The sequence below is a fragment of the Mycobacterium sp. NGS69 genome (assembly GCF_059812165.1).
Window position 1 is genome coordinate 55,808 of the sequence record NZ_JCALCD010000012.1, and the last position, 57,671, is coordinate 113,478.

Sequence of the window (57,671 nt, forward strand, 5' to 3'; positions counted from 1 at the left end):
GGAAGCCGGCATTGACCGCGGTGCGGCCGTCCAGGCGGCCCAGCCAGTCGCCGAACGATGCCCAGCCCCAGTCCAGACCGGCGCGCAGCGCGTCCAGCGGCATCCCCTCCACCCGCGCCAGCATCCGGGTGAGGTAGTCGTGCTGGTCGGGCGTGGCGGGCGCCAGCGTGAAGCCGCAGTTGCCGCCGAAGACGGTGGTCACGCCGTGCTGCACCGACGGGCTGGCGGTCGGGTCCCAGAACAGCTGCGCGTCGTAGTGGGTGTGCAGGTCCACGAATCCCGGCGCCAGTGTCTGTCCTTGGGCGTCAACGGTTTTGGCGGCCATGTCATCGACTTCGCCGACGGCGACGATGCGCCCGTCGCTGACGCCGACGTCGCCATGTCGGCTGGGTGCCCCGGTGCCGTCGACGATCTCGGCGTCGCGGATGAGCAGGTCGAGCATGAGGGCCTCCTACGCCGTGGCTAGCCACCCCTCGTCGGGCAGCGGGTGGCGGAACAGCTGCGCCGCGTTGCGGTGGGTGATCCGGGCCGCGTCCTGCGTCGACAGGCCGGCGACGTTGCGCGCCACCACCTGCTGGGTGTCGGGCCAGGTCGAATCGGCGTGCGGGTAGTCGCTTTCGACGAGGATGCGGTCGGCGCCGATCGCGTCGAGCGCGCCGAACGCGTGCGGGTCGTCGATCGAGCAGAACCAGAAGTTGCGCCGCAGCACCTCGCTGGGCAGCAGGTCGCTCTTCCACGCGCCGCCCTCGTGGCCCGAAGCGGAGTGCGCCAGAACGTAATCGGCGCGGTCGCCCAGCATGGCCGCCCAGCCGAGACCGCCCTCGGCGAGCGTGATGTTCAGCCCCGGGAACCGCACCGGGATGCCCGACCACAGCATGTCCGCGCACGCGACCAGACCGTTCACCGGGAACAGGGTGGTGATGGTCTCAAAGGGCGTGTCGGGGGCGGGGATTGGCGCCCACTGCGCCGATCCGGTGTGCAGGCACACCACGGTGCCGGTCTCCTCGCAGGCGGCGAAGAACGGATCCCACGCGCCGCTGTGCAGGCTCGGGATCCCGCACTGGGCCGGCAGCTCGGGGAAGCTCACCGCCTTGAAGCCGCGCGCGGCGTTGCGGCGGACTTCCTCGGGCGCGAGTTGCGGGTCGGCCAGCCACGGCAGCTGCAGCGGGATGATCCGGTCGGGATAGGCGCCGGCCCAGGCCTCGAGGTGCCAGTCGTTCCAGGCCCGCAGGGTGGCCAGGCCGAGCTCCAGGTCGTCGCTCTTCCAGAAGACCGTGCCGGCGAACCCGGCGATCAGCGACGGGAAGTTCAGGGATGCCCAGATGCCGGCCAGGTCCATGTCGGCGATCCGGGCATCGACATCCCAACAGCCGGGCCGCATTTCGTCGAACCGGGCGGCCTCCATGCTCCATTCCTCGCGGGGCCGCCCGATCACCGCGTTGAGGCCGATGTTGGGATACTCGCGGCCTTCGTAGTGCCACACCTGGCGCCCGTCGTCGGTCTCGACGACCTTGGGGGCCCGCTCGGACAGCGCCGCGGGGAGCCGGCCGATGAACAGATCGGGCGGCTCGATGACGTGGTCGTCGACCGAGATCACGACGTGCTGTCGCTGCCGGGGATCAGGGTCTGGCAGCAGCGCCATACCTGATGACTATCGTCGGTTTTCCGGCGCTGTCAATGCTATCTATGCAATCAATATGAGGTTTGCGGGCGCGCGTGCGGTGGCGGCGTTTTCGTGTGAGCCCAGGGCGCCACCCGTGCACACGCGACGCCCTGAGTGCACACTCGAACCCACCACCAGCGGAAGGAATCCGGGCAGATGGCCAAGACACGTGCCGAAGCGGCGCAGTACCTCAGGGATGCCGGAGGCTTGAAGCTTGTCGTTTTCGGGGCCGACGGGCGCGAGGTCGCGGCGATGTTCGTGCAGGGGTCGGTGACCTACGATCAGGAGGCCGCGCGCTTCATTGCGGTTGCCGAGGACGGCCACGCGGTTGGGGAGCTGTTCGTCGACGAAGCGGTCGGTTACGACGAGAGCACCGACGCCTTTGTCATTCGAACCGCACGGTAGCCACCGACTTCAATGCCCGGCGTCGAATGCGATGGGCAGCGTCATGGGTCCGCTCAGCCCGGTGAGGGGCTTCCACGGAGCCGGACCGGTGCGCCGCGGGTTGGGCATGCGCCGGGTCATGATCGCCAGGGCCTCGGCCAGCTCCAGTCTGGCCAGGTTGGCGCCCAGGCAGTAGTGCATGCCGGCGCCGAACGTCTGCATCGGCGGGGCGCCTTCGCGGGTGATGTCGAGGCGGTCGGGCGCGTCGTACACCGCGGGATCGCGGTTCGCGGCGGCGGTGTTGGCGATGACCAGCGTGCCGGCCGGGATGAGCACCCCGGCGATTTCGACGTCCTCGAGAGCGGTGCGCAGCGTGGCGGCCGCGATAGGGGAATGGCGCATCGTCTCTTCGACCGCTTTGGCCGCGAGTTCGGGATGCCGGGCCAGCAGCTCCCACTGGTCGGGGTGTTCGCACAGCGCCTGCACGGACGCCGCCAGCTGGTTGCGGGTGGTGTCGGTGCCGGCGATCAGGAGGCCCGCCGCGAGCATCCGTAGCTCGTCTGCGCTGAGGTGATCGCCGTCGTCCTCGGCGCGGATCAGCTCGGAGATCAGGTCGTCGGTCAGCGTGTGACGCCGCTGGGCGACCATCGCGTCGGTGTAGGCGTCGAGTTCGTCCCACGCGGCCAGGATGGTTTGCTGGTGAGCGGCGACGTCCCAGCTGAAGGCCTTGAAGACGTCGTCGGTCCAGTCCGAGAAGAGCTGCCAATCCTCGTCCGGGGCGCCCAGCAACGCGCAGATGATCGGGATCGGGTACTGGCGGGCGATCTCGCTCACCACCTCGCAGTGCCCGGTTCGGGAGTGGCGGTCCACCAGTTCGGTGATCACGTCGACGATCGTCGCGCGCAGTCGCTCGGTGGCCCGCGGTGTGAAGGCCTTGGACACCAGTCGTCGCAGCCGATGGTGCTCGGCCCCGTCGAGGCTGATCAAGTTGGTTGCGACGCGCTGCCATAACGGGCCGCTGGTGATGCCCTGGGAGGCCAGGAACATGCCCTGCGGCAGGCGGAATCGGGGGTCGCGCAGCACCGTTCGAACCAGGTCGTGGGTCAGCAGCTCCGGCCCGTGCGGGCCGAGCGCGATCGGCGCCTGGCGCCGGGCTCGATGCAGGATCTCGTGCGCCTCCGCCGGGCTCTGGCAATGCTCGTAATCGATCGTCGGTAGGCCGGCGTCGAACACGCTCGGGCAGGTCGGCGCATCAACGGCGATGGTCATGGTGGTCCCCAGAGGTCGTCGGTGAAGTGCTTTCACCGGGAAGTCTTGGTGGCGGGGGACCGCATGACACGCGTAGTCGACTACCCCAGTTTTCGTTGACTGAGTGCGCGTTCAGGGCGCCCTGAGTGCACTCGGCGCGTAGCCTCGCCGTATGCGAAGGACTTTCGTCGTCACGCTCGCGTTCGGGGTGATCGTCGCGCTGTTCGGTCTGATCTGGGCGCTCCAGGGGTTCGGTGTGCTTCTCGGTAGCCCGATGAGCAACACGACAACATGGTCGATCATCGGTCCCATCACCGTGCTGATCGGCATCGCGATCGCGGTGTTCAGCTGGCGGAAACTCTCGTCGAAATAACGGTTCACCGCTCCGACACGGTGAAGTCCACCGTGTGCCAGCCGGTGGCCCCGTCGGGGACGCTACCGACCTCATCCGGCGTTTGGGTGGCTCCGGTGTTGTCGGTGGCGCGCACGGTGATGTTATGTCTTCCAGGCTTTTTCGCCTGCCAAGGGAAGCTCCACAGCCGCCACGTGTCGTTGGAATAGCTCGCGCCCTGCTCGGCGGGCTGCCACCCGCCGTCGTCGATGCGAACCTCTACGGCCCGCACGCCGCGGTTCTGTGCCCACGCGACCCCGCCGAACACCACGGGCCCCATCGGAACCTGCTGACCACCTTTCGGCACGTCGATCCGCGACTCGGTCTTGACGGGTGCGCGCGGCGCCCAGCCTTGCCGCGTCCAGTACGCCTTCGCCCTGTCGAAGCGGGTCAGCTCCAAATCGACGATCCACTTGGTCGCCGACACGTACCCGTAGAGCCCGGGCACCACCAGCCGGGCCGGGTAGCCGTGCTCGATCGGCAGCGGCTGACCGTTGAGGCCGACCGCCAGGAGCGCGGCGCGGCCATCGATGAGCGCCTGCACGGGCGTGCCGGCGGTGAACCCGTCGATCGACGTCGAGAGCACCATGTCGGCGTCGGCGTGCACGCCGGCCGCCGCCAGCAGCTCCGCCACTCGGTAGCCCGTCCAGATGCCCGTCGAAATTAGGCTTCCGCCAACGGGATTCGATACGCAAGTCAGCGTCGTCACGGTTTCGACGACGTCGAAGCGGGCCAGGTCGTCGAAGTGGTAGGTGGTTTCGCGGTCCACCATGCCGTGGATGCGCAGCCGCCAGTCGCCGTGGCTGAGCTGGGGAACGGTCAGCGCGGTGTCCACGCGGTAAAAGTCGGCACTGGGGGTGATAAAGCTCGACAGCGCAACGCCGTTCGGTTGCACATCGGCGGGTATGGGGGGCGCGGGCGTGCGCGGGCGGGGAAGCGCGAAGCCGGTGCGGTCGGCGGCCACCGAATGCACCAACCGCGTGACGACCGCACCCGCCACGCCGCTCACGACTCCGAATCCGAGCAGTCCCAGCATGACCAACCTGCGCCTGCCCGCGTCCGGACCGGCGTCCGGATCACCGGGACCCGACCAGATCCGGCGGGTGAGCAAACGAAGGGTCACCACGCCGCACGCGGCGCCGGCGAGCGTCGGGATCGTGTCAAGCGCCGTCGCACCCTGCCGTGACAGGACTGCGAGGCAGCCGAGGACGCCCGCCGCGGCGATCGTGGCGCTCCCGACGGGGCGGCGCGGGGTCTCGAGGGTGCCGGCGATGGCGGCGATCGTGGCGATCGCCACCAGGACGATGACGGCCACAAACGGCTTGTCCAGGGAGCCGAGCGTCTGAATGCCCCACTCTTTGACGGGTCCCGGTGTGACGTCGACGGCCACCGAGCCGATCGCGGCACGCGCATCGGCCCGCGCGCCGAACGGGATGCCCACCAGCTGGGCCACCCCGAGCGAGACGGCCGCGGCGGCGATGCCGGCGATCATCCGCTCGTTCGACGGGGCGACGGCCATCGCGCCACTCTACTCGCGTTCGCCGCCCCCATCGGGGGCCGCAAACACCTTGCCGTGCAGGAAGACCGGTGAACCCGCCGCACGGCTAGTCTGGAAACGGCCGAGATACCCGCTTCGGCTTGCAGATATGAAAAAAGTGATTTAGCCTCCGACACCCTGTATATCCGCTTATCTTGGGCTTTGTAGGCCCGGGGGACGCATGGGAGCGTAAGACTTGACCGCGACCCGCCGAACGATCCGTTCGTCGATTCCGGTTGTCTTGGCGAATGCGGAACGCGGCGCGCTGCGGGCTCTGGATGCCGTCGAGCGCTTGGGGTTTGGTGACGCGGCATGACGCGCGCAACAGCAGCCGAACAGGTCGACAGCGAAAACCCATGGCCGGGGCTCGAGCCCTTTGAGGAATACGCGCGTGCGTTCTTCCACGGACGCGGTCATGAATCGTCAACGCTGCTGAGTTGCGTTCTCGACGCCCATATCACGCTCTTGTACGGACGGTCCGGCGTCGGCAAAACGTCGTTGCTGCGAGCGGGGTTGTTCTCGTTGCTGCGCGACAACCATTTTCTGCCGGTCTACGTGCGCTTCGACCTTGCGCCGGATGCCGCACCCCTCACTCGTCAATTGCGTCAATCGGTCTACGACGCGATTCGGGGTGATGTGCGCGATCCTGTGCTGCCTTCGGAGGGTGAATCTCTATCGGGATATCTGCATCGCGATGACTTTGAGCTCCGAAGCGAGCGGGGCGAGCTACTTACGCCGGTGATCGTCCTCGATCAGTTCGAGGAACTCTGTGCGCCCGGTCAGCGGGTTGCGGATCTCGTTCGGGAATTCAGGAACGAGCTTGGTGAGCTGGCCGAGCGGGAGGGCCATTACAAGTTATTGATCTGCCTGCGCGAGGAATTCCTCCCCGAACTCGAGGGGTGGCGCCAGCTCATCCCTTCACTTGGCCACTCGCGGATGCGCCTGCTGCGGATGGGGACCAGCGAGGCCGTCGATGCGGTGTACAAACCAGCCGAAGAGATGATGCCGCGTTCGCTGGCGCGGCGGGTCGTGGGGATCGTCGCGGGCGAGCATCTGCACCGCGCCCGGCCTAGCTTCGATGCCCCGGGGGCATTGGAGGTGGAACCCGCGCTGCTCAGCATGTTCTGCCGCGAGCTCAACGAGGAGCGGAAGCGGCGTGGGCAGAGTCACTTCGACGACCTGCTGGTCCAGGACGCCAGGCGGGACATCCTGTCGAACTACTACCTGTCGTGTGTGCGCGACTTTCCCCCGCGCGTCACGCAGTTCATCGAGTCCGAGCTCATCACGGAGAAGGGATTCCGCGACAGCTATGTTCGCGAGGAAGCGGTTCCTTCGCGGCTCACCGATGACGAACTGACCCGGCTGATAGCGTCGCGGCTGCTGCGGCTCGAGGAGCACTACGGCGCGCAACGCATCGAGCTCGCGCACGATGTGCTCACCGAGCCGGTACGCGAGCACCGGAACCGGCGGCGCGCGGGAAAGACGAACGCCGCCTTGGCATCCCGCGCGGACCGCCCGCAAGACGGGCTGGAAGCCGCCCAGCGGCGCGCGGCCGCCCTGCGCAAACGCGCACGGATCCTCGTCGCCGCGTTGGCGGTCACCGCCGTCGTCGCCCTCGTCGCCGTGATGCTCGGCGTGCAGGCCGTCCAAGCCCGGCACGAGGCCCAACTGCAGCTGCACCAGAAGCTGCTCACGCAGCGCCAGATCCTGATCGCCGAGGCGCAGGACATGCTGGCCGGCACCCAGCCCGGCGGCGACGCGCGGGCGTTCCAGCAAATCCTCGCCGCGCGCGCCCTGCTCACCCCCGCCGACGACGGCCCGCTCTACACCGCGGTGGCCCAACGAGCCAGCACCCTCAAGATCATCACCGGCCACACCGGCGCGGTAAACGGTGTCGCGTTCAGCTCCGACGGGCGCCGGCTCGCCAGCGTGGGCCTCGACAAGACGGTGCGGGTGTGGAACGCCGAGAACGGCCAAGAGGTCGGCGCGCCGCTGACCGGTCATCAGGACAACGTGATCGGCGTGGCGTTCAGCCCCGACGGGCGCCGGGTGGCTTCCGCGAGCATGGACAAGACGGCCCGGATCTGGGACGTCGAAACGGGCCAGCAGGTCGGCGCCCCGCTGCGCGGCCACACCGGTTCCGTGCTGGGCGTGGCGTTCAGCCCGGACGGGAATTGGCTGGCCACCGCGAGCAGCGATCGGACCGTCCAGCTGTGGGATGTCCGGACGGGTTACTCGCCGGGTCCCCGCCTCGTCGGTCACACCGGCTCGGTGGTCAGCGTGGCGTTCAGCCCCGACGGGCAGCGGCTGGCGACCGCGAGCGACGACCAGACAGTGCGCCTATGGGACGCCCGGGCCGGCCGACCGGCCGGCGCCCCGCTGGTCGGCCACATCGGCCCGGTGCTCAGCGTCGCGTTTCGCCCCGACGGGCACCGGCTGGCTTCCGGAAGCATGGATACGACGGTCCGGATATGGGACGCCGACACAGGTCAGGCGGTGGGCCCGCCACTCACCGGTCACACGGGGCCGGTGCAGAGCGTGGCCTTCGACCCCGACGGACACCGGTTGGCCAGCGCGAGCGCAGACCAGACCGTACGGCTGTGGGACGCCGACACCGGCCGCGACCGGGGCCCATTGCTCGTCGGCCACACGGGCATCGTGAACGGCGTGGCGTTCAGCCCCGACGGGCACCGGCTGGCCAGCGCCAGCAGCGACGCCACCCTCCGGCTGTGGGACACCGGCCTACCGTTCGGCGCACCGCTGGTTGGTCACACCGGCAAAGTGAACAGCGTGGCGTTCAGCCCCGACGGCCACCGCCTCGCCTCGGCCAGTGACGACCAGACGGTGCGGCTGTGGGATGCCGGCACCGGCCAACCGGTCGGCGCGCCCCTGGTCGGGCATGCCGGCAACGTGAACAGTGTGGCCTTCAGTCCGGACGGGCGCCGGCTGGCCTCGGCCAGTGACGACCAGACGGTGCGGCTGTGGGACGCGGGGACCGGGCAACCGGTCGGCGCGCCCCTGGTCGGGCACACCGGCCCCGTGCTCGGCGTGGCGTTCAGCCCCGACGGCCGCCAGTTGGCTTCGGCCGGCGCCGACCGGACCGTGCGGCTGTGGGACATCGCCACCGGCAAGTCGATCGCCCTGACCGGCCACACCGGCAAAGTCGATGGTGTGGCGTTCAGTCCCGACGGTCGCCGGTTGGCCTCGGCCAGTTTCGACCAGACGGTGCGGCTATGGGATGCCGGCACCGGGCAATCGGTCGGCGTCCTCGACGGTCATGCCGGCCCGGTGTTCAGCGTGGCGTTCAGCCCGGACGGTCGCCGGTTGGCGACCGCGAGCGGCGACCAGAGGGTGCGTCTGTGGGACGCGGGAACCCAACAACCGGTCGGTGAGCCGCTCAATGGAAACGGCGACACCGTGAACGCCGTGGCCTTCAGTCCCAACGGACGGCGGCTGGCCAGCGCGGAAAGCGAAGGCACGCTGCAGCTTTGGGATGCCACGACCGGCCAACCATTCGGCGCCTTCCAAGGCCATTCGGGTCCGGTGCTCAGCGTGGCGTTCGACCCCGACGGGCAACGGCTGGCCACCGGTGGCGCCGACGCCACGCTGCGGCTGTGGCCGGCGGATGCGTCGCCGGAGATGCTGTGCGCCAAGCTCACCTCGAACATGAGCCGCCAGCAGTGGCGCGACTGGGTGTCGCCCGATATGGGCTACGTCAAGCTGTGCCCGGGATTGCCGATCGCCGGTAGTGGCTAACTCGGCGCCGGATGCCGGACGAACGTTCGCGGCTGGGTGAAGGCCCGGATCCCGTCGACGCCGAGTTCCCGGCCCAGGCCCGACTGGCCGCAGCCGCCGAACGGCAGCCGCGGGTCCTGCGCGGCCAGGCCATGGCAGTTGACGCTGACCGTGCCCGCGACCAGCCGGCCGGTGATCCGGTCGGCGAGCGCGTCGTCGCCGGTCCAGACCGACGCGGTGAGCCCGAATTCCGTTGCGTTGGCGGCGGTTACGGCGTCGTCGATGTCGTCGTAGCCGAAGATCGGCAGCACCGGGCCGAACTGCTCCTCGGTGGCCAGCCGCGAATCGGGAGCGAGGTCGGTGACGACCGTCGGCAGGGCGAAGTAGCCACCGGAGTCGGCGTCGGCCTCGCGGATTCGCCCCGCGGTGCGCACCGACGCGCCCTGGGCCTCGGCGTCACCGACCAGCGCGGCGACCCGGTCGCGGCCGGCGGCGGTGTGTAGCGGACCGAGCGTGGTCTCGTCGGCGAGGCCGTCGCCGATCACCTCGCGCTCGCAGCGCGCGAGCACCGCCTCGGCCAGCTCGCCGACCTTCCCGGCGGGCGCGTACAGCCGCTTGATCGCCATGCAGACCTGGCCGCCGGTGGTGTAGGTCGCGGTCACCAACCGCTCCACCAGCTCGTCGGTGACCTCGATGTCCGAAGCGATGATCGCGGCGTCGTTGCCGCCGAGCTCGAGCAGCACCGGGGTGAGGCGCGCCGCGGCGGCCGCCATGACGGCGCGCCCGGTGGCGACGCCGCCGGTCAGCGAGATCAGGTCGATGCCCGAGTGAGTCACCAGCGCCTGGGCCAGCTCGCTGCCCGGCCCGGACAGGACGTTCACCACGCCCGGCGGCAGCGCCGAGGCTACCGCCCCGGCGAGCTGCAACGCCGCCAGCGGACAACTCGGTGGCACCTTGACGACGACGGTGTTTCCCGCCGTCAGCGCCGACGCCAGCTTCGTCATCGTCAGCGCCAGTGGCCAGTTGAACGGCAGCACCAGCGCGGCCACGCCGAAGGGCTCCCGGTGCAGCCGCGGATAGACGGAGCCGGGGTCGACCTGCTCGGGAGCCAGCGCGGCCTCGGCCATCGAACCGATCAGCGCGGCGAGCCCCGGCCCGGTGCTGATCTCGAAGTTCGCCTCGCTGAGCACCTTTCCGTGCTCGCGGGTGTAGCGCCGCGCGCCGTCGCGGGCGGCCAGCTGTTCGGCGGCCGTGGCCGCGGCGACCGAGATGGCGGCGACCCGCTCGGCGACCCCCAGCGCCCGCCATTCCGCCGCGGCGCGCCTTGCCGCCGACACCGCGGCGTCCAGTTGGGCGCGGTCGGCGGCGGGCGCGTGGCCGACGATCTCGGCCGGCCGGGCCGGGTTGTGGACGGGATAGGTCCCCGCGGCGCCTTGCTGCGGTTCGCCGCCGATCGTCAGGGCCGGCTCGTCACCGGCGGTTTGGCTTTCCCGCGTGATCGTCGTTGATCCCGTCATGACCCGTCTCCCTTGACCCGGTGCGGTTGTCCAGCCATCGTAAGTCGCTATGACGCCGATCACATTTTTGGTCCGATGAAAGCCGTCGTGCTGCGCGAGGTCGGCCGGCCCACGGCGGTGGAGGAACTCGCGCTGCGGTCGCTGGGCGGCCACGAGGTCCGGGTGCGGCTGCACGCCAGCGGGGTGTGCCACAGCGATCTGTCGTTGCGCGACGGGGCGATACCGACGCTGCTGCCGTCGACGCTCGGACACGAGGGCGCCGGGATCGTCGCCGAGGTGGGCGCCGACGTCACCACCGTCAACCCGGGTGACCACGTGGTGCTGACGTGGAACGTGCCCTGCCGCTCCTGCCCGCACTGCCTGCGCGGCGAGGCGCAGCTGTGCGTGCACGGCTACGACCACGCCTACGGCGGCCCGTACGCCGAGGGCGCCGGCGCGCCGGTGTGGCCGGGAATGGGCGTCGGGTCGCTCGCCGAGGAGACGCTGCTGCCGGCGGCGGCGGTGGTGGCGGTCGACGAGTCGTTGCCGCTCGACCTCGCGGCGCTGCTGGGCTGCGGCGTCACCACCGGGGTCGGTGCGGTGATGCGCACCGCGGCCGTGCGTCCGGGGGAGAGCGTGCTCGTGATCGGTTGCGGCGGTGTGGGTTTGGCCGCGATCCAGGGTGCGCGGCTGGCCGGCGCGGCGCCGATCATCGCCGCCGACCGGGCCGCCGGCCAACTTCCGGCCGCGTTGGCCAACGGGGCGACCGACACCATCGACGCCGGCGAGGCCGACGTCGTCGCCGCGGTGCGCGACCTGACCGGTGGCCTTGGGGCCGATCACGGGATCGAGGTGGTGGGCAAGCCCGCCACCATGCGCCTGGCCTACGAGGCCACCCGCCGGGGCGGCAAGGTGACTTTGGTGGGCGCAGCCGGGATCGCCGAGGAGGTGGCGTTTCCGGCGCTGTCGTTGATGGCCGACGGCAAGGCGATCCAGGGCAGCGTCTACGGTGCCAGCGACCCGGCGCGCGACATCCCGGTGCTGGCCGCGCTGGCCCAGCGCGGCAAGCTCGACCTCGAAGCGTTGGTCACCAGGCGGATCGGCATCGACGACGTCGAGGCAGCGTTCACCGACATGTCCGCCGGGCGCGGCGCTCGCAGCGTGGTGTGCTTCGCGTAATCCTCAGGGCGACAGCGTGATTGCCTGCTCCGGGCAGTTCTGCTCACCGGTTTTGGCCTGCGTCTCGAGGTCGCCCGAGACGTCCTCGACGAGAACCACGCAGTGGCCCACGTCGTCGGCGTCGAAGACGTCGGGAGCCAGGGTGTAGCAGCGGCCGTGCCCGGTGCAGCGGTCGGGGTCGACCGAGACTCTGCTCACGACGCCGGGAACACCAACGGCAGCGACTCCACCGACCGCAGCGCCGCGGTGTAGGTCAGCTGCGTGCCGGGCTTGACCTCGTATTCCGGGATGCGGCGGTGGAATTCGCGCAGCGCCACCCGCAGCTCCATGCGGGCGAGGTGGGATCCCAGGCAGCGGTGCGGGCCGCCGCCGAACGCGCGGTGCCGGTTCGGGTTGCGGCTGAAGTCCACGACGTCCGGATCGGGGAATTCGGCGGGGTCGGTGTTGGCGGCGCCGAGCAGCGGGCTGACCCGTTCGCCCTTGTTGATCGGGCACCCGCCCACCTCGGTGTCCTGGATGGCGACGCGGGCCACGCCCGGCACGGGCGTCTCCCAGCGCAACAATTCCTCGATGGCGCTCGGCAATATGTCGGGCTGCTCGACGAGCTGGCGACGGTGCTCGGGGTGGCGGGCCAGGAATACGAAGAAGCAGTCCAGGGAGTCCGTCACGGTGTCGAGCCCGGCGATCAGGAACAGGATGCAGATGTCGAGCAGCTCCTCGCGCGTCAGCGGTTTGCCTTCCACCTCCGCCGCGATCATGGCGGACAGCACGTCGTCGCGCGGGCTGGCGATGTGGTCGTCGATGGCGCGGTCGAAGTACTCGTAGATCTGCTGCGCCGTGGGAGCACCGGACTCGTGACGGCGGTCGAAGCCCGCGTCGCCCTCCGGCCGGATGATGCCGTCCTTCCACTGAAGGAACTGGTCGAGATCCTCCAGCGGCAGGCCGAGCAGCTGCAGGAAGACTGTGCAGGGGAGGGGAACGGCGAATTCTTCGTGGAAGTCGCATTCGCCCCGTCCGGCGAAGCGGTCGATCATCTCGTTGACCAGCTGGCTGACTTGGGGTTCGCGCCGGGCCATCTCCCGCGGGGTGAACAGCGGGTCGAGGACGCGGCGGTACTTTGCGTGGTTGGGCGGGTCGATTTGCAGCGGGATCATCGGCCGGACGTTGCCGAGGTCGACGGCGTCCATGTTCGACGAGAACAACTCGGTGTGTTTGAGGGCCATCTCGATGTCGGCCAGGCGACTGAGCACCCACGCCGACGGTGACCGGAACACCGGGGTGGTTTCGCGCAACGCCTTGTACATCGGCTGCGGGTCGGCGAGCCCCGCGAACGCCTGATCGACATACCCTTCGGTTTCTGCCATGAGGTCAATGTGACACCAACATCGCTATTTAGGCAATGATTAGGTAATTGCGGACATGGCCGAATGTCGCTGGTCAGCAGATTCCGCGGCGAGTACCGTGGAACGTCGCGGACGAGTTGGCCGGGCGGCCGCGGCTCGCATGTCGAGTCGAGGAAAGTCCGGACTTCACAGAGCAGGGTGATTGCTAACGGCAATCCGAGGTGACTCGCGGGAAAGTGCCACAGAAAACAGACCGCCACCCTCGCGGTGGTAAGGGTGAAACGGTGCGGTAAGAGCGCACCAGCATTCCGGGTGACCGGAGTGGCTAGGCAAACCCCACCCGAAGCAAGGCCAAGAAGGCCGCATCGAAAGGTGCGGCCGCGCAGGCGTTCGAGGGTTGCTCGCCCGAGCCTGCGGGTAGGCCGCTCGAGGCACCCGGCAACGGTGTGTCCAGATGGATGGTCGCCGCCCCGCCGCCGTTGCTTATGCCGCGGCGGCGGGGAACAGAATCCGGCTTACAGGCCAACTCGTCCGCCCACCGCCGGAGCTCAGTGCACCGCCTTGGCGAGTTTGCGTAACGCGTCGTCGAGCTGCTGGCGGCACCGCTCGGCGAGGTCGGCCTCCTGCTGGTACAGCAGCCCGTAGGTGAAGGTGTCCTCGCCGGCCGTGTGCGCGGCTTCGGCCTGGTGGCCCAGGTGTTCGCGACTGACGACGCTGTCCTGGTGATCGCCCAGCAGCGTCTGGATGGCCTTCGCCTGCTCGGACACCTGGGTGGCGCCGGTCGCGGCGGCGGTGTAGCGAAGCCGCTTGGCGCGCTTGCGAATTCGATGCAGCGCCAGGTCGCGTTCGTGCTCGTCGCCGGATTCCACCTGCGCGGCGGCCTTCGCCGCCTTGCGGACCTTGCGGTACGCGGCGTCGAGGGTCACCGGCGCCGGCTCCTCGCCCGCAACGGCCGCGGGAACTTCGGCCACCCACGCCTCGAGGGCGTCGAGCAACCGGAAGTACCGCTGTGAACGCATCGCGATCAGCGAGCGCCGCAGGCCGGTCTGGTAGCGGCGGCGGGCCCCGTCGACGAGGCGTTCGCGGATGCGTCCGCGCACCAGCTCGGCCGGCAGCTTGTCCAGCGCCTGCTGGTAGCGCTCGGCCAGCACCTCGGCATCCCGGGCCGTGCCCAGCACGTTGCCCAGCTCGCGGAGCTCGTCGAGGATCCACGCGTTCTCGGACAATCCGGACGAGTCACCGGAATCGGCCATCAGGCTGCGGATCTTGCGGATGGTCACCCGCATCTGGTGCACGGCGTCATAGGCGTCGGCCCGCACCGCCCGATCCCATACCAGCAGCTCGCCGACCTGCTCGGCCACCGCCCGGTGGACCGGGTCGGCGGGCTCCGCCGTGCCGTCGGGACGCGCCGGCGTGCCGAGCACGCGGGCCAGCTTGGAGGCGTGACCGGCCGGCGCGGCACCGGCGTCGAGCAGCCGATTGCTCAACCGGCTCAACAGCTCGGTGTCAGCCGCCCCGTTCCCTTCGGCGAGCTCGAGTTCCCACTCGCGCCACTCCTGTTCGGCGGGCTGTGCGTCGGAGTCCCCGGCCGCCCACGCGGTGACGTGGTCGTTGCTGAACTCGGCCAGGGCCGCCCCGTCGGCGCCGTAGAGCACCTGGGTCTCGCGTTCGGTGCTGATGCGTGCGACGGGTTGCAGCGGGCGCTCACGGACGATGGCCAGCACCACGTCGCGCAACTCGCCCGGCACGGTGTCCGGCTCCGATGCGTCCAGTGGCGCGCGCACCTCGGTGCGAGCCTCCGGGCCCGATGGCAGCTTCAGGTGCCAGCCCGCGTCGTGACCGCCGGTGCGGCGGCGCAGGGTGATTTTGTTGCGGGCCAGGTCCTGCGTCGGCGTGTCGAAGTACGTCGCGTCGAGCGATTCGACCGGCGACTTGTCCACGTGGGCGACGGCGGCGATGCCTTCGAACGACGGTGACACCGTGGACTCCACCACGTCGAACTTGCGCTCCACCTCCAGATGACGCGAGGTCTTCGGCGCTTTCACAGGCATTCTCGGCTCCATTGAGGCGGCGGTGGGCAACCCATAGGGTGCCACATCGCGGTAAAGCGCTACCCGTTGAGATGCATCGCCCCGCCGGTGAGCTGACGGATCGTCTGGATCTCGCCGTCCTGAAACGGCCGCCCGTCGGGTTGCAACAGGTCGTGGAACCACACGTCCGGGATCGCGGCGTACGGGTGATCCCACGAGTCCCACGGAAAGTACGTCTGGGTCTTGCCCGCGACGAGCCCCCAGTTGATCGCGCCGACCTTGTGGCGCTTGGCAATCGGCAGGATGTCCGCGACGGTGCTGCCCAGGGGCCGGGCCAGGTACTCGGTGCAGAGAATCGGTCGGTCCTGGGAGGCGAGCTCGTTGATGCGGTTCTCGAAGTCCGCCGGCCCGCCGTAGGAGTGGAAGGTGAGGACGTCGGAGTTGTTGAGCTGAATTCCGGCGATCGCGCTGGTGCTCCCGGCGTCGGGCCATTCGCCCTGCCACACGGCGCTCGTCAACGGCTGGGCGGGATCAACCGAGCGGGCCCACCCGAACACCTGCGGAAGCAGGTCGGCGACCAGCTGTTCCTTGTCCGGCCGCTCGACCGACGCATAGTGGTGCGAGGGATTGTCGGGCTCGTTCCACAGGTCCCAACCCAAAACCCGGTCGTCGTTGCGGAATTGGGTCAGCACTGCCGTCACGTAGGCGCGCATGGTGTCGAGGTAGCCGCGGTCGCCAAGGCGTTCGGCGCCCGGGCCCTGGACCCAGCCCGAGTTGTGGACGCCGGGCGTCGGGGCACGCTGCGGGCCGAGCCTCGGGAACGGGTCCCAGCAGGAGTCGAACAAGACGAACAGGGGCTTGATGCCGCGGTCGGCCGCGATGGCGACGAACTGGGCGAGGCGGGCCTGGAACCCGCGCTGATCCTGAGCCCAGAGCTGGTCGTGCAGGAACACCCGCACCGCGTTGAATCCGGCGGAGCGGGCCCAGCCCAACTCGACATGGATGCGCAGCGGGTCGAAGGTGTCGGGCTGGAACATCTCCAGCTGGTTGATGGCGTTCGAAGTGACGTAGTTGGCGCCGACGAGCCAGCCCTGCGCCCGGTACCAGCGGTCGGCGCGCTCGGGTGACCACCGGCTCGCTTCCGGCGGGCTGGGGGACGGTTGTGCGGCGGCGCGAGGCACTCGCGCCAGGGTAGCGCCTCCTGCCAGTAGCAGCGGCAACTTCAAGACCGTTCGGCGGTGCACGAAGCCACCACAAGTGCCGATGTGTTCAACCCTCCGCCACGGAGTCGCAATTGTTTACAGAAGAAATCGTACTCCCTGTCACGCAACGGATTTCAGCAAAAACTTGTCTGGACAGAGTCGACTCTTCAACCGGGGGAAAGGGTGGGTCGCGAACCTTTCGGCTAACCGGCGTTTAGAAGCAATGCTCCTCGGCCGGGAAGGAGCCTTCGGCCACCTCTTGAGCGTATTGCGTTGCCGCCTTTCGCAATTCGGCCCCGATGTCGGCGAACCGCTTGACGAAACGCGCGGGCTTGCCGCCGCTCAGGCCCGCCATGTCCTGCCAGACGAGGACCTGGGCGTCGCAGTTGGGACCGGCCCCGATGCCGATGGTCGGGATGGTGAGCTTGCCGGTGATCTGGGTGGCGAGCTCGGCGGGCACCATCTCCATCACGACGGAGAACGCTCCGGCCTCGGCGACGGCGATCGCGTCGTGCACGGTCTGTTCCGAGGCGTCGCCGCGGCCCTGCACCCGGAAGCCGCCGAGGCTGTTCACGCTTTGCGGCGTGAAGCCGATGTGCGCCATCACCGGGATGCCCGCGGCGGTTAGGCAGGCGATCTGGTCGGCCACCCGCTCGCCGCCCTCGAGCTTGACGGCGTGCGCGCCGCCCTCCTTCATGAACCGGGTGGCGGCGGCCAGCGCCGCGGCCGGGCCGGCCTCGTAGCTGCCGAAAGGCAGGTCGGCGACGACCATCGCGTGCTCGGCGCCGCGCGCCACGCCGCGCACCAGCGGGATGAGTTCGTCGATCGAGACGGGCACGGTGGTGTCGTAGCCGTACACGACGTTGGCGGCCGAATCGCCGACCAGCAGCACCGGGATGCCGGCGTCGTCGAAGATCCGGGCGGTCGAGTAGTCGTAGGCCGTGAGCATGGCCCACTTGTGGCCTTCGGCCTTCATTTTCTGCAGGTGGTGGGTGCGGATGCGGGTCGGCGGCTTGGCGTGCGCAGGCGGGTTTGCACCGTAAGGGTTCTGCTCAGACATCATTGTCCCTGGTAGTGGTCGGATCGATCCTCGTGGCCATTCAGGTCCCCGGGTTCGCTGACTCCCGTCATTGTGCCATCTCCGGTGCGCGGTTGCACCGCCCGTGTGGTGTGAGACATACCATTGGCGCCCATGCAGCGGCTCAGCGGTCTCGACGCCAGTTTCCTGTACCTCGAGACCCCCGCACAGCCCATGCATGTTTGCTCGATCATCGAGGTGGACACCTCGACGATGCCGGGCGGCTACACCTTCGACCGGCTGCGCGACGCGCTGACGCTGCGCCTGAAGGCGATGCCCCAGTTCCGCGAGAAGCTCGCCGACAGCGCGCTGAACCTCGATCACCCGGTGTGGGTGGAGGACGAGAGCTTCGACGTGGACCGCCACCTGCACCGCATCGGGTTGCCGCCGCCCGGCGGCCGCAGCGAGTTGTCGGAGATCTGCGGGCACATCGCGTCGCTACAGCTGGACCGGAGCCGGCCGCTGTGGGAGATGTGGGTGATCGAGGGGGTGGCGGGCACCGACTGCCACCGTGACGGCCGGCTGGCGGTGATGACCAAGGTGCACCACTGCGGGGTGGACGGGGTGACGGGCGCGAACCTGATGTCGCAGCTGTGCGCCACCGAGGCCGACGCGCCCGCGCCGGATCCGGTGGACGGCGTCGGCGGCGGCAGCGGGTGGCAGATCGCCGCGGGCGGGTTGGTCCGGTTCGCCAGCCGGCCGCTGCGGCTGGCCAACGTGCTGCCCCAGACCGTGTCCTCGGTGGTCGCGACGGTGCGCAAGGCCGTCGAGGGCCAGGCGATGGCGCGTCCGTTCGCCGCGCCGCGGACCGCTTTCAACGCCAGCATTACCGGCCGCCGCAACATCGCGTACGCCCAGCTGGACCTCGAGGACGTCAAGCGCGTGAAGAACCACTTCGGAGTCAAGGTCAACGACGTCGTGATGGCCCTGGTGTCCGGGGTGCTGCGCCAATACCTGGCCGAGCGCGACGCGCTGCCCGACTCGCCGCTGGTGGCGTCGGTGCCGGTGTCGGTGCACGGAAAGTCGGATCGCCCTGGCCGCAACCAGGTTTCGGCCATGTTCTCCAATCTGCACACCGAGATCGCCGATCCGGTCGAGCGGCTGGCGGCCATCGCCGAGGCGAATTCGCTTGCCAAGGAACATAGTTCGGCGATCGGCGCCTCACTGCTGCAGGACTGGACGCAGTTCGCCGCGCCGGCGGTGTTCGGCATCGCGATGCGGCTGTACGCCCGGACCCGGCTGACCGAGAGCATGCCGGTGCACAACCTGGTGGTCTCCAACGTCCCGGGCCCCCAGGAGCCGCTGTACTTCCTGGGCTGCGAGGTCAAGGCGATGTATCCGCTGGGGCCGATCTTCCACGGCTCGGGGCTCAACATCACGGTGATGTCGCTGAACGGCACCTTGGACGTCGGGCTGATCTCGTGCCCGGAGTTGCTGCCGGACCTGTGGGAGATGGCCGACGACTTCGCGGTGGCGATGGAAGAACTGCTCGCGGCCGCCGGGTAGTTCGCCGTTGGAGGCGCTCATCAGAATCTCAGGTTGGCTCTGGCAGCATATGTGGGCATGGGGTTGTCTCGCCGCGACAAGGTCGCGCGCACGCTGCTGATCTGGACGGCGATCGCGGCCGTGGCGATGCTGCTCGCCGGCTGCCTCCGCGTGGTCAACGGGCGCGCCGTCATGGCGGGGCCCAAGCTGGGCCAGGCGGTCGAATGGACACCGTGCCGCTCGTCCAACCCCAAGGCCAAGATCCCCAGCGGCGCCATGTGCGGCAGGCTGGCCGTGCCCGTCGACTACAACCACCTCGACGGCGACGTCGCCACCCTGGCGATGGTCCGGTTCCCGGCGACGGGCGACAAGATCGGCTCGCTGGTGATCAATCCCGGCGGCCCCGGCGAGTCCGGCATCGACGCCGCGCTGAGCGTCGTCCAGACGTTGCCGAAGCGGATCCGCGAACGCTTCGATCTGGTCGGCTTCGATCCCCGCGGGGTCGGGTCGTCGCGGCCGGCCATCTGGTGCAACTCCGACGCCGACAACGACCGGCTGCGCACCGAGCCGAACGTCGACTACAGCCCGGCCGGCGTCGCGCACATGGAGGACGAGACCAAGGAGTTCGTCGGCCGCTGCGTCGACAAAATGGGCAAGGACTTTCTGGCGAATGTGGGGACGGTCAACGTCGCCCGCGATCTGGACGCCATCCGCGCGGCGCTGGGCGACGACAAGCTGACCTACCTCGGTTACTCGTACGGCACCCGGATCGGCTCGGCCTACGCGGAGGCCTACCCGACGAAGGTGCGGGCGATGATCCTCGACGGCGCCGTCGACCCGAACGCGGACCAGATCGAGGCGGATCTGCGCCAAGCCAAGGGATTTGAGGACGCGTTCAACGACTTCGCCACCGACTGCGCCAAGCAGCCCACCTGCCCGCTGGGCACCGACCCGGCCAAGGCCGTCACCGTCTACCACAGCCTGGTGGACCCGATGGTGGACCCGAACAACACGATGGTCGGCCGGCCGATACCCACCAAGGACCCGCGCGGGTTGAGCTATGCCGACGCCATCGTGGGCACCATCATGGCGCTGTACTCGCCGTCGCTGTGGCACCACCTGACCGACGGCCTGTCCGAGCTCGTCGACCACCGCGGCGACACCATGCTGGCGCTGGCCGACATGTACATGCGCCGCGACCCGCACGGCCACTACAGCAACGCCACCGACGCCCGGGTCGCGATCAATTGCGTTGACCAGCCGCCGATTACGGACCGCGCCAAGGTGATCGACGAGGACCGCCGGTCCCGCGAGGTCGCCCCGTTCATGAGCTACGGGCAGTTCACCGGGGACGCCCCGCTGGGCACCTGCGCGTTCTGGCCGGTGCCGCCGACCAGCAAGCCGCACGCGATCACGGCGCCCGGCCTGGCGCCGACGGTGGTGGTGTCGACCACCCACGACCCGGCGACGCCCTACAAGGCCGGCGTCGACCTGGCGCAGGAGCTGCGCGGCTCGCTGCTGACCTTCGACGGGACGCAGCACACGGTGGTGTTCCAGGGCGACAGCTGCATCGACGACTACGTGACGGAGTACCTGATCGGCGGCGACACGCCGCCGAGCGGCGCCAAGTGCTAGGCCCGTCGTCTCGCCGAGACTGCGCCCAGCGCGAGAAATCCGCCCATTTTCAGCGCTGAGCGCAGTCTCGACGGAGTAGTGGCGGCGCGCCGACGCGAGATCAACCCGTGACCGTTTCGCGGCCCGACGGGAATATGCGGCTGCAAACATTGACAGCCATGTCGCGCCTGAGAACGCTGAGCTCGGCGCTGCTGTCGTTCGGGATTTTCGTTGTGGGACAACCGGTGCTGCCGGTGGCGGGCGCGACCCCGGAACCGGGTGCGGGCCAGACCCCGGCCCCGGCTCCGCCGGCCGCCGCGGCGCGTCCGCAGAACTGGGGCGGCTGCAGCCAATTCCTGACCGACACCAGCGACGTCCCCACCGCCCAGTGCACCACCGTGTCGGTCCCGGTCGACTACGCCAATCCGGGTGGCGCGCAGGCCAAGCTGGCGGTGATCCGGGTGCCCGCGACGGGCCGCCGGATGGGATCGCTGTTGATCAACCCGGGCGGGCCGGGCGGGTCCGCGGTCGACATGGTCGCCGGCATGGCGTCGGACCTGGAAAACAGCGACATCACCCGAAACTTCGACCTGGTCGGGTTCGACCCTCGAGGGGTGGGCCACTCGACCCCGCAGTTGCGCTGCCGCAGCGATGCCGACTTCGACGCGTTCCGGCGCGAACCGATGGTCGACTACAGCCCGGGCGGCGTGGCACACATCGAGCAGCTCAACCAGCACCTGGCCCAGCAATGCGCCAGCCGGATGGGCAACGCGTTCCTGGCGAACGCGGGGACCGCGTCCGTCGCGCACGACATGGACATGGTCCGCCAGGCGCTGGGCGACGATCAGATCAACTACCTCGGCTACAGCTACGGCACCGAGCTGGGCACCGCCTACCTCGAGGCGTTCGGTGAGCACGTGCGCGCGATGGTGCTCGACGGCGCCATCGACCCGACGGTGGACCCGGTCACCGAGAACATCAACCAAATGGCCGGATTCCAAACGGCTTTCAACGACTACGCCACCGACTGCGCCCGCTCGGCCGGCTGCCCGCTGGGCACCGATCCGGCTCAGTTCGTCAACCGCTACCACGCCCTGGTCGATCCGCTGGTCGCCAAGCCGGGCCGGACGTCGGACCCGCGCGGCCTGAGCTACGCCGACGCGACCACCGGCACCATCAACGCGCTTTACACCCCGGCGCACTGGAAGTACCTGACCAGTGGCCTGCTCGGGCTGGCGCGCGGCACCGACGCCGGCGACCTGCTGCTGCTGGCCGACGACTACGAGGGCCGGGACAAGAACGGGCACTACAGCAACGACCAGGACGCGTTCAACGCGGTGCGGTGCGTCGACGCGCCGACGCCGACCGACTCGGCGACGTGGGTCGCCGCCGATCAGAAGATGCGCCAGGTCGCCCCGTTCCTGAGCTACGGACAGTTCACCGGCAACGCCCCCCGCGACCTGTGCGCGCTGTGGCCGGTGCCCGCCACCTCCAGGCCGCACGCCGCGGCGCCCGTCGCGCCCGGCAAGGCCGTCGTCGTCTCCACGACGCACGACCCCGCCACCCCGTACCAGGCCGGGGTGAACCTGGCCCGGCAGCTCGGGGCCCCGCTGATCACCTACGACGGCACCCAGCACACCGCCGTGTTCAATGGCGACCAATGCGTGGACGCCGCGGTGGTGCGCTACTTCGTGGCGGGCGCGCTGCCGCCCGCGTCGCTGCGGTGCCGGTCCTGACCTAAACCGCGCCCTTGCCCTCGGGCCTCCTGCTACGTTGCAGGCACCTGACGGGTGGAGGACCGCCGGGCTAGTGACGACCGGGGCTAGCTGGTAGGTGGACCGACATGTCGTTTCTCATCGCGGCACCGGAGCTGATGGCGGCGGCCGCGTCGGATTTGGCCGGTATCGGGTCGACCCTCGGTGTGGCCCGCGCGGCGGCGATCTCGACGACCGGGGTGCTCGCCGCGGGCGAGGACGAGGTGTCCGCGGCCATCGCGGCGATGTTCTCCCTGCCTCCTCCGTGGAAGTCGCCGGCGGCGGTGGCGGCGCCGCCGTCATGAGCACGGGCACCGGCACCGCCACCGGCGGCCGCGGCGGCACGGGCCTCTAGCCGACCGGTTTCTGCGGCCGATCGGCGCAACGGCACAGGTTAAAAGCACCTCGGTAACACAAAATTAACAGCCGTTGCCTACTGTTCGAGTTATGGATCGACAGAAGGAATTCGTCCTCCGCACCCTGGAGGAGCGGGACATCCGCTTCGTTCGGCTCTGGTTCACCGATGTGCTGGGCTACCTGAAGTCCGTCGCTATCGCCCCGGCCGAACTCGAGGGCGCCTTCGAGGAGGGCATCGGCTTCGACGGCTCCTCGATCGAGGGCTTCGCGCGCGTCTCCGAATCCGACACCGTCGCTAACCCGGACCCTTCGACCTTCCAGGTGCTGCCCTGGGCCACGTCGTCCGGTCACCACCACTCCGCGCGGATGTTCTGCGACATCACCATGCCCGACGGCTCGCCGTCCTGGGCGGACCCGCGGCACGTGCTGCGCCGCCAGCTGCAGAAGGCCAACGACCTCGGCTTTTCCTGCTACGTGCACCCCGAGATCGAATTCTTCCTGCTGAAGCCCGGCCCCGACGACGGGTCGAGTCCCGTCCCCGTCGACAGCGCCGGCTATTTCGACCAGGCGGTGCACGACTCCGCGTCCAACTTCCGCCGCGACGCCATCGAAGCCTTGGAATTCATGGGAATTTCGGTCGAGTTCAGCCATCACGAGGGCGCGCCCGGCCAGCAGGAGATTGACCTGCGCTTCGCCGACGCGCTGTCGATGGCCGACAACGTGATGACGTTCCGCTACGTCATCAAGGAGGTCGCGATCGAAAACGGCGCGCGCGCGTCGTTCATGCCCAAGCCGTTCGCGGAACACCCCGGTTCGGCCATGCACACCCACATGAGCCTGTTCGAGGGCGACGTCAACGCCTTCCACAGCACCGACGACCCGCTGCAGCTCTCGGACGTGGGCAAGTCGTTCATCGCCGGGATCCTCGAGCACGCCTCGGAGATCAGCGCCGTCACCAACCAATGGGTCAACTCCTACAAGCGGCTGGTGCAGGGCGGCGAGGCGCCCACCAACGCGTCGTGGGGCGCGGCCAACCGGTCGGCGTTGGTGCGGGTGCCCATGTACACGCCGCACAAGACGTCGTCGCGGCGGATCGAGGTGCGCAGCCCCGACTCGGCGTGCAACCCGTACCTGGCGTTCGCCGTGCTGCTGGCCGCCGGATTGCGCGGGGTGGAGAAGGGCTACGTGTTGGGCCCGCAGGCCGAGGACAACGTGTGGGACCTGACGCCCGAGGAACGCCTCACGATGGGCTACCGCGAGCTGCCCACCAGTCTCGACGCCGCGCTTCGCGCCATGGAGGCCTCCGAGCTGGTCGCGGAAACCTTGGGGGAGCACGTGTTTGACTTCTTCCTGCGCAACAAGCGCGCGGAATGGGCGAATTACCGCAGCCACGTCACGCCCTACGAGCTGCGCACCTACCTGTCGCTGTAGGCGGGCTGCGCTACGGTCGTGGGCGTGACCAAACCCGCGACGGAGCGCCCCCGCCTGCCCAGCGTGGGCCGGCTCGGGTTGGTCGACCCACCCGCGGGTGACCGTCTGGCGCAGCTGGGTTGGTACGCGCGCGACGATCAGAACTACATCGACCGGTTGTGGGCGTTGTCGCGCGCGCCCGACCCCGACGCCGCGCTGCGGGTGCTGGTCCGGCTATGGGAGAACCCGGACAGCGACTGGCACGAATTGAGCGCCGCGCTGCTCACCGAACGCGGGCTGCGGGGCCGGCTGTTCGGGGTGCTGGGCTCGTCGCTGGCCTTGGGCGATCACCTGGCCGCCAACCCGCAGTCCTGGAAGCTGTTGCGGGGCAAGGCCCACCTGCCCTCGCGGGACGAACTGCTCACGACGTTCATCGAGTGCTGCGACGAGGCGCTGGGCGCCCCCGGCTCGGCGCTGGAGCGTCTGCGCATCCTGTACCGCGACCAGCTGCTGGTGCTGGCGGCCCTGGACGTGGCCGCCACGGTCGAGGACGAGCCGGTCCTGCCGTTCACCGTGGTGAGCGCCCAGCTGTCGGACCTGGCGGACGCGGCCCTGGCGGCCGCGCTGCGGGTCGCCGAGGTCAGCGTGTGCGGCGAGCGGACGCCGCCTCGGCTGGCGGTCATCGCGATGGGCAAATGCGGTGCCCGCGAACTGAACTACGTCAGCGACGTCGACGTCATCTTCGTCGCCGAGCGCGCCGACGCGCAGAGCGCCCGCGTGGCCGGCGAGATGATGAAGGTGGCCTCGGAGGCCTTCTTCCAGGTCGACGCCGGGCTGCGTCCGGAGGGTCGCAGCGGCGAGCTGGTCCGCACCGTCGAATCGCACGTCGCCTACTACCAGCGCTGGGCAAAGACGTGGGAGTTCCAGGCGCTGCTGAAAGCCCGGGCGGCCGTCGGCGACGCCGAACTCGGCGAGCGCTACCTGGCCGCGTTGTTGCCCATGGTCTGGGTCGCCTGCGAGCGGGAGGATTTCGTCGTCGAGGTCCAGGCCATGCGCCGGCGGGTCGAGCGGCTGGTGCCCGCCGAGGTCCGCGGCCGCGAGCTCAAACTCGGCAGCGGCGGTCTGCGGGACGTGGAGTTCGCGGTGCAGCTGCTGCAGCTGGTGCACGGCCGCAGCGACGACTCGCTGCATGTGGCCTCCACGGTGGACGCGCTCGACGCGCTGGGCCAGGGCGGCTACATCGGACGCGAGGACGCGGCGAACCTGACCGCGTCCTACGAGTTCCTCCGGCTGCTCGAGCACCGGTTGCAGCTGCAACGGCTCAAGCGCACCCATCTGCTGCCGGCGCCCGACGACGAGGAGGCGGTGCGCTGGCTGGCGCGCGCCGCGCACATCCGGCCCGACGGCCGCCACGACGCGGCCGGGGTGCTGCGCGAGGAGCTCCGGCACCAGAACGTGCGGGTGTCGGGGCTGCACGCCAAGCTCTTCTATCAGCCGCTGCTGGAATCGATCGGTCCGGCCGGCCTGGAGATCGCGCACGGCATCACCTCCGAGGGCGCCGAGCGGCAGCTGGCGGCGCTGGGCTACGAGGGGCCGCAGACCGCGTTGAAGCACATGTCGGCACTGGTCAACCAGAGCGGGCGGCGCGGCCGGGTGCAGTCGGTGCTGCTGCCCCGGCTGCTGAACTGGATGTCCTACGCCCCCGACCCCGACGGCGGGCTGCTGGCCTACCGGCGCCTGTCCGAGGCGTTGGGCGGGGAGAGCTGGTACCTGTCCACGCTGCGCGACAAGCCCGCGGTGGCCAGGCGGCTGATGCACGTGCTGGGAACCTCCGCCTACGTGCCGGACCTGCTGATGCGCGCGCCCCGGGTGATTCAGGACTACGGCGACGGCCCGGGCGGCCCCAAGCTGCTCGAAACCGACCCCGCCACGGTGGCCCGGGCGCTGATCGCCTCGGCGAGCCGCCACCCCGACCCGGTCCGGGCGATCGCCGCCGCCCGCACGCTGCGCCGCCGCGAGCTGGCCCGCATCGGTTCGGCCGACCTGCTCGGTTTCCTCGAGGTCACCGACGTGTGCAAGGCGCTCACCTCGGTGTGGGTGGCCGTGCTGCAGGCCGCCCTGGACGCGATGATCCGGGCCAATCTCCCCGAGGACGGCCGGGCTCCCGCGGCGATCGCGGTCATCGGCATGGGCCGGCTGGGCGGCGCCGAGCTGGGCTACGGCTCCGACGCCGACGTGATGTTCGTCTGCGAGCCGGCCACCGGCGTCGACGACTCGCGGGCGGTGCGTTGGTCGACGACGATCGCCGAGCAGGTGCGGGCGCTGCTGGGCACGCCCAGCGTCGACCCGCCGCTTGAGGTCGATGCGAACCTGCGGCCCGAGGGCCGCAGCGGCCCCCTGGTGCGCACGTTGAGTTCCTACACCGCCTATTACTCCCAGTGGGCGCAGCCGTGGGAGATCCAGGCGCTGCTGCGCGCGCACGCGGTCGCCGGCGACGCCGAGCTGGGCCAGCGGTTCTTGGTGATGGCCGACCAGACGCGCTACCCGCCCGACGGCGTGTCGGCGGAGGCGGTGCGCGAAATCCGCCGCATCAAGGCCCGCGTCGAGTCCGAGCGGTTGCCGCGGGGAGCGGACCCCAACACCCACACCAAGCTGGGCCGCGGGGGATTGGCCGACATCGAATGGACCGTGCAGCTCATGCAGCTGCGCCACGCCCACCGGGTCCCGGCCCTGCACAACACCTCGACGCTGGAATCCCTGGACGCCATCGCCGCGGCCGACCTGGTGCCCGCCGACGACGTGGACCTGCTGCGGCAGGCCTGGCTGACGGCCACGCGGGCCCGCAACGCGTTGGTGCTGGTGCGCGGCAAGCCCACCGACCAGCTGCCGGGGCCGGGGCGCCAGCTCAAGGCGGTCGCCGTTGCCGCGGGCTGGTCATCCGACGACGGCGGCGAGTTCCTGGACAATTATCTGCGAGTGACGCGCCGGGCAAAAGCGGTGGTGCGCAAGGTGTTTGGAAGTTGAGTCAGGAGGCCGGCGCGTTGGACGCCACATTCGAGGTGCTCAGCGCGGCGGAAGCCCAACGCGTGACGGCCCTGTACACCCCGCTGGCCGATGCGGTCCGGGAACTCATCGACGCCACGATCCGGACCGAGGCCGACGACGCCGTCGTCGCCGACGCGCGAGCCGCGATCGAGGCCGTCACCGAGTCGCTGCGGCAACGAACCCGGCCGAGGGGGGTGACCTACCGCGTCGACGGCGGCCGCCCGCTGACCCTGGGAAACGCCGCGATCGGGCTGGGCAACCCGATCGCGCCACCCGTGATCGTCCACCACGACGGCGGTGGCCGGTGCTGGAGCGAGTTCGTCCTCGGGACGGCGTACGAGGGCCCGCCCAAGCTGGTGCACGGCGGGGTGAGCGCCCTGGTGCTCGACCACATGCTCGGCGAGGCGGCCAGCGAGGGGCTGTCCAAGCCGCGGTTCACCGGGACCATCACGGTGAAGTACTTGCGCGGCACCCCGCTGGGCCCGCTGCGTTCCGAGGCGTGGATCGACCGCAAGGAGGGCGTCAAAGTCTTTGCGCGCGGCACCATTTCGGACGCGCACGGGGTGACCGTTGAGGCCGACGGCATCTTCATCGAGCCGTCGTGGGCTAGGGAAGCCGAATGAAGTTCTACGTCAGCAGCGCCTTCTTGAACACCCGCGAGATCGTCGAGATCGCCAAGGCGGCCGACGAACTCGGCTACGACGGGATCGGGATCCCCGATCACGTCGTCAACCTGGAGACCCTGGAGACCCCGTACCCGTACACCAGGGACGGCCAACGGCGCTGGCAGCCCTTCACCGACTGGCCCGATCCCTGGGTGCTCGTCGGCGCGCTGGCCCAGGTCACCACCCGGCTGCGGTTCGTCACCACCGTCTACATTCCCGCCATGCGCAACCCGTATTCGGCGGCGAAAGCCATTGGCACGGCGGCGGTTTTGGCGTCCGGCCGGGTGGAGCTCGGCATCGGTGTCGGCTGGTGCCGCGAGGAATTCGCGTTGATGGGCGAGCAGTTCGAGGCCCGCGGCAAACGCACCGACGAGATCATCGACCTGATGCGGGCGCTGTGGCGGCCGGGCTGGACCGAGTTCGACGGCGCGTTCTACCGCACACCGCGACTGGAAATGGAGCCGACTCCGCCACCGATACCCGTGTATGTCGGCGGCCTCAGCGACATCGCGCTGCGCCGCGCCGCCCGCAACGACGGCTGGATCGGCGACCTGATCAAGACCGATCGGGCCATCGAGGCGGTGGGCCGGCTGCGCGAACTGCGGGCCGAACTCGGCTTGTCCATGGACGATTTCACCATCCTGACGCCGCTGACCGACTCCTTCACCACCGCCGACTACCGGCGCGCCGCCGACGCCGGCATCACCGGCATCATCACCATGCCGTGGATGTTCTACGCCGGCCCGGACGCCACGCTGGACGACAAGATCGACGGCATGCAGCGCTTCCGCAAGGACCTGTCGCTGGACGGCTAGAATTTACCGGTGGCTTTCACGGTCGTTTTCAGCAACGGTGAACCGCGGGATTACGGCGCCTTAGACAGCTACGAGGTCACCGACGCGGGGTGTTGATCATCTCGATGCACCGCGAGGACGTCGAGCGGCATTACGTCGCGCCGGGCGGCTGGCTGGAGGTGGTCGAGATGGCCGAGGGCCAGCCGGTCCGGATGACGCGCGGGATCCTGGGCCGCTGCCCCGGTTGACCCTGCGGCAGAGACACTTTCACCGCCGAGCAGACGCAGAATCGCACCGAAGCGCGGCGCTGAGGGCGATTCTGCGTCTGCTCGCGACGATTAGACGGGCTTAAACGTCGAAGTAGAGCGAGAACTCGTACGGGTGCGGCCGGATCTGGACCGGCAGGATCTCGTACTCGCGCTTGAAGTTGATCCACGTCTCGATCAGGTCCGGCGTGAAAACGCCGCCCTCGGTGAGGTATTCGTGGTCGGCCTCGAGCCGGTCGATCACCGCGGACAGCTGGGTGGGCGCCTGCGGGATGTTGGCGGCCTCCTCGGGCGGCAGCTCGTAGAGGTCCTTGTCGACCGGCGCCTGCGGCTCGATCTTGTTCTTGATGCCGTCCAGGCCGGCCATCAGCATGGCCGAGAACGCCAGGTACGGGTTGCCCGACGAGTCGGGGCAACGGAACTCCAGCCGCTTGGCCTTCGGATTGCTGCCGGTGATCGGGATGCGCACGCACGCCGACCGGTTGCGCTGGCTGTACACCAGGTTGATCGGCGCCTCGAAGCCGGGAACCAGGCGCTTGTAGGAGTTCACCGTCGGGTTGGTGAACGCCAGCAGCGACGGCGCGTGGTGCAGCAGGCCGCCGATGTAGTGGCGCGCGGTGTCCGACAGGCCGGCGTAGCCCGTCTCGTCGTACATCAGCGGGCTGCCGTCCTTCCACAGCGACTGGTGGGTGTGCATGCCGGAGCCGTTGTCGCCGAACAGCGGCTTGGGCATGAAGGTGACGGTCTTGCCCGCCTGCCACGCGGTGTTCTTGACGATGTACTTGTACAGCTGCATGTCGTCGGCCGCGTGCAGCAGCGTGTTGAACTTGTAGTTGATCTCGGCCTGGCCGCCGCTGCCCACCTCGTGGTGGCCCTTCTCCAGGCTGAAGCCCGATTTGATGAGGTTCGACAGCATGTCGGCGCGCAGGTCGACGTAGTGGTCGACTGGAGCGACCGGGAAGTAGCCGCCCTTGGGCCGGACCTTGTAGCCCCGGTTGGGGCTGCCGTCGCTCTCGTTGGGCTCACCGGTGTTCCACCAGCCGGAGATCGCGTCCACCTCATAGAAGGAGCCGTTGGTGCGCGAGTCGAAGCTGACCGAGTCGAAGATGTAGAACTCGGCCTCGGCGCCGAAATACGCGGTGTCGGCGACCCCGGTGCTGATCAGGTAATTCTCCGCCTTGCGAGCGATGTTGCGCGGGTCGCGCGAGTAGGGCTCGAGGGTGAACGGGTCGTGCACGAAGAAGTTCAGGTTCAGCGTCTTGTGCGCGGTGAACAGGTCGATCTGGGCCGTCGCGGGGTCGGGCAGGAGCAACATGTCGGACTCGTGGATCGACTGGAACCCGCGAATCGAGGAGCCGTCGAAGGCCAAGCCGTCCTCGAACACGCTCTCGTCGAAGAACGAAATCGGAATCGTGAAGTGCTGCATGATGCCTGGCAAGTCACAGAACCGGACATCGACAAACTCGACGTTCTCGTCCTTGGCGAGTTTGAAGACGTCGTCGGGCGTCATTTCCGTCACAGAATTGCTCCTTTACTTGGTGATCCGCGGCCTGACGCTATGGAGCTTGTGTTGCCCGTCAGTCAACCCGATGTTGCGCAGAGGTTACGTGACCATGCTTCCCCGCACCAGAATCCGGGTCGCTGGAGGGGTTCTATTGTGGGGCCATGGACGGCAGCATCGTATCTGGTCCGCAACACGGGCACACCGCCGCATCCCGCCCGGGTTTCGGGCTCGCGGGGGAGTCCCGCCGGGCCGCCGGAAGCCGTCCGTGACCGACGGTTTGCCGGGATCGCGATCGGCCTATCCGGGCGAGAGCCTCGGCCTGCCACAGGGCGGGCCGGGATCGCTGGCGCCGATGGGTCGACGGCTGGTCGCGCTGATGATCGACTGGCTGATCTCCTACGGGCTGGGCGCGCTGGCCATGGCGTTCGGCCTGTTCTCCCAGCGGGCGCTGGCGACCGCGGTGTTGGTGATCTGGTTCGTGCTCGGGGTGGTGGCGGTGCGGCTGTTCAGCTTCACGCCCGGGCAGTTGGCCCTGGGTCTGCAGGTGGCGTCGGTGGACGGGCGGGTGCCGGTCGGGCTCGGCCGGCTGGTGGCGCGCGGGCTGCTCATCGCGACGGTCATCCCGGCGTTGTTCACCGACTCCGACGGCCGGGGCCTGCACGATCGGATCACCGGGACGGCCGTGCTGCGGCGCTAGTGCCGTTACCTGCGACGCACCGTGCGCTGTACACCGCGCATCTTGCCGGCGTTGGGCAGCGGCCCCTTCGGCATCACGCCGGCGCCGGCGCGCGAGCCCAGCGCGGCCAGCCGCGACTCCAGCGTGTCGATCTGCTTGGCGGTGACGTTGGCCGGAAGCTTGGTGAGGTGGCGCTCCAGCTTGCCCAGCGGGACCTCGCCCTCGCCGTTGCCGACCACGATGTCGTATATCGGCACGTCGCCGACCAGCCTGGCGGTGCGCTTCTTCTCCTGGGCCAGCAGCGGTTTGACCCGGACGGCCGATCCCTCGCCGACCAGGATTACGCCGGGCCGGCCGAGCACCCGGTGCACGGCGTCGAAGTGGCCGGTCGCGGCGACCCCGGGGGTCACCCGCCACTTGCCGCGCAGGTTGTCCAGCACCCACGCGGCCGCGCCGGTCTGGCCTTCGGCTTTGCTGTAGACCGCGCGCTGGGCGCGGCGGCTGAAGATGATGAACGCCACCAGGGCGCCCAACAGCACCCCGAACGGGATCATCGTGATCATGGTCAGCCCGCCGGCCCAGATGCCGACGGCCACCGCGGCGCCGACGATCAGCACAAAGGCGCCGATCATGTACGGCAGCAGGCGCTTGTCTTCCTTGCGCTGCATGTTGAACGCCTGCCACAGCTGGCCGCGGCGTTCCTTCGCGGCGGCCTTGCGGGCGGCGGTTGCCTGGGCCCGGGCGGCCTTGTTCTCGGCGGCGGTGCGGGGTTTAGCCATAATCACCAAGGATACGTTCGGGGCCGGTGATCTATGGTGCCGAGGCCCGGCCGCGAACGGCTTGGTCGTAGAGCCGTCCCGCCCGATAGGACGAGCGCACCAGCGGCCCGGATAACACCCCCGAGAAGCCGAGGCTCTCGGCGTGCCGGGCGAACTCGTCGAACTCGTCGGGCGTGACCCAACGCTCGACGGGATGGTGGCGCGACGTCGGGCGCAGGTATTGGGTGATGGTGACGATGTCGCAGCCGGCGTCGCGCAGGTCGGCCAGCGCGCCGCGCACCTCGTCGGCGGTTTCGCCCAGCCCGAGGATGAGGTTGCTCTTGGTGATCAGGCCGAAATCGCGGGCCGCGGTGAGCACGCCCAGGCTGCGTTCGTAGGTGAAGGCGGGCCGGATCCGCTTGAAGATCCGCGGCACGGTTTCGACGTTGTGGGCCAACACTTCCGGGCTCGACCCGAAGACCTCCGCGAGCCGCACGCGCTCGCCGTTGAAGTCGGGGATCAACAGCTCGACGCCGGTCGACGGGTTGAGCTCTTTGATGGCCCGGACCGTCTCCGCGTACAGCCAGGCGCCGCCGTCGGGCAGGTCGTCGCGCGCGACGCCGGTGATGGTCGCGTAGCGCAGCCCCATCGCCTGCACGCTCTCGGCGACCCGGCGGGGCTCGTCGCGGTCCAGCTCGGCGGGCTTTCCGGTGTCGATCTGGCAGAAGTCGCAGCGGCGCGTGCACTGGTCGCCGCCGATCAGGAAGGTTGCTTCCCGGTCCTCCCAGCATTCGAAGATGTTGGGGCAGCCGGCCTCTTCGCACACCGTGTGCAGACCCTCGCGGCGGACCAGGCCCTTCAGCTGCGTGTACTCCGGGCCCATCCGGGCCCTGACCTTGATCCACGGCGGCTTGCGCTCGATCGGGGTCTGCGCGTTGCGCACCTCCAGGCGCAGCAGCTTGCGGCCTTCGGGAGCGACAGTCACATCGTTGATGCTACGCGGGTCACCGGGTGGTCACGCACCGGAAGCGCGCCGTCCAAGGCGTCGCAGACGGCGACGGCGACGGCCGCCCGGACCTCCTCGACGGTGACCGTGCGCCGCAGCTCGGCGGACACCGACGTCACCCCCGCGTCGCTGATGCCGCACGGGACGATCGAGTTGTAGGCACCCAGATCGCAGTCGCAGTTCAGGGCGAACCCGTGCATCGTGGTCGCCCGGGACACCCGCACTCCGATGGCGGCGACCTTGCGCGCCGGCCGGCCGCCGCCGGCGGGCACCCAGACCCCGGACCTGCCGTCGACCCGGGTGGTGTCCAGGCCCAGGTCGCCGCACACCTTGATGAGCGATTCCTCAAGGCGCCGAACGTATTTGACGACATCGAGCGGCTCGGCCAGCCCGATGATCGGGTAGCCGACCAATTGCCCGGGGCCGTGCCAGGTGATCTTGCCGCCGCGGTCGGTGTCGACCACCGGCGTCCCGTCCACCGGCCGCTCGTGTGGTTCCGTGCGCCGCCCGGCGGTGTAGACCGCGGGGTGCTCCAGCAGCAGTAGGGTGTCGGGGCCTCCGGCGACCCGGGCGTCGGCCAGGTCGCGCTGCAGCTGCCAGGCGGTGCGGTATTCGACCGTCCCCAGCTGGCGGACGTCGATCGCGCTCACGCTCGACCGGATGGAATCGCTCACCCCGCCGACGCTACTCGGCCCGCGCTCGACCGGCGACGCGACGCCACGCCGCGCGGCTAGTCGTGCTCGCGGCGGGCCGTGGCGTAGGCGAGCGCCTCGCCAATGGTGTTGTGATGGAACTCGAAACCGGCGCGTTCCAGCGCGGACGGGATGGCGCGCTGACCGATGAGCAGCCCCTCGTCGGCGAACTCCCCGAGCGCCGCCCGCACCGCGAAACCGGGCAGCATGAACGGGGTCGGGCGATTGAGCGCACGCCCGAATGCGGTGGTGAACTCCGCGTTGGTGACCGGCGCCGGCCCGGTCAGGTTCACCGGCCCCGACAGCGACGGGTGCGAGATGGCGAACAGCAGCGCCCGCACCTCGTCTTCGAGGGTGATCCACGACATGTATTGACGGCCGCTGCCCATCCGGGCGCCGAGTCCCGCCGAGAAGAGCGGCCGCAACCGGCGCAGCGCGCCACCCGACCGGGACAGCACCAGGCCGGTGCGGGCCAGCACCACCCGGGTGCCGGCGTATTGGGCGGGCAGCGTGGCGGCTTCCCAGTCCTCGCACAGCTGCGCGAGGAAACCGCTTCCCGGCCGGGCGTTTTCGTCGACCACCCGGTCCCGGGTGTTGCCGTAGTAGCCGACCGCGCTGGCGTTGATCAGCGTTTCCACGCCGGCGTCGGCGACGGCGTTGGCCAGCACCTCGGTGGGGGCGATGCGGCTGTCGCGCAGGCTCTGCTTGAAGGCGCCCGACCAACGACGCTGCCCGATGTTGACGCCGCACAGGTTGACGACGGCGTCGACGTCGACCAGCGCGTCGGCATCGAACTCGCCGCTCTCCGGATTCCAGTGCAGCTCTTCGGAATTCGCCGGCGTCCGGCGCACGATGCGCAGCACCGGGTGGTCGGCTGCGCGCAGGGCCGCCGCCAGGGCCGAACCGATCAGGCCGGAGGAACCCGCAATCGCGATGACCGGCTTGGGCACGTCGTCACAGCCCCAGGTCAGCCTCGAAGGCTCCCTCTTCGAGCCGGTTCTTGATCGTGGTGAGGAAACGTCCCGCGTCGGCGCCGTCGATCAGGCGATGGTCGTAGGTCAGCGGGAGATAGCAGATGGAGCGGACGCCGATCGACTCGTTGCCGAACTCGTCCACGATCACCCGCGGCCGCTTGACGATCGCGCCGGTGCCCAGCATGGCCGCCTGCGGCGGAACCAGGATCGGGGTGTCGAACAGGGCGCCCTGGCTGCCGATGTTGGTGATGGTGAACGTGCCGCCGGACAGCTCGTCGGGCTTCAGGTTGCCCGACCGGGCGCGCTCGGCGATGTCGGCGATCGCCCGGGCCAGCCCGGCCAGCGACAGGTCGCCGGCGTTGTGGACGACGGGGGAGAGCAGGCCCTGGTCGGTGTCGACCGCGAAGCCGAGGTGCTCGGCGTCGTAGTAGGTGATCTCCTTGGTTTCCTCGTTGTAGCTGGCGTTGATGTTGGGGTGGATCTTTAAGGCGTCGATCACGGCGCGGGCGATGAACGGCAGGTAGGTCAGGTTGACGCCCTCGCGTTCGGCGAACGCGGACTTGGCCCGGGCCCGCAGCCCCACGATCTTGGTCATGTCGACCTCGTGGGTCTGGGTGAGCTGGGCCGTGGCCTGCAGCGATTCGCGCGTCTTGGCCGCGGTGAGCTGACGGATCCGGCTGGCCTTCTGGGTGGTGCCGCGCAGGTGGGCCAGCGCGGCCGCCGGGGTGGGGGCGGCGGGAGCGGCCTTGCCGTCGGCGGCGGGCGCGGCGGCGGGTGCCGTGGCGGCTGCGGGCGCAGGCGCCTTTTTCGCCTCGTCCCTCTTCTGCGCGGCCGCGAGCACGTCCTGCTTGCGGATGCGACCGCCGACGCCGGTGCCGGCGACCTGCGCGAGGTCGATGTTGTTCTCGTTGGCCAGCTTTCGCACCAGCGGGGTCACGTAGGGCGCGCCGTCCGGGCTCGGGCCGCCCGCCGGCGCCGGGGCGGGCGCGGCCTGTGCCGGTTCGGGTTGCGGCGCCGGCGCGGGCGCGGGCTTCGCCGCCGCCGGCTCCGGCTTGGGTTCGGGTTTTGGCTCCGGCTTGGGTTCGGGTTTTGGTGCGGGCGGCGCCGGGGGAGCCGAGGGGGCCGGCGCGGCGGCGTCCGTTCCGGCACCGATCCGCGCCAGCTCGCCGCCGACCGGGACGGTCGCGTCCTCCTCGGCGGTGATGCTGAGCAGGACGCCGGCCACCGGCGACGGGATCTCGGTGTCCACCTTGTCGGTGGACACCTCCACCAGCGGCTCGTCGACCTGGACGGAATCGCCGACCTTCTTCAGCCAGCGGGTCACGGTGCCTTCGGCCACCGACTCGCCGAGTTCGGGCATCAGCACCGGCTTGGCGTCGCCGGAACCGCCGCCCGACGCGGCCGGCTGGGCCGGCGCCGCCGGCTGGGGCTCGGGCTGGGCCTGGGCCTGGGCTTGGGGTTCCGGCTCGGGTTCCGGTTGCGGCTCCGGCTGGCTGGGCGCCTGGGGCTGGGCCTGGGGTTGCTCACCCGCGTCGCCGATGACCGCCAGCTCGCCGCCGACCTCGACCGTGTCGTCCTCCTGGGCCACGATCTTGGTCAGCACACCGGCGGCCGGCGACGGGATTTCGGTGTCCACCTTGTCGGTCGACACCTCGACGAGCGGCTCGTCGAGTTCGACCGTGTCGCCTTCCTGCTTGAGCCAGCGGGTGACCGTCCCCTCGGTGACGCTTTCACCGAGTGCCGGCATCTGGACGGAGAAGGCCATCTCTTCTGACTCCTCGATCGTAGGTCGGGGCACGTCGAACATGTCGCTTGGCAGAACCGAAGTCGCTATCAAAACTATCCTGTCACCGCGCATTCGTCGGCACACATCCAGGGCGGACAGCGCTCGGGTGCCAGGTCGGCGCCGGCCCGCTTGCTACGGTGTGGCCACTGGCGCAGGGGCCAGTCAGAGCGGGGAGGTTCGATGCCGGCGCTACCACAGGTACCCCAGCGGTTCGTCGACAGCAGCGACGGCGTGCGCGTCGCGGTATACGAGGAGGGCAACCGCGAGGGCCCGACGGTCGTGCTGGTGCACGGCTTCCCCGACTCGCACGTGCTCTGGGACGGCGTCGTCCCGCAGCTGACCGAGCGATTCCGCGTCATCCGCTACGACAACCGCGGCGTCGGCATGACGTCGGCGCCCAAACGGGTCTCCGCCTACACCATGGCCCGGTTCGCCGACGACTTCGCCGCGGTGATCGGCGAGCTCAGCCCGGGCGGGCCGGTGCACGTGCTGGCCCACGACTGGGGCTCGGTGGGCATCTGGGAGTACCTGAAGCGGCCGGGCGCGGCCGACCGGGTCGCCTCGTTCACGTCGGTGTCCGGCCCCAGCCAGGAGCAGCTGGTCCACTACATGTTCAGCGGGCTGCGCCAGCCCTGGCGCCCGCGGAGGTTCCTGCGCTCGATCATCCAGGCGCTGCGGCTGACCTACATGGTGTTCTTCTCGATCCCGGTGCTCGCGCCCCTGTCTCTCCGGCTGGCGCTGTCGATCCCGGCGCTGCGCCGCAACGCCGTCGACAACATCCCCGCTGACAAAATTCACCACTCGGACAAGCTGGCCTCCGACGCCGCGCGTTCGGTGAAGACCTACCCCGCCAACTACTTTCGCTCCTTCTCCATGCGCGGCCGGCCGCAGACCGTCGACGTGCCGGTGCAGCTCATCGTCAACACCCGCGACAAGTACGTGCGGCCCTACGGGTACGACGAGACCGCGCGCTGGGTGCCGCGGTTGTGGCGCCGCGACATCCGGGCCGGTCACTTCTCGCCTATGTCGCACCCGCAGGTGATGGCGGCCGCGGTGCACGACTTCGCCGACCTGACCGACGGCAAGCCGCCGAGCCGGGCGATGCTGCGCGCGCAGGTCGGGCGTCCCCGCGAGTACTTCGGCGACACCCTGGTGTCGGTCACCGGCGCGGGCAGCGGCATCGGGCGCGAGACCGCGTTCGCCTTCGCGCGCGAGGGCGCCGAGCTGGTGGTCAGCGACATCGACGAGGCGACCGTCAAGGAGACCGCCGCCGAGATCACCGCGCGTGGCGGCGTCGCCCACGCCTACGTGCTCGACGTGTCCGACGCCGACGCGGTCGAGGCGTTCGCCGAGCGCGTCAGCGCCGAACACGGCGTCCCCGACATCGTCGTCAACAACGCCGGCATCGGCGCGGCCGGCGGATTCCTGGACACCCCCGCCGAGCAGTTCGACCGGGTGCTCGACATCAACCTGGGCGGCGTGGTCAACGGCTGCCGGTCCTTCGGCCGGCGCCTGGTCGAGCGCGGCACCGGCGGCTACATCGTCAACGTGGCGTCGATGGCCGCATTCTCGCCGCTGGGGTCGCTGAGCGCCTACTGCACCTCGAAGGCGGCCACCTACATGTTCTCCGACTGCCTGCGGGCCGAACTGGACGTGGCCGACGTCGGGCTGACCACCATCTGCCCCGGCGTCATCAACACCAACATCATCAGCACCACCCGCTTCACCGCGCCCGTGGGCAAGGACGAGCAGGTCGACGACCGGCGCGGCCAGATCGGCCGGATGTTCGCGCTGCGCCACTACGGGCCGGACAAGGTCGCCAACGCGATCCTGTCGTCGGTCAAGAAGAAGAAGCCGATTCGGCCCGTCGCGCCGGAAGCCTATGCGGTCTACGGCCTGTCCCGCGTGGCGCCGCAGGCGTTGCGCAACGCCGCACGCGTGCGGGTGATCTAGTCCAATGGTGGCGACCCGCTTCGCCCGGCTACGCCGCGCTCGCAATCGCCACTAGACGCCCGTCCGCCGCGCCCCCTGCCGTGCGACCACCAGCCCGCCGCCGACGGCGAGGATGCCGACGACGGCCAGCGGGATCGTCCAACTGCGACGGCTGTTGACCGACGACTGGCATTGGGCCACGTAGTCGGTGTGCGGGAGGACCTGGTTCAGGATCGGGATGTTGGCGCCGTTCTTGTCGTTTGCGCTGCGCGCGCTGGACAAATCGGTGGCGATTCCGTTCCCGCACGACACGGAATTGCCGCTGCCGTCGGACACGGACACCGGCACCAGCAGCCCGATGATGCCGGCCAGCAAGAGCACCGCACCCACCGCGATGATCAACCGTCGCACAGTCACTATTGGCCTCCTGTCAAACGCGAGTCTGGTAACGGCGTAGTAGCCGCTGGCCGCGGCCGCTAAACGTTTGCCGTGGCCCGATCCGGCGCATGGTTTGCGCCGACCCGGGTATCCGGACGCCATGACTTTGGCTGCAACCCGCGAGGTAAGGGCGTCCCGCCAGCAGATCTGGGACACGATGACCGATGGCTGGACGTACGCGCAGTGGGTGGTGGGCAACAGCCGGACCCGCGCGGTGGACCCGGATTGGCCGGCGCCCGGCTCCGCGATCAAGCACTCGGTGGGGGTGTGGCCGCTGGTCATCAGCGATGCGACCGTGTCCGAAAGCTGCACGCCCGGTGAGGAACTCGTCCTGCGCGCTGGTCTCGGGCGATTGGGCGCCGCACGAATAACTTTGCGGCTCAGCGATACTCCGGACGGCGGGTGCCGGATCGAGATGATCGAGGTGCCGGCGTCCGGTCCGATGAGGATCGTTCCCGACCAGTTGGCCCTGGCCGCCGTCTATCCGCGCAACCGCGAGTGCTTGCTGCGGTTGACCGCGCTCGCCGAACGGCTCGAGCCGAGCCAGGTCAAATAGGCGCATGGCCGACGAGACGGCCGACGCCGTCGTCATCGGGGCCGGGCACCACGGGTTGGTGGCCGCGTCGATGCTGGCCGACGCGGGCTGGGACGTGCTGGTGCTCGAGGCCCAACCCGAGCCCGGCGGCGCGGTGCGCAGCGCCGAGCTGACACCGGGATACATCACCGACCTGTTCAGCTCGTTCTACCCGATGACGGTGGCGTCGCCGGCGATGGCGGCGCTGCGGCTGGAAGACCACGGGCTGCGGTGGTCACACGCGCCCGCGGTGGTGGGCCATCCGCGCAACGCGGCCGACGACGACCCGCCCGTCATCTACCGCGACCCGGCCCGCACCGCAACGGAATTGGCGCGCCGCGAGCGGGCCGACGGCGACAATTGGTGGCGCGCGGTGGAATTGTGGCGCAAGATCTCCGCGCCGTTGCTAGACGCCATGCTGGCGCCGTTTCCGCCGGTGCGCCCGATGCTGCGGCTGCTGCTCAAGCTCGGTACCGCCGACGCCGTGCGGCTCGCCCGCCTGTTGATCCAGCCGGCCAACACCATGGTGGACGAGCTATTCGACGGCGAGGCGCCGCGAATCCTGTTGCTGGGCAACGCGATGCACGCCGACGTCCCGCCGGACGCGCCCGTCAGCGGCGCCATGGGCTTTCTGATGACGATGCTCGCCCAGGACGGCGGCTGGCCGGTGCCCGTCGGCGGGTCGGGACAGCTGACGGCCGCGCTGGTGAGGCGCGCCGAGGCCGCCGGTGCGCGAATCGAATGCGACCAGAACGTGTCTCGCATCCAGGTGCGCGGCGGCCGGGCGGTCGCGGTGACCACGGCCGGCGGGCGGACGGTCCGGGCGCGCCGGGCGATCGTGGCCGACGTGACGGCGCCACGGCTGTTCTGCGACATGCTGCCCGCCGACGCGGTGCCGGCCGGGTTGCGCCGCGCCCTCGAGCATTACGTCTGGGACCCGCCGGTGGTGAAGGTCAACTATGCGCTGGCCGGCCCCATCCCGTGGCGAGCGGAAGGCCTGCGGGGCCTGGGCACGGTGCACCTGGGGGCCGACGCCGACGGGCTGGTGCGCTGGATGGCCGACCTGAACACGCGGGTGGTGCCCGAGCATCCGTTCATGCTGTTGGGCCAGACCACCACCGCGGACCCGAGCCGGTCGCCGAAAGGCACCGAAAGCGTCTGGGCCTACACGCATTTGCCGCGCAACGTGGCCGACGACGCCGCGGCCGAGCGGCTGGCCAAGTCGATGGATCACGTCATCGAAGAGCATGCCCCCGGTTTCGGCTCGGCGGTGATCGACCGGTTCGTGCAGCGCCCGTCGGACCTGGAGGCCAGCGACGCCAACCTGCACCTGGGCGCCCTCAACGGGGGAACCGCGCAGCTGCAACAGATGGCGATCTTCCGTCCGGCGGCGGGGCTGGGCCGCGCCGAAACCCCGGTCGAGGGGCTGTATCTGGGCAGCGCGTCCGCCACCCCCGGGGGATCCGTGCACGGCGCGTGCGGGCGCAACGCGGCCAACGCGGCGCTGGCCGCGGCGCGCGTGACGGGCTGGCCGCGCCGGAAGGTGGGCCGGGCGGTGCTCAAGCGGCTGACGGCGTAGGGCTCAGCCGTTCTCGGCGATGTCCTCGAGCACCGCGAACATGGTGCGGGTCGGCACGCCGGTGGCCCCCTTGGGCGTGTACCCCCACGGGCTGCCGGTGTTGTAGGCCGGCCCGGCGACGTCGATGTGCGCCCAGTCCACGCCGTCGGCGACGAACTCGCGCAGGAAAACCCCGGCCACCAGCATGCCGGCGAAGCGCTGGCCGCTGATGTTGGACAGGTCGGCCACTCCTGACTTCAGGTCGTCCTTGAGCTCGTCGGGCAGTGGCATCGGCCAGCCGTTCTCGCCCACCCGCTGGCTGATCGCGGCCACCCGGTCGCGGAACTCGTCGCTGCCCATCACGCCGGGGATGCGGGCGCCCAGCGCGACGGTTTGCGCGCCGGTCAGCGTGGACGTCTCGATGAGATAGTCCGGGTTGTCCTCACACGCCCGCACGATCGCGTCGGCCAGGATGAGCCGGCCCTCGGCGTCGGTGTTCTGCACCTCGACGGTGATTCCGCCGTACTGCGTCAGCACGTCGCCGGGGCGCTGCGCCGTGGCCGACGGCATGTTCTCGGCCATCGGCACGGTGGCGATCACGTCGATCGGCAGCTGCTGCTGCGCGGCCAGCGCGACCGTCGCGATGACGGCGGCGGCGCCACCCATGTCCGAGGTCATGTAGTGCATCGAGGCCGCCGGCTTGATCGAGATACCCCCGGTGTCGAACGTGACGCCCTTGCCGACCAGCGCGACCTTTTTGACCTGTTTCGCCTTCTTGGCCAGCTTCGAGCCGCGGTGGATGAGCCGCACCAGCCGCGGCGGCCGCGACGAGCCCTGCCCGACGCCGATCACCCCGCCGTAGCCGGCCTTCTGCAGCGCCTTGTCGTCGAGCACCTCCACCTCGAGGCCGACCGACTCTCCCAAAGCCTTTGCGCGCTTGGCGAATTCGGCCGGAAACAGGTGGCTGGGCGGAGTGTTGACGAGATCGCGGGCCGTGGCGACCGCTGTCGCGACGGCGGCGCCGTGCGCGCTCTGTTTCTTGGCGTCCTTGGCGGTGGCGAGGACGGTGAGTTTGCGCAGGCCTTTGTCTTTGGGGGCGGTCTTGTCGCTGCGGAACTCGGTGAACCGGTAGCTGCCCAGCACCAGCCCCTCCACCGCGGCCGAGCACACGTCGTCGCCCGGCAGCTCGCCCAGCGTGGTGATCACCGCCTCGGCGGTGCCCAGCGACCGGGCCGCCACGCCGGCGGCGCGCCGGATCGTGTCGGCCGGCCACTCGGGGCGCGGCTTGCCCAGGCCAATCGTCAGCACGCTGGACACCGGCAGCGACGGCACCACCAGCCGGTGCACCTGCTCACTGCCGCCGGTGGCCTCCAGCGCCCGCAGCCCGTCCTGGATCTCGGCAATAGCCTCCTCGGACAGGAACGCCTCGGCCGCGGCGACGACCGCGCCCGGCTTGTCCTCGTCGCCGGTCGAGACGACCGGCACCAGCAATACCGTCGATCCCGCACCGCGCTTGGGTAGCGCCGTGGCGACGTTGACGGTGGGGGCGTGGTAGCCAGGTTCGGTGGTCACGGCAAACCACCCTAATCACCTGCGCCGGGCGTTTCCTGGGCAGTCTCCCGGCCGTGCAGTTCGAAGGCGGTCACCGGCCCGTCGAAACCCTTGAGCGCCAACGGGCCGTGGGGGACCGCGGGCCAGTCGGGCAACTGGTCATGGAGCTCGGACGCGATGAGGATCTGCCCGGGCGCCGCGGAGGCCACCAGGCGGGCGGCCAGGTTCACCGGGACGCCGAAGTAGTCGCCGTTGATGGCCAGCACGGCGCCGTAGGCCAGACCGGCCCGCACGCCCAGGCCCGCCTCGCGCGCCCGCGGATGGTCGACGAGATCGACCGCGGCCCGCGCGAGCCGCTCGGGCGACGAGCACACCCACATCACGGCATCGCCGATGAACTTCACCACCCGGCCGCCGTCGGCGTGCACCAGGTCCGCGACGGTGGCCCCGAACTCGGTGAGCAGGTCGGACAACTGCGCGGGCGTCAGCGCCTGGGTCAACGCGGTGAAGCTGGACAGATCGGCAAAACCGATGCCGCACACCACGCTCGCCGACGTGTCGCGCAGCACCCCCTCGAAATAGGTGCGCGCGCTGGTCAGGTGGTGGCGGTGCACGACGTCGATCAGGGCGCCGATGCGGGGCACGAACTCGGCGACCGACCGGTACGCCTGTGCGGTCGCGAGCTCGTCGTGGGTGTGGTTCATCTGGATGTCCGGTGTCCCGGCGCGGATCACCGACGACTCGGCCTCCGCCAGCCGGGCCATCGCGGCGCCGAGTACCCGCAGCATCCCGAGCGCCCCGTCCTCGCCCACCACCGCCTTGAGCCCCACCCACGTCGACAGGGCGTCGACGTCGGCCTGGCTCAGCGCCGGGACGTCGGGGCCGGCGACCGTCAGGCCGAGCGAAGCCCACGCCTGGGCCACGTCGTCGGCGGACAGGCCGAGCCGGTCGGCGGCGGATTGCAGCGTGTAGATCGGGCGGCCCGTCCCCGCCAGGACGTCACCGGCCAGCCCGAACAGCCGCCCGCGGCGTTCGGCTTCCGCCATCTCGTCGACGCTGAAGCCGAGCCCGTCGAGGTATTTGATCAGGTCGGCCCGCTCGCGGGGGTTCGCGACGCCCGCGGCCTCGAGCTCGTCGAAGTCCAGCGGATTGGACACCTGCCCAAGTGTGCCAGCCGTGGCGCCGATTAGGGTAAGGCGTCGTGACGGAGCTGCTGCACGGACCGCTGGACGACCGCCATCGCGACCTGGGCGCAAACTTCGCCGAGTTCGGCGGCTGGCTGATGCCGGTGTCCTATGCCGGCACCGTCAGCGAACACAACGCCACCCGCAACGCGGTGGGCCTGTTCGACGTCAGCCACCTGGGCAAGGCGTTGGTCCGCGGGCCGGGCGCCGCCGCGTTCGTCAACTCCGCGCTCACCAACGACCTGGGCCGCATCGGCCCGGGCAAGGCGCAATACACGCTGTGCTGCACCGAATCCGGTGGCGTGATCGACGACCTGATCGCCTACTACGTCGACGACGACGAAATCTTTCTGGTGCCCAACGCCGCCAACACCGCCGCGGTGGTCGACGCGCTGCGGGCGGCCGCCCCGGCCGGGCTGACGATCACCAACGAACATCGCTCCTACGCCGTGCTGGCCGTGCAGGGTCCACGATCGGCGGACGTCCTCGGCGAGCTGGGCCTGCCGACCGATATGGATTACATGGGCTACGCCGACGCGTCGTACTCGGGGGTGCCGGTGCGCGTCTGCCGCACCGGTTACACCGGGGAGCACGGCTACGAGCTGCTGCCGCCCTGGGACTCGGCGGGGGTGGTGTTCGACGGGCTGGTCGCCGCCGTGCGCGCCGCCGGGGGAGAGCCCGCCGGCCTGGGCGCCCGCGACACGCTGCGCACCGAGATGGGCTATCCGCTGCACGGGCACGAACTTTCGCTCGACATCTCGCCGCTGCAGGCCCGCTGCGGCTGGGCGATCGGCTGGAAGAAGGACGCGTTCTTCGGCCGTGAGGCGCTGCTGGCCGAGAAAGAAGCCGGGCCGCGGCGGCTGCTGCGCGGCCTGCGGATGGTCGGCCGCGGCGTGCTGCGTCCCGGGCTGACGGTCCTGGCGGGGGAGCGACCGGTCGGGGTCACCACGTCCGGGACGTTCTCTCCGACACTGCAAGTCGGCATCGCGCTGGCGTTGATCGACACCGACGCGGGGATCGACGACGGTCAGCGTGTCACCGTCGACGTCCGCGGCCGCGCCGCCGAATGCGAGGTCGTGCGCCCGCCGTTCGTCGCCGTGAAAACGCGTTAGCGCGCGTTCGGTGGCAAAAACCCGTTGGCGCGCGGATATAGAATCGGCCCCATGACCAGCGACTCGCCCGAGTTCACGGTTCTACGCGCGTCCAATCCGGCGACCGACAGCGAACGTGATGCAATCCTCGCCGACCCGGGTTTCGGCAGGTATTTCACCGACCACATGGTGTCGATCGACTACGCCGAGGGGCAGGGCTGGCACAACCCGCGCGTAATCCCCTACGGCCCGATCGAACTGGACCCGTCGGCGATCGTGCTGCACTACGCCCAGGAAGTGTTCGAGGGCCTCAAGGCCTACCGCTGGGCGGACGGCTCCGTCGTGTCATTCCGCGCCGAGGCCAACGCCGCCAGGCTGCGGTCGTCGGCGCGGCGGCTGGCCATTCCCGAGCTGCCCGAAAACCTGTTCATCGAATCGCTTTGCCAGCTCGTCGCCGTCGACAAGGCCTGGGTGCCGCGGGCCGGCGGCGAAGAGGCGCTGTACCTGCGGCCGTTCATCTTCGCCACCGAGCCGGGGCTGGGGGTGCGACCGTCCAAGCAGTACCGCTACCTGCTGATCGCGTCGCCGGCCGGCGCCTACTTCAAGGGCGGCATCAGCCCCGTGACCGTGTGGCTGTCGACGGAATACGTGCGGGCCAGCCCGGGCGGCACCGGTGCCGCCAAGTTCGGCGGGAACTACGCCGCGTCGCTGCTGGCCCAGGCCGAGGCCGCCGAAAACGGGTGCGACCAGGTGGTGTGGCTGGACGGCGTCGAACGCCGCTTCATCGAAGAGATGGGCGGGATGAACCTCTTCTTCGTGTTCGGCAGCGGCGGATCGGCACGGCTGGTCACCCCGGAGCTGTCTGGGTCGCTGCTGCCCGGCATCACGCGGGATTCCTTGCTGCAGTTGGCCATTGACGCCGGGTTCGCCGTCGAGGAACGCAAAATCGACATCGACGAGTGGCAGAAGAAGGCCGCGGCCGGCGAGATCACCGAGGTGTTCGCGTGCGGCACCGCCGCCGTCATCACCCCGGTGTCGCGGGTGAAGTACGGCGACAGCGAATTCACCATCGCCGACGGCCAACCCGGTGAGGTGACGATGGCGCTGCGCGACACGCTGACCGGGATCCAGCGGGGCACCTTCGCCGACACCCACGGCTGGATGGCCCGGCTCGGGTAGGGCCGAACCGGTTGTCGGCGAATTATTGATCAGCGTGTCCACCGGATGCGATGATCGCCGGTTATGCGCGGCAACGCCGGCCCTGTGACGAACAGTATGCGTTTCGGCCGGCCGCGCCGATCCGGTTGGGCGCTGGCGGCGACGCTCGTCATCGCCACGGTCGGCTGCTCGCACCCGGCGGCGCGGCAATCGCAACCGCAACCGCAACCGCAACCGCCGTCGTCGGCGCCGACGAAAGCCCCGGGCGTCAGCTTCATCGAATTCCCGTTCCACCCCACCGAATTGGCCTACAGTTCGGGATCGGCCAAATTATATGTGTTCCAAACGTTTCCGAGCTGGGGCACTATTTATGTGGTCTCGACATCCTCGCCGGCCGCCACACCAGTGCAGCTGGACGAGTCGATAGCGCACGGAGGCGTCCACCACATCGCGGTCAACAACGCGCTCAAACGTGGTTACGCCCTACTGGCTTCCGGCGATCTGCGGGTGTTCGACACCGATACGGACACACTGATTTCGACAACGTCGCGACGGTCTTGCACGGCCGAGGTGCTGGCGGTCGACCAGGCGACCGGACTGGTGTACGGCGGCGGGCTCTCGCCCACCGGGCAATGCCTTGTTCAGTTCGACTCGGCCGGGCAACTGGTCCGCGAGCACGACGTCGCACCGCTCGTCAGAACCGAGAACAGGCTGATTCAGTTCATCGCCGCCGACCCCGTCCGCGGGGGAGCGGTGTACACCGACCCGCACCACGTCGCGCGCGCCGACCAGAACCTCAGCGAGACGTGGCGGACGCCGGTCGGCGGGCCCAGCGAAGCGAACGACCTGGGCTTCGAACCCAAGACCAACACGGTGTACGTCTCGGCCGGGGGCCCGCCGGTGATCGCGCCCGCAACGATTTCGGTGTACGACGGCGCCAACGGCGCATCGCTCACGCAGTTCACCGGGCCGGGTTCGGCGCAGGACATGCTGCCCGACGGCGCCGGGCGCCTGTTCGCGTTGTTCTTCAATTCCGCCGACATCTACGAGCTGCCCGGTCGGGGGAGTGCGCTGAAGACGTTCGCGTCGCTGGGCAAAATTCCGGGATGGTCGCCCAGCGACGCCCAGTGGCTGGCGATCGACGAGTCCGGGCACCGGCTGTTCGTGTCGCCGGGCGGCGACGACCGGCGCGTGTACGTCTATCCATACTCACCCGGACCGCCCTGATCGATGGCCCCGCTGCGGTTGCCAACCGTGCCGCGGTGTGTCGAAAATGTGAGAGCGTTCCCGCTCGGTACGGCGGGGAGCTGACCTTTCGGGTGGTTTTTGGCCTGTGTGGGCGGCCGCCACACAGGGAGACACGGGAGTCCAATCACGGTGACTTTCCTGAACGGTAGTTCGATAGCCCCGTGTTGGCGGAGTCTCTCCGCGGTGGGAGTTGTTACCGTTGGTGTCGTCGCCATGGTGGCGACCGGTTCCATACCGAGCGCCAGTGCCCAAGGTGCAGTTGCCGATTGGCTTTCCCGCGTCACCGCCCCAGTTGAAGACATCCATAAGGCGGAAAACGCCGCGTTCGAAGTCCTGCAGGCCTCGGGTGCGATCAATGCCGATAAGCTGCTCGCGAATTGCACACAGCTCCGCGATGCCGATGAACGGTTGCGGCAAGACATGCCGACCCCGGATACAAAACTGACCGTTGAGGTCCAGCAGGCGATCGACAACTTCGACAGCGCAGCGCAATCCTGCATCGAGTCCGTCTTCACCCGTAGCATGCCCAAACTCGACGACTTTGCGTCGTTTCTGGCCACGGCGGAACAACATCTATCTCGTGCCGACACCATTCTGGTGGCACTTCCCCCGTCCGGGTGATCAGCGATGCCAGCCGAATGCCGGGGGAGACAACGATTTATGGGCGCCGCGGGCGCGGCGGTGTCGGTGATCGTGTTGGTCGCCGGTTGCTCGCATCCGCCCCCGAAGCCTCCCGAATTCCAGCCACCCATACCGGAGGTCGCCAACCCGTCGCAGGTGGCGGGCGCGCCCGTCGCGAACGGAACCTCGGGCCTGCGGCCCGGGGCTCCCGGTCCGACGCGAGCGATTCAAGACGGTGACGGCGGCGAGATCGACAACCTCGCCGCTATGGGGGTCGCCGATATCGAGCAATTCTGGTCGGGCGCCTACGGCAGGCCCTTGAAGGGCAAGTTCGCGCCCGTCAACGCCGTGTTCTCGTGGGACTCGCGCTACAAGAACGGCTCCTTTTGCGGTGGCTCCACGCACGGCACCGTCAACGCCATGTGGTGCGGCAGCACCGAAGCACGAGACCAGAACTGTCCCGACGACCGGCCAAGCCCGCCGGCCCTGTGCACGCCGTCGGACAACACGATCGGATGGGATCGCGGCGTGCTGATGCCCCAGGAGCGCGACACCGGTGGCGATATGGGTCCCGTGGTAGTGCTCGCGCACGAATACGGCCACGCCATCCAGCACATGGCGTCCTTGGTCGACGTCAAAAACGCCGCCACCGCGACGGTGGCCGAACAGCAGGCCGACTGTTTTGCGGGCGTCTACATGCGCTGGGTGGCAGACGGCAAATCCCCCCGCTTCACGTTGAGCACCGGCGATGGGCTGGCGAAGCTGCTGATGGTCATGATCGGGATCCGCGACCCACTGCTCACCGAAGGCAACCCTCGAGAGCAAAGACTGGTACACGGCTCGGCGTTCGAGCGGGTCACGGCGTTCCAATTCGGATTCGACGGCGGCGTTTCGACCTGCGCGGGTATCGACGAAACGGAGATCGCGCAGCGCCGCAGCACTCTCCCAAAGGAATGGCTCGAGCACGGCAACACCGGTGAAACGCCGATCACCACCGAGTTGGCGAAGGCGGTGATCGAGGCGATGAACAAGGTTTTTGCGCCGCAGACGCCCCCACAACTCGCCTTCGACCGGCCGCCCTGCCCCGACGCCCCTCCGAGCCCGCCGGCATGGTACTGCCCGTCGAGCAACACCATCGTCGCTGACATGCCCCGGCTCATCTTGATGGGCACGAGCTTGGCCCGTGGCTCGCCCCTGGACATGATGGGGCCCCTGTTCGGTGACTACACCGCGTTTTCGGTCTTGGTGTCGCGCTTCATGCTTGCCGTGGAGAAGCAACACGGTGGATTGGCGCTCGACAACACGAACGCGGGGCTGCGAACCGCGTGCCTGACCGGCGTGGCCACCGCGAAACTAGCCAAGCCCGTGACGGTCTCGAACGGAGCCACGATCGCACTGACCGGCGGCGACGTCGACGAGGCCGTATCGGGCCTGCTGACCAACGGCCGGGCGGCCAGCGACATCAACGGCGAGTCGGCGCCATCGGTGTTCGCCCGTGTCGCGGCGTTCCGCGTGGGGGTGCTCGGTGACGAAAACGGTTGCCTCAAGCGCTGGCCATGACGCCCGCCCCGACCGCAAAATGCCTCCCGCGCCCAACGGCGCGTCGATATTCTTTGCCGATGCACCAATGGCAATGCGCGCGGCGCCTGTCGACGCCTCGGATTCGCGACCGGCGGCCGCTTGAATGACGCTGCATTCCGGCCCCGAAGGCAACCACCAATCGGCCGAAAGCCGTTGGCGCAGCGGCATTGCGATCGATGACCCGGCCGCCCCCTTGGCTCGGCTGAGCCGGCTGACTCTGCGAATCGCGCAGGTATTGCTACTTGTTGTCTCCGTCGGACTCATCACCTGTCTGGCGGTGTTTGCCTCTCATTTTCAGCGGAAGTGGCCTCGGTGGCTGGAGTGGCTGGCCCAGGGCGGCGACTGGGTCCCGGTCGTCCTCGTCAGCGGGGTCATCGCGCTGTTGTGCGTCATCACCTACCTGTTGCGGCGCAACCGTTCGTCGGTGGCGGTGCCGGTCATGATCGTCGTCGGCCTCACCCTGACCAGCCTGGTGCTGGGCTTGAACTCGTTTTGGAGATGCACGAACAGAGACCATCCGACCCTCATCGGCCCGTTGTTGTGGACGGTCTCCCTGGTGAAGGGCGGCATCGGCGACGAATCTCTCGACGGCGCGGCATGTCCGAAACCCACACCGGCCGCGCTCGAGGTCGCGCGGTTGACGATCGTCGCTGCGATCTTCATCAGCCTGGTGGGAGTCGCCGCCGCGGCGTTCCGCGCGCAATCCGACCGGCTGCGCGCGGCTTGGGCCAGGTGGGTCACCGTCGTGGTGGACCTCGATGACGACTCGGCGTCGATGATCGGCCCCATTTCACGCACACTTCGCCCGGGTAGCGCCCTGGTGCTCATAACGGACAGCCCTGAGCGGGCCTGCGTGGCCGAGTCGCGCAGGGCCGGCGCGCGCATCGTGCAGGTGAGCTTCGATCGCGCGGAAACGCTTGTGATGCAGAGGTTCTGGCGGCGGATGAGCGGCCTTTATCTGCTCTCCGCCGATCCGTCGACCAACCTGTTGCGGCTGTCGCTCATCAGCCACCGGTTGGCGCCCATCGCCACCAAGCGACGCATCCCCCTTATCGTGCGCATCGACGACCCGTGGCTGGCCGAGGCGTGGCGGGCCCAGAAGTTCGGACAGCACGGGGGCGAGTCCGATCACCTGTGGGCCGCGGACACGGTCTCGAAGTATGAGGCGACGGCTCGTCGACTGATCGAGGAGATTCTGCGGAACAAATCGGTTCGACGAATCATCGTCTGCGGCACTTCGCAATTAACCCTCGCGCTCTGCGCCGAAATGTCGCAGCGGCATGTCGAACGCTGTTTCCACGCTCCGGAGGGCGAACCGGGGCTGCCCGCGCTGACACTGGTCGCACCGGACGCCGACGAATACGTCCGTGATCATGAGGCACGCCACGAGCGGAAGGGACTCACCAGCGGTCCGCCACCGGTCGACCGGGTCGCCGCCACGCCCTCCGCGGCGGGGGTCAGCGGGGTGGTCGAGCAGACGGACGGCGCCGACTCCACCAAGGCGGTGATCGTGGTGGACTCGACCGCGGCCGCCGACCCGACCTTGGGAACGCGGCTGGCCGCCAGCCATCCCACGATGCCGATCTACATGTGCGATCCGGCTGCCCGGATCGATGCCGAACGCGTACCGGTCGCCTGTGAGTTGCGTACCTACCGGCTCGGGATGGCGCTGTCAGATGGGCAGGCGCACGACAACTTCGAGCGCGCCGCCATGTTGATCCACGATCGATACGCGTCGTCGCAGGAGGACCGCACCAAGCCGTCGGCGCAGCCCTGGGAGAAGCTCAGCGGCTTCTACAAGGATTCGAACCGTCGTCAGCTGCGAAATGCCCTCTGGATGGTGGAAAAGATCGCCGGTCATACCTGGAACGTGGGAGATTCGCGCCACGGCCATGTCTCCCCGGAGAGTCTGAAAGAGCTGGATGCCCTCGTCGACGGCGGAACCACCCCACCCGGCGATGCCGCCGGGCCCGCGGCCGAGACGCTGGAACGCCTGGGATTCAACCCAGTCGCCATTTACGTTCTGGCACAAGCGGAGTGGGAAAGGTGGAGCCGCTACTTGCGCGACCGCGGATGGACCTGGGGCCCCTCGCGCAACGTCAAGAACAAGCAGCACGAAAGGCTGGTGGAGAGCTGGGAAGCCACCTTGGCTGATCCGGAATTGAGAGGCGCCGCACTGAAGAATTTGGCGGATTCGGAGATCGCGCTGGCCCAGTTGAAGCGGCTCGAATTCACCGAAGACTCCGCGTATGCGATGGCGCGAGCGGAATGGGAAGACTGGAGCCGCTGCCTCCGTGAACACGGGTGGTCCCGCGGCGACGAGCGAGATGAACGCAACAAGTTGCACGAAAAGTTGGTGGACGATTGGGAAGCCACCGTCGTCGACCCGGAATTGAAGGCGGCGGCGCTGACGAGCCTGGCCGGCACTCTCATCGAGCTGACGAAGCTCGGTTACCGCTCGCAACCGATGTGGAAGACATACCAGCGGGTGGGAACCGTCACCGCGAAACGCCATCGCAGGCAATGGAAGTGCACCACCGGGTCCGGCGAGCCGATCCATGGGTCGGCCGGTGATTGGGAGGTGTGCGACGACGGCCACAGCTGGCCGGTTCGCAACGACATCTTTCGTGCGTCGTATCGGCGCATACCGGGAGGCCGATGGGAACGCCGGGGCACGGTGCTCGCGCGCCCGGCACGGACCGGCGAGACCGTCTATACGCTTGAGGGTCCCGTCATCGCCGGCGACGGCGACTTCGTGATCCAGGGCGACCGGGGCGAAGAATGGCCGGTGCCCCTGGAAGAATTCCGGCGACGCTACCGTGGACCGGTGCCCGTCTATCAGGGCCCGGAATTCTCGACGACGAAAGCACCGGCGCCCGCGGGCGCTTGAGCGCAAGCGATTCAGCGCGCCGTTTCAAGCGTCGCTTCGAGATCGGGGTCGTCCCAGCCCCGGATTCGCAGTGCGGCGCTGGACCGCTGGTTATACGGGCGGTCGAACACGATATGCCGCCAGCTGGCCCGGCCGTCGTTCGTGTCGACGTCCGGCCGGTCGTCGATCAGGGCAAGGCCGGCGTAGCGGTACTTGTCCTTATCGATGATCGCCTCGCTGACCACCTGTTCGCCGAATTGCGGCACGAAGTGACATCGCAGCCACGCGAGTTTGTTCTGCACGGACTGCTTGTTTCTCCTTAGCGGCGCCGAACAAACCCGGGGTCGGTACCCGGCGTCGATGAGGCGTTGCCATCCCTGCAGCGCGTTGTCGACCAGCGGCAAGTCGAGGAAGAAATCCGGATGGCTCGTGATGTATCTGACGTGGGCGACGTGCCCCGGGTAGTCCTCGGCGATGTAGAAATTCGCTCGCGCGACGCGCGCGATCGACGGCGGAAGCTGCTCGAGCACCGCGGCGTCGAAATCGGCCAGTACCCCGTCCATGTCGACCAGCACGACGTTGTCGCTGCCGCGCTTCGTCATCAGGGCCGATTCTGCTTCGTGGAAATCGTGCTGCTCAGGAAGTCTCGCGCTTGGCGCAGCACCGACTCGGTGGTCGTCGTCGTGGTGTCGATGAAGATCGCCGGGATGCCCACGAAGGCCGCCAACGACGGCAATCCGGCGCCGACGCATTCGTAGAACCGCGACGTCTGCCGGTGTTGCTCGGTGATGAAGTCGAGCGTCTCGTACTTGTCGCCGTTTTCGTCCGCGGAGATGCGGTCGAACGCGACCCGCGGCTCGGCGGTCAAGTAGATGATCGCCGCCGGACGTTCGAGTTCCCGGGTCCGCAGCAGCCAATCCGAGTCCTCGTAGCTGACGCCCTGCACGGCCCCGAAGATGAAATTGTCCATCCAGCCCCGCTGAGAGAGCAAGAGCTGGTGGGCCTCCCGCCATGACCGAATGCGGGCGTTGGTCAACCGGGCGTCCGTCGCGAAAAGCAAGCGATCCGTGTGGGCGTCGCCGAATGCCGACCCCCCTCCGGAAAGATCGAGGAATTGGCGCACGAACTGGTGGTACGGCAGGCGGAACTGAAAGCCGCCCAGCGCCTCGGCCAAGCCCCGCAGCAACGTCGTCTTTCCCGAGCCGTCCAGCCCGGTGACCGTGATCCACGGAGCGAGGGGTGCTGTCACCGTTGCGCTCGTCTTCCGTTCCGAAGTCCTACGCGGACGATCGCAGATCCTCGACCAGACACGCGTTCATTGTCCGCCACGGCCCGGAATCAGGTTGGGATTCGGCGGGCTGACCAAGCCCCGCCGCGATGACCGCCGTCGCGGCAGCAATGCTTGGAATTGACAGCAGCCATGACGACATCGCGGATAGGTTCGGTCGCAGAGGCGACCGGAGGTGATATGGCCGATAAGGACCGCGGGAGTCCGCCCGGACGGAAGAAGACTGCTTGCCGTCGAACGGTTCGGCGGATTGCCGGGGGAGGCCGGTGATTTCGCCGTTCAGGGTTGAGCTAACCGGTGCACGTTTCGCGCATGCGGTGCACGTCAGCGCGGCGAGTCAATTGCGCCCGGCACTCGACGCGCTTGGCCTGCATCCGCCGCGGCCGGCCGTGGTGGTCGTCGGCGGAGCCGCAGGGCTGGGGGAGGCCCGCATGGATGGCCTGCGTCCGCTGTTCGCGGAAGTCATTGCGCCGATGATGCAGCGGTGCGGGGCGGTCGGCGTCGACGGAGGGACGTGGGTCGGTGTGATGCGGCTGTTCGGCGAAGCCCGTGCGAGCATGGCGGGGACATTTCCGCTTCTGGGCGTGGTGGCCGCCGGACCGGTCGAGCTGCCGCGCTGGCGACCCCCCAGCCGCGTCCAAGCCGCGCTCGAACCCCATCACACCCACTTCATCGTGGTCCCGGGCCAGGATTGGGGTGCGGAGGCGCCGTGGATCGCGCGCACGGCGACCGTCCTGTCGGGGACGGCACGGTCCGTCACGCTGCTCGTCAATGGCGGCCGGATCGCCTACGCGGATGTCCGGCACAGCCTCGAAGCCGGTCGACCGATCGTGGTGATCTCGGGTTCTGGTGGCACCGCCGACGTGTTCGCCGACGCGCTGGCCGGCGCTTCGGGCGACGACCAGGCGGCGGCGCTGGTCGGCTCGGGGCTCATTCGTGCGGTGCGGATCGATGAGCCGGGGACTTTGGCCGAGGTGCTCACCACGGCCTTCGGTGAGTCGGCGGAAAGTGACGGGTGAAGCGGCTGCGCCGCGCCGAATGGTTGAAACCGATTGGCGTGCAGCACTTTCTGTCGTCGCCCAGAAGCACCCGCCCTCGATCAATTTGTCAGGCCGCTCATCGCGCTGCGACGCCGAGAGATTGAAGGCTCAACGGTTGATCCCCAACGACGGGAAGTAACACCGACAGATCCATTCGGCGGCTTGCGCATTGAGCCGGTGCGAAGCAGCGGCGCGTACTTCGGTGACCGCTGGACGCTGATTGATATGCCGAGGCGGTTAATTCCAGGCAAAGAGACGCCTTGGCCGGCTTGAAATATTTTCAAAAGTGCCCGAAAAACGCTTGCGACCTGGCAAACTTGGCGACCGATCGTGCTGTTCGCCCCTCGGAGTCTGGCATGTTACGTATCTTCATGAGCCATTCCAGCCGTAACAATCGGGAGGCTGTGGCTCTTAGGCAGTGGCTGACCGAACGCCGTCCCGAGCTTGCCAGCGAGATCTTTCTGGACATCGACGACAAGACGGGTTTGCAGCTCGGCCGTCAATGGAAGGAAGAGCTGTTACTGCGCAACACCGGTTGTGAATGGCTGCTCTGCTTGGTATCTCGCGACTGGATCGCCTCCAAGGAATGCTTGATCGAATACGAACTGGCGGACCGCACGGGCAAAGGGATCGTGATCGCACGGCTCGACGAATTGAGCGACGCCGACTGGCGTCAGGCCGGCGAGCCGAAAGGCGACATCACTTCCCACTGGCAGCGCTGCGATCTGTTCCGCGGCGGACCAAAGACGGAAATTGAAGTCGTCGCCGACCCGCCGACGATCCCCGACGGCCCGCCGGTGGCTTTCAACACCGCGGCGCTGCACAACATCTGTCGTCTGATCGAAGGGCCAGGCATTGGGCCGGACTCGTTCGTGTGGCCGCCCCGCAACGATCCTCAGCGGGCCCCATATCGCGGCTGGGAGCCGTTTGAGGACATCGACGCGGGAGTCTTCTTCGGCCGCGACGCGGCGATCGCGTTAGGCTGGGCCGCGCTGCGCAACATGCGTTTCCCTTCACCCGACCGATTTCCCGGGCCCGAGTCAATGTTCGTGGTACTTGGACCTTCCGGAAGTGGTAAGTCGTCATTCCTGCGGGCGGGACTGATTCCCAGACTGCAGCGCGATGACCGTAACTTCGCCGTGCTCGGGCTGGTGCGGGCCGGCCATGCCCTCACCGGGGAGCAGGGCCTGGCCGGAGCGATCGATCAGGGACGCCGCGCTTTGGGGGTGACCGTCAGCTCGTTGGACGATATCGAGGATGCCTGCAAGAGGGGCGACGCGGCCCGAATTTGCGAGCTGTTCACGCGGATGCGCACCGCGGCGGCCGCCCGCCGTGACCCAGCGGACAAGGCGAATGATGCTGGGGGGACGGCGGTCTCGGGAATCACCGACGCTGCGCAGCGCAGCGGTTCTCCCGATGGTGAACGGGCGATGGCCCCTCCCACGCTGGTGTTGCCGCTGGATCAGGCCGAGGAGCTGTTTCCCGCCCGGGCCGGCACAGAGGCGGCGCGGTTCCTCGAGCTGGTCGCGGAGCTGCTTGCGCAGACGAACACCGCCGATCTCGGGCTGATCGTGGCCGCCACCATCCGCACCGACCGCTACGAAAGGATGCAAACCCATCCCGGCCTGCGCGCCGTCGGTGCGGTCCTGTTCAACGATCTCAAACCGATGCCGGCCAGTGAACACAAGGAGGTAATCACCGGGCCGGCGCGGCGAGTCAGCGAGAAGACCCCGCTGAGTTTCGATCCGGACCTTGTGCAGCAGTTGATGACCGACGCCGAAGGCGCCGACACCCTGCCGTTGCTGGCGCTGACCCTCGACCGGCTCTATCGGCGCTATCACCACAACGGCCGGTTGACGCTGGAGAACTACCGCCGCATGGGCGGCATGCGCGACGTTGTCAATAACGAAATCGACCAGGTCCTGCCGGCCGACGGGCTGGAACGCGATCGGGACCTGGCGCTGCTGCGCGCGGCCTTCATTCCGTGCCTGGTCAATATCAACCCCGAGAACAACCGGCCGATGCGCCGCGTTGCACCCGAATCCGAGCTTCCCGAGGCGGCCCGTCCCCTGATCGACAAGATGGTGCAGAGACGGCTGCTGGTCCGCGACCGCGACGAGCACGGTCGCGTGGTCATCGAGGTCGCGCTGGAAAGCCTCTTCGAGCATTGGGACGACCTGCGAGGCTGGCTGGACCAGCAGCGCGAGGATCTCAAGAACATCCACGACATCGAGCGCAGCGCCGCCGGGTGGCACGCGCACCGCAATCCGGATTGGCTCCTTACCCGCACACGCTTGGCGGACGCCGAAAAACTCGCCGAGTCAACGCAATTCGGCACACGACTTGCGGGCGTGGAGGAATTCTTGGCGGCCTCCCGGCAGGCCGAAGACCAGCGAACCGCCGACGCGGTGCGCATCGAGCGCGAACGCCGGGAAGCCGCCGAAGCCCTCGCCGAAGAGGAGCGGGCGCACTCGCGAAAGCTGCGGCGGGCGGTCGCGATCATCGGCGTCATCGCCACGGTGGCGGTTGTCAGTCTCGGCTACGCGATCTACGCCCAGCACCAGGCCGCGCAGCAACGGGACGCCGCCCGCCGGGGCCTCTTGCGGGCGACCGCGGAGAAGGTGGGCGCGGATGCACTGGGCATCCTCAACCGGGACCGTCCCGGCAGCGACGTACAGGCGATTCAGGAAATGCTTGCGGCGACTGCACTTTCGCCGACGACGACCGCCGACTACGCCGTCGCCGCAGCGGTCAAGCTATCGTGGGCGAGCAAGCTGATCTCCCCGGGATCGACATCGACGGCGGCGTACAGCGCGGACGGTCGGCGCATCGCCTCCGGTGGGTTCGACTACACGGTGCGCATCTGGAACGCCGATTCCGGAGTGGAGATCGGCCGGCCGCTGCTGGGTCACCACAGCCGCATCACCGGCGTGGCGTTCAGTCCCGACGGGCGACGCCTGGTATCAACCGGCGAGGACGGCGAAGTTCGGCTGTGGGATGCGGAGAATGGCCACCTGATCGCGTGCAGGAACACTGCCGGCTCCGAGTGCCCAGCCAACCCCGAACCGTTCAGTAACATTCCCGGTATCGCGTCGCTGGCATATAGCCCCGACGGCAAGTACCTCGCGACCGGCGACACCGATAACAAGGTGCAACTTTGGGACCCGCAAACGCTGCAATTCAGCCGGCCCGCGCTGACGGGCCACACCGACACTGTGTTCAGCGTGGCGTTCAGCCCGGACAGCCACCGGCTCGCGTCGGGCGGCTTCGACAAGGCGATCATGCTGTGGGATCCCGACACGGGCGCGCTGCTTGCCGGCCCGCTCGAGGGCCAACCCAATTCGATCATCTCGCTCGCGTTCAATCCCGATGGACGTCGGCTCGCCTCGGGCAGCTATGACGGATCCATCTGGATATGGAACGGGGTAAACACCGAACGGCCGGTGGGCGCCGAGTTGCTCGATCA

Annotated in this window: 45 protein-coding genes, 1 other RNA gene and 1 pseudogene (2 of these 47 running past the window's edge); 26 read left to right on the forward strand and 21 right to left on the reverse strand. The window is 69.1% G+C overall.

Annotated features, from left to right (window positions below; translation table 11 throughout):
- Positions 1 to 442 carry the beginning of an N-acyl-D-amino-acid deacylase family protein gene (locus tag AC5Y2S_RS26630; protein ID WP_499959448.1) on the reverse strand. Its footprint begins 1,280 nt before the window's first position, so the window shows 442 of its 1,722 coding nt (coding positions 1–442); its start codon is at positions 440 to 442; the stop codon falls past the left edge of the window.
- Between the two features lie 9 nt (positions 443 to 451).
- Complete coding sequence (locus AC5Y2S_RS26635; protein WP_499959449.1) at positions 452 to 1,642, reverse strand: amidohydrolase family protein; 1,191 nt, start codon at positions 1,640 to 1,642, stop codon at positions 452 to 454.
- 177 nt (positions 1,643 to 1,819) lie between these two features.
- Between AC5Y2S_RS26635 and AC5Y2S_RS26640 the strand changes: the two genes are divergently transcribed.
- Complete coding sequence (locus AC5Y2S_RS26640) at positions 1,820 to 2,068, forward strand: hypothetical protein (RefSeq protein WP_499907160.1); 249 nt, start codon at positions 1,820 to 1,822, stop codon at positions 2,066 to 2,068.
- A gap of 9 nt (positions 2,069 to 2,077) precedes the next feature.
- Here AC5Y2S_RS26640 and AC5Y2S_RS26645 read toward each other — a convergent pair whose 3' ends face one another.
- Positions 2,078 to 3,316, reverse strand: a complete 1,239-nt coding sequence (locus tag AC5Y2S_RS26645) for a cytochrome P450 (protein ID WP_499959451.1) — start codon at positions 3,314 to 3,316, stop codon at positions 2,078 to 2,080.
- A gap of 151 nt (positions 3,317 to 3,467) precedes the next feature.
- Between AC5Y2S_RS26645 and AC5Y2S_RS26650 the strand changes: the two genes are divergently transcribed.
- A complete protein-coding gene (locus AC5Y2S_RS26650; RefSeq protein ID WP_499959452.1) occupies positions 3,468 to 3,668 on the forward strand; it encodes a hypothetical protein in 201 nt (66 codons plus the stop codon).
- Between the two features lie 4 nt (positions 3,669 to 3,672).
- On the opposite strand, the gene AC5Y2S_RS26655 is transcribed toward AC5Y2S_RS26650, so the two are convergent.
- Entirely contained in the window at positions 3,673 to 5,205 is a 1,533-nt protein-coding gene (locus tag AC5Y2S_RS26655; protein ID WP_499959453.1) for a molybdopterin-dependent oxidoreductase, read from the reverse strand.
- Positions 5,206 to 5,535: 330 nt separating this feature from the next.
- On the opposite strand from AC5Y2S_RS26655, the gene AC5Y2S_RS26660 reads away from it, so the two are divergent.
- Entirely contained in the window at positions 5,536 to 8,979 is a 3,444-nt protein-coding gene (locus AC5Y2S_RS26660; RefSeq protein ID WP_499959454.1) for an nSTAND1 domain-containing NTPase, read from the forward strand.
- Here AC5Y2S_RS26660 and AC5Y2S_RS26665 read toward each other — a convergent pair.
- On the reverse strand, positions 8,976 to 10,475 hold the full coding sequence (locus AC5Y2S_RS26665; protein ID WP_499959456.1) for an aldehyde dehydrogenase family protein: 1,500 nt from the start codon (positions 10,473 to 10,475) through the stop codon (positions 8,976 to 8,978). The two genes, AC5Y2S_RS26660 and AC5Y2S_RS26665, sit on opposite strands and share 4 nt — an antisense overlap.
- 75 nt (positions 10,476 to 10,550) lie before the next feature.
- Here AC5Y2S_RS26665 and AC5Y2S_RS26670 point away from each other — a divergent pair, with 75 nt between their 5' ends.
- Positions 10,551 to 11,633, forward strand: coding sequence for a Zn-dependent alcohol dehydrogenase (locus AC5Y2S_RS26670; RefSeq protein WP_499959459.1), 1,083 nt, complete (start codon positions 10,551 to 10,553; stop codon positions 11,631 to 11,633).
- Between the two features lie 3 nt (positions 11,634 to 11,636).
- Here the strand turns inward: AC5Y2S_RS26670 and AC5Y2S_RS26675 are convergent, their stop codons facing one another.
- A complete protein-coding gene (locus AC5Y2S_RS26675) occupies positions 11,637 to 11,831 on the reverse strand; it encodes a ferredoxin (protein WP_499959462.1) in 195 nt (64 codons plus the stop codon).
- The gene (locus AC5Y2S_RS26680) at positions 11,828 to 12,997 is read right to left on the reverse strand and encodes a cytochrome P450 (RefSeq protein ID WP_499959463.1); all 1,170 of its coding nucleotides are present in this window, start codon (positions 12,995 to 12,997) and stop codon (positions 11,828 to 11,830) included. Before AC5Y2S_RS26680 ends, AC5Y2S_RS26675 begins: the two co-directional genes overlap by 4 nt.
- 112 nt (positions 12,998 to 13,109) lie before the next feature.
- On the opposite strand from AC5Y2S_RS26680, the gene rnpB reads away from it, so the two are divergent.
- An RNA gene (gene rnpB / locus AC5Y2S_RS26685) (RNase P RNA component class A) lies at positions 13,110 to 13,510 on the forward strand.
- Positions 13,511 to 13,524: 14 nt separating this feature from the next.
- Here the strand turns inward: rnpB and AC5Y2S_RS26690 are convergent.
- The 3 genes from AC5Y2S_RS26690 to panB all read right to left on the reverse strand — a co-directional run bounded on the left by AC5Y2S_RS26690 (position 13,525) and on the right by panB (position 17,268).
- Positions 13,525 to 15,027 (reverse strand): CYTH and CHAD domain-containing protein, encoded by a 1,503-nt coding sequence (locus AC5Y2S_RS26690; RefSeq protein ID WP_499959466.1) that lies wholly within the window; start codon positions 15,025 to 15,027, stop codon positions 13,525 to 13,527.
- 59 nt (positions 15,028 to 15,086) lie between these two features.
- On the reverse strand, positions 15,087 to 16,250 hold the full coding sequence (locus tag AC5Y2S_RS26695; protein ID WP_499959468.1) for a cellulase family glycosylhydrolase: 1,164 nt from the start codon (positions 16,248 to 16,250) through the stop codon (positions 15,087 to 15,089).
- Between the two features lie 172 nt (positions 16,251 to 16,422).
- Positions 16,423 to 17,268 (reverse strand): 3-methyl-2-oxobutanoate hydroxymethyltransferase, encoded by an 846-nt coding sequence (gene panB, locus AC5Y2S_RS26700; RefSeq protein WP_499959469.1) that lies wholly within the window; start codon positions 17,266 to 17,268, stop codon positions 16,423 to 16,425.
- 132 nt (positions 17,269 to 17,400) lie between these two features.
- Between panB and AC5Y2S_RS26705 the strand changes: the two genes are divergently transcribed.
- The 9 genes and pseudogenes from AC5Y2S_RS26705 (at position 17,401) to AC5Y2S_RS26745 (ending at position 28,658) form a co-directional block, all read left to right on the forward strand.
- Positions 17,401 to 18,792, forward strand: a complete 1,392-nt coding sequence (locus tag AC5Y2S_RS26705; protein WP_499959471.1) for a WS/DGAT/MGAT family O-acyltransferase — start codon at positions 17,401 to 17,403, stop codon at positions 18,790 to 18,792.
- A gap of 51 nt (positions 18,793 to 18,843) precedes the next feature.
- Positions 18,844 to 20,406, forward strand: a complete 1,563-nt coding sequence (locus tag AC5Y2S_RS26710; RefSeq protein ID WP_499907238.1) for an alpha/beta hydrolase — start codon at positions 18,844 to 18,846, stop codon at positions 20,404 to 20,406.
- A gap of 149 nt (positions 20,407 to 20,555) precedes the next feature.
- A complete protein-coding gene (locus tag AC5Y2S_RS26715) occupies positions 20,556 to 22,121 on the forward strand; it encodes an alpha/beta hydrolase (protein ID WP_499959524.1) in 1,566 nt (521 codons plus the stop codon).
- A gap of 107 nt (positions 22,122 to 22,228) precedes the next feature.
- Positions 22,229 to 22,390 (forward strand): annotated as a pseudogene (locus AC5Y2S_RS26720) (PE family protein); the annotation flags it as partial.
- 196 nt (positions 22,391 to 22,586) lie between these two features.
- Positions 22,587 to 23,927 (forward strand): type I glutamate--ammonia ligase, encoded by a 1,341-nt coding sequence (gene glnA, locus AC5Y2S_RS26725; protein ID WP_499959473.1) that lies wholly within the window; start codon positions 22,587 to 22,589, stop codon positions 23,925 to 23,927.
- A gap of 18 nt (positions 23,928 to 23,945) precedes the next feature.
- A complete protein-coding gene (locus AC5Y2S_RS26730) occupies positions 23,946 to 26,930 on the forward strand; it encodes a bifunctional [glutamine synthetase] adenylyltransferase/[glutamine synthetase]-adenylyl-L-tyrosine phosphorylase (protein ID WP_499959474.1) in 2,985 nt (994 codons plus the stop codon).
- The gene (locus tag AC5Y2S_RS26735; protein WP_499959476.1) at positions 26,927 to 27,574 is read left to right on the forward strand and encodes a PaaI family thioesterase; all 648 of its coding nucleotides are present in this window, start codon (positions 26,927 to 26,929) and stop codon (positions 27,572 to 27,574) included. The genes AC5Y2S_RS26730 and AC5Y2S_RS26735 overlap by 4 nt, the downstream gene beginning before the upstream one ends.
- Positions 27,571 to 28,431: a TIGR03619 family F420-dependent LLM class oxidoreductase gene (locus AC5Y2S_RS26740; protein WP_499959477.1), complete on the forward strand. Its 861-nt coding sequence runs from the start codon at positions 27,571 to 27,573 to the stop codon at positions 28,429 to 28,431. Before AC5Y2S_RS26735 ends, AC5Y2S_RS26740 begins: the two co-directional genes overlap by 4 nt.
- Before the next feature lie 89 nt (positions 28,432 to 28,520).
- A complete protein-coding gene (locus AC5Y2S_RS26745) occupies positions 28,521 to 28,658 on the forward strand; it encodes a hypothetical protein (RefSeq protein WP_499959478.1) in 138 nt (45 codons plus the stop codon).
- 100 nt (positions 28,659 to 28,758) lie between these two features.
- On the opposite strand, the gene glnA (AC5Y2S_RS26750) is transcribed toward AC5Y2S_RS26745, so the two are convergent.
- Positions 28,759 to 30,195 carry a type I glutamate--ammonia ligase gene (glnA, locus tag AC5Y2S_RS26750; protein ID WP_499881182.1) on the reverse strand — a complete coding sequence of 479 codons (1,437 nt, stop codon included), beginning with the start codon at positions 30,193 to 30,195 and terminating at the stop codon, positions 28,759 to 28,761.
- A gap of 262 nt (positions 30,196 to 30,457) precedes the next feature.
- Between glnA (AC5Y2S_RS26750) and AC5Y2S_RS26755 the strand changes: the two genes are divergently transcribed.
- Positions 30,458 to 30,877: an RDD family protein gene (locus AC5Y2S_RS26755; protein ID WP_499959525.1), complete on the forward strand. Its 420-nt coding sequence runs from the start codon at positions 30,458 to 30,460 to the stop codon at positions 30,875 to 30,877.
- A 5-nt stretch (positions 30,878 to 30,882) separates the two neighbouring features.
- On the opposite strand, the gene AC5Y2S_RS26760 is transcribed toward AC5Y2S_RS26755, so the two are convergent.
- The 5 genes from AC5Y2S_RS26760 to sucB are packed head-to-tail and all read right to left on the reverse strand — an operon-like array spanning position 30,883 to position 36,051.
- Entirely contained in the window at positions 30,883 to 31,635 is a 753-nt protein-coding gene (locus AC5Y2S_RS26760; protein ID WP_499959479.1) for a DUF4191 domain-containing protein, read from the reverse strand.
- 31 nt (positions 31,636 to 31,666) lie between these two features.
- A complete protein-coding gene (gene lipA / locus AC5Y2S_RS26765; RefSeq protein WP_499959481.1) occupies positions 31,667 to 32,599 on the reverse strand; it encodes a lipoyl synthase in 933 nt (310 codons plus the stop codon).
- A complete protein-coding gene (gene lipB / locus AC5Y2S_RS26770; protein WP_499959483.1) occupies positions 32,596 to 33,294 on the reverse strand; it encodes a lipoyl(octanoyl) transferase LipB in 699 nt (232 codons plus the stop codon). The genes lipA and lipB overlap by 4 nt, the downstream gene beginning before the upstream one ends.
- Before the next feature lie 56 nt (positions 33,295 to 33,350).
- Positions 33,351 to 34,262, reverse strand: a complete 912-nt coding sequence (locus AC5Y2S_RS26775; protein WP_499959484.1) for a TIGR01777 family oxidoreductase — start codon at positions 34,260 to 34,262, stop codon at positions 33,351 to 33,353.
- Between the two features lie 4 nt (positions 34,263 to 34,266).
- The gene (sucB, locus tag AC5Y2S_RS26780) at positions 34,267 to 36,051 is read right to left on the reverse strand and encodes a 2-oxoglutarate dehydrogenase, E2 component, dihydrolipoamide succinyltransferase (protein WP_499959486.1); all 1,785 of its coding nucleotides are present in this window, start codon (positions 36,049 to 36,051) and stop codon (positions 34,267 to 34,269) included.
- Positions 36,052 to 36,252: 201 nt separating this feature from the next.
- Between sucB and AC5Y2S_RS26785 the strand changes: the two genes are divergently transcribed.
- Positions 36,253 to 38,025: an SDR family oxidoreductase gene (locus AC5Y2S_RS26785; protein WP_499959487.1), complete on the forward strand. Its 1,773-nt coding sequence runs from the start codon at positions 36,253 to 36,255 to the stop codon at positions 38,023 to 38,025.
- Positions 38,026 to 38,076: 51 nt separating this feature from the next.
- Here the strand turns inward: AC5Y2S_RS26785 and AC5Y2S_RS26790 are convergent, their stop codons facing one another.
- Positions 38,077 to 38,421: an aminopeptidase gene (locus AC5Y2S_RS26790; RefSeq protein ID WP_499959488.1), complete on the reverse strand. Its 345-nt coding sequence runs from the start codon at positions 38,419 to 38,421 to the stop codon at positions 38,077 to 38,079.
- Positions 38,422 to 38,542: 121 nt separating this feature from the next.
- Here AC5Y2S_RS26790 and AC5Y2S_RS26795 point away from each other — a divergent pair, with 121 nt between their 5' ends.
- Both AC5Y2S_RS26795 and AC5Y2S_RS26800 read left to right on the forward strand, forming a co-directional pair.
- Positions 38,543 to 38,998: an SRPBCC family protein gene (locus AC5Y2S_RS26795; protein WP_499959490.1), complete on the forward strand. Its 456-nt coding sequence runs from the start codon at positions 38,543 to 38,545 to the stop codon at positions 38,996 to 38,998.
- 4 nt (positions 38,999 to 39,002) lie between these two features.
- Entirely contained in the window at positions 39,003 to 40,595 is a 1,593-nt protein-coding gene (locus tag AC5Y2S_RS26800) for a phytoene desaturase family protein (protein WP_499959491.1), read from the forward strand.
- Between the two features lie 3 nt (positions 40,596 to 40,598).
- On the opposite strand, the gene AC5Y2S_RS26805 is transcribed toward AC5Y2S_RS26800, so the two are convergent.
- On the reverse strand, positions 40,599 to 42,146 hold the full coding sequence (locus AC5Y2S_RS26805) for a leucyl aminopeptidase (RefSeq protein WP_499959493.1): 1,548 nt from the start codon (positions 42,144 to 42,146) through the stop codon (positions 40,599 to 40,601).
- 11 nt (positions 42,147 to 42,157) lie between these two features.
- A complete protein-coding gene (locus AC5Y2S_RS26810; protein ID WP_499959494.1) occupies positions 42,158 to 43,282 on the reverse strand; it encodes an adenylate/guanylate cyclase domain-containing protein in 1,125 nt (374 codons plus the stop codon).
- 44 nt (positions 43,283 to 43,326) lie between these two features.
- Between AC5Y2S_RS26810 and gcvT the strand changes: the two genes are divergently transcribed.
- The 6 genes from gcvT (at position 43,327) to AC5Y2S_RS26840 (ending at position 51,898) form a co-directional block, all read left to right on the forward strand.
- Positions 43,327 to 44,421, forward strand: a complete 1,095-nt coding sequence (gcvT, locus tag AC5Y2S_RS26815; protein ID WP_499959495.1) for a glycine cleavage system aminomethyltransferase GcvT — start codon at positions 43,327 to 43,329, stop codon at positions 44,419 to 44,421.
- A 51-nt stretch (positions 44,422 to 44,472) separates the two neighbouring features.
- Entirely contained in the window at positions 44,473 to 45,579 is a 1,107-nt protein-coding gene (locus AC5Y2S_RS26820; RefSeq protein WP_499907099.1) for a branched-chain amino acid aminotransferase, read from the forward strand.
- Between the two features lie 84 nt (positions 45,580 to 45,663).
- Positions 45,664 to 46,785 carry a YncE family protein gene (locus tag AC5Y2S_RS26825; RefSeq protein ID WP_499959499.1) on the forward strand — a complete coding sequence of 374 codons (1,122 nt, stop codon included), beginning with the start codon at positions 45,664 to 45,666 and terminating at the stop codon, positions 46,783 to 46,785.
- Positions 46,786 to 46,989: 204 nt separating this feature from the next.
- Positions 46,990 to 47,427 carry a hypothetical protein gene (locus AC5Y2S_RS26830; RefSeq protein ID WP_499959501.1) on the forward strand — a complete coding sequence of 146 codons (438 nt, stop codon included), beginning with the start codon at positions 46,990 to 46,992 and terminating at the stop codon, positions 47,425 to 47,427.
- A 39-nt stretch (positions 47,428 to 47,466) separates the two neighbouring features.
- The gene (locus AC5Y2S_RS26835) at positions 47,467 to 48,987 is read left to right on the forward strand and encodes a neutral zinc metallopeptidase (RefSeq protein WP_499959503.1); all 1,521 of its coding nucleotides are present in this window, start codon (positions 47,467 to 47,469) and stop codon (positions 48,985 to 48,987) included.
- A 124-nt stretch (positions 48,988 to 49,111) separates the two neighbouring features.
- The gene (locus AC5Y2S_RS26840; RefSeq protein ID WP_499959505.1) at positions 49,112 to 51,898 is read left to right on the forward strand and encodes a hypothetical protein; all 2,787 of its coding nucleotides are present in this window, start codon (positions 49,112 to 49,114) and stop codon (positions 51,896 to 51,898) included.
- Positions 51,899 to 51,909: 11 nt separating this feature from the next.
- Here the strand turns inward: AC5Y2S_RS26840 and AC5Y2S_RS26845 are convergent, their stop codons facing one another.
- Positions 51,910 to 52,479, reverse strand: coding sequence for a 5' nucleotidase, NT5C type (locus AC5Y2S_RS26845; RefSeq protein ID WP_499959508.1), 570 nt, complete (start codon positions 52,477 to 52,479; stop codon positions 51,910 to 51,912).
- The gene (locus tag AC5Y2S_RS26850) at positions 52,479 to 53,126 is read right to left on the reverse strand and encodes an AAA family ATPase (protein ID WP_499959509.1); all 648 of its coding nucleotides are present in this window, start codon (positions 53,124 to 53,126) and stop codon (positions 52,479 to 52,481) included. Before AC5Y2S_RS26850 ends, AC5Y2S_RS26845 begins: the two co-directional genes overlap by 1 nt.
- A gap of 305 nt (positions 53,127 to 53,431) precedes the next feature.
- Here AC5Y2S_RS26850 and AC5Y2S_RS26855 point away from each other — a divergent pair, with 305 nt between their 5' ends.
- On the forward strand, positions 53,432 to 54,184 hold the full coding sequence (locus AC5Y2S_RS26855; RefSeq protein WP_499959511.1) for a hypothetical protein: 753 nt from the start codon (positions 53,432 to 53,434) through the stop codon (positions 54,182 to 54,184).
- A gap of 425 nt (positions 54,185 to 54,609) precedes the next feature.
- On the forward strand, positions 54,610 to 57,671 hold the 5' portion of the coding sequence (locus tag AC5Y2S_RS26860) for a WD40 repeat domain-containing protein (protein ID WP_499959513.1). Its footprint extends 1,372 nt past the window's final position; the window shows 3,062 of its 4,434 coding nt (coding positions 1–3,062); the start codon lies at positions 54,610 to 54,612; the stop codon falls past the right edge of the window.

Bases quoted from the DNA above. Each gene is read 5' to 3' on its own strand.
- AC5Y2S_RS26635 (WP_499959449.1), bottom strand. From the start codon at position 1,642: ATGGCGCTGCTGCCAGACCCTGATCCCCGGCAGCGACAGCACGTCGTG.
- AC5Y2S_RS26640 (WP_499907160.1), top strand. From the start codon at position 1,820: ATGGCCAAGACACGTGCCGAAGCGGCGCAGTACCTCAGGGATGCCGGA.
- AC5Y2S_RS26645 (WP_499959451.1), bottom strand. From the start codon at position 3,316: ATGACCATCGCCGTTGATGCGCCGACCTGCCCGAGCGTGTTCGACGCC.
- AC5Y2S_RS26650 (WP_499959452.1), top strand. From the start codon at position 3,468: ATGCGAAGGACTTTCGTCGTCACGCTCGCGTTCGGGGTGATCGTCGCG.
- AC5Y2S_RS26655 (WP_499959453.1), bottom strand. From the start codon at position 5,205: ATGGCCGTCGCCCCGTCGAACGAGCGGATGATCGCCGGCATCGCCGCC.
- AC5Y2S_RS26660 (WP_499959454.1), top strand. From the start codon at position 5,536: ATGACGCGCGCAACAGCAGCCGAACAGGTCGACAGCGAAAACCCATGG.
- AC5Y2S_RS26665 (WP_499959456.1), bottom strand. From the start codon at position 10,475: ATGACGGGATCAACGACGATCACGCGGGAAAGCCAAACCGCCGGTGAC.
- AC5Y2S_RS26670 (WP_499959459.1), top strand. From the start codon at position 10,551: ATGAAAGCCGTCGTGCTGCGCGAGGTCGGCCGGCCCACGGCGGTGGAG.
- AC5Y2S_RS26680 (WP_499959463.1), bottom strand. From the start codon at position 12,997: ATGGCAGAAACCGAAGGGTATGTCGATCAGGCGTTCGCGGGGCTCGCC.
- AC5Y2S_RS26690 (WP_499959466.1), bottom strand. From the start codon at position 15,027: ATGCCTGTGAAAGCGCCGAAGACCTCGCGTCATCTGGAGGTGGAGCGC.
- panB (WP_499959469.1), bottom strand. From the start codon at position 17,268: ATGTCTGAGCAGAACCCTTACGGTGCAAACCCGCCTGCGCACGCCAAG.
- AC5Y2S_RS26705 (WP_499959471.1), top strand. From the start codon at position 17,401: ATGCAGCGGCTCAGCGGTCTCGACGCCAGTTTCCTGTACCTCGAGACC.
- glnA (WP_499959473.1), top strand. From the start codon at position 22,587: ATGGATCGACAGAAGGAATTCGTCCTCCGCACCCTGGAGGAGCGGGAC.
- AC5Y2S_RS26740 (WP_499959477.1), top strand. From the start codon at position 27,571: ATGAAGTTCTACGTCAGCAGCGCCTTCTTGAACACCCGCGAGATCGTC.
- AC5Y2S_RS26760 (WP_499959479.1), bottom strand. From the start codon at position 31,635: ATGGCTAAACCCCGCACCGCCGCCGAGAACAAGGCCGCCCGGGCCCAG.
- sucB (WP_499959486.1), bottom strand. From the start codon at position 36,051: ATGGCCTTCTCCGTCCAGATGCCGGCACTCGGTGAAAGCGTCACCGAG.
- AC5Y2S_RS26785 (WP_499959487.1), top strand. From the start codon at position 36,253: ATGCCGGCGCTACCACAGGTACCCCAGCGGTTCGTCGACAGCAGCGAC.
- AC5Y2S_RS26795 (WP_499959490.1), top strand. From the start codon at position 38,543: ATGACTTTGGCTGCAACCCGCGAGGTAAGGGCGTCCCGCCAGCAGATC.
- AC5Y2S_RS26800 (WP_499959491.1), top strand. From the start codon at position 39,003: ATGGCCGACGAGACGGCCGACGCCGTCGTCATCGGGGCCGGGCACCAC.
- AC5Y2S_RS26820 (WP_499907099.1), top strand. From the start codon at position 44,473: ATGACCAGCGACTCGCCCGAGTTCACGGTTCTACGCGCGTCCAATCCG.
- AC5Y2S_RS26835 (WP_499959503.1), top strand. From the start codon at position 47,467: ATGGGCGCCGCGGGCGCGGCGGTGTCGGTGATCGTGTTGGTCGCCGGT.
- AC5Y2S_RS26840 (WP_499959505.1), top strand. From the start codon at position 49,112: ATGACGCTGCATTCCGGCCCCGAAGGCAACCACCAATCGGCCGAAAGC.
- AC5Y2S_RS26845 (WP_499959508.1), bottom strand. From the start codon at position 52,479: ATGACGAAGCGCGGCAGCGACAACGTCGTGCTGGTCGACATGGACGGG.